Below are 56,644 nucleotides of genomic sequence, written 5' to 3' on the forward strand. Positions count from 1 at the left end.
AGCTGTCCCCGGTGACGTCGCCGAGCGTGCCGGAGCCTTCGAGGAGGACGTCGTCGGCGGCGCCCGACGCCCCGTAGTAGCCGAGCGAGTCCCCGATCAGGACGTCCTCGCCGTCGCCGCCGATGATGCGGTCCGGGGCCGCGCCGAAGGCGTGGTCGGCGGAGTTGTCGCCGTACAGGACGTCGTCGCCGGCCCCGCCCACGAGGACGTCGGGCGAGGCGCCGCTCGCCATGCCCTGCACCGCCGAGTTGTCGCCGAGCAGGAAGTCGTTCCCGGCCCCGCCGTCGATGGCGTCCCGCCCGGTGGGGGTGGTGACGTCACCGGTGTACGCGCGCTCGTCGCCGCCCATGCTGTCGTCGCCGGCGTCGCCGAAGATCCTGTCGTCGCCGGTGCCGCCGGTGATCAGGTCGTCGCCGTCCCCGCCGTGGATGTAGTCGTTGCCTCCGAGGGCGCAGATCTTGTCGTTGCCGCCCTTGCCGTCGATGACGTCGTCGCCGGGCGTGCCGATGATGACGTCGTCGCCCGGGGTGCCGATGGTGCCGGTGACCGTGGGGGCGGACTCGAAACAGGTGGGCGCCGCGGCGGCGGGACCGCCGGCGGTGACGGTGAGTGCCGCGGCGACGAGTGCCGGGGCGGAGAGGAGGCCGATGGTGCGGCGTCGGGCGGAGGGGCGGAGGGGCGCTCTCCGGAGCATGGGGTTCCTTCCCGTGGCAGGGGACATGGGGCATGGGACATGGGGCAAGGGGATCGCCGCGTAGGGATCACGTTGCGTCATGTCTGCCACGGGTGGACGGGTCCCTGGATATACGGAAAGTAATTTCACCCGATGGGTCGGCGGCCGCGCGCGTCGCGGCCCGAAGCCGCTCGGCGTCACGGGTTGGATGAGGGACGGCCCGGATTTCCGCCCCGCGACGTGCGCGGCGATGAGCTCTTCCGGCCGGGGCGGTCTCGTCTCCGTCGTCCGTCGTGCACTGTGGGAGGACCAGATGGTTCAGCTGTTGAGAGTCATGAACTTCACCGTTTCCAGCGACGGTGTCGGCGCCGGGGAGGAGCAGAGCCTGGAGCGGCCGTTCGGCAGCGCCGACCCGGGGAAGATGTTCGCGTGGGCGGGGGCCACGGCGAGCTGGCCGTTGCGCACCGATGGTGGGGGCAGTCGGGGTCTGGACGACTACTTCACGCGGGATTTCGCGCGCAACATCGGTGCGGAGATCATGGGCCGCAACAAGTTCGGTCCGCAGCGCGGGCCGTGGCAGGACCATGAGTGGCGCGGCTGGTGGGGCGAGGAGCCCCCGTTCCGGACGCCGGTGTTCGTGATGACCCATCACGCGCGGCCGTCGTTCACGCTGTCCGACACGACGTTCCACTTCGTCGACGGCGACCCGGCCACGGTCCTTCAGCAGGCTCGGGAGGCGGCGCAGGGCAAGGACGTGCGGCTCGGCGGCGGAGTCAGCACCATCCGGCAGTTCCTCGACGCCGACCTCGTCGACACGATGCACGTGGCGGTCCTGCCGGAGACGTTCGGGTCGGGGCTGCGGCTGTGGGACTCGCCCGACGAACTGCTCGACCGCTTCCACCTGGAGGTCGTACCCAGCCCCAGCGGCGTGGCGCACCACCTCTTCTGGCGCAGGTGACCGTTCTCGGGGCCGTGCCGCGGGAGGGCGGGCCTGGGGCCCGCCCTCCCACCGGGCCGGCGTCGGGTGCGGTTCCCGGGCCGGAGCCTCAGCCGCCGGGCAGGGTGCGGTTCAGGAGTGCGAGCAGACGGTCCCAGTGGCGCTCCAGGCCCGAGGCGCTGAAGGCGTCGGTGTCGGACATCGTGAAGCCGTGGACGGTGCCGGGGTAGATCTCGCAGGTGTCGCCGGCCCCCGCGGCGTCCAGGGCCTGGAACAGCTCACTGATGATCTCGGGCGTCATGTCGCCTTCGGCGAGACCGAGATGGACCTCGGCGGCGAGCCGGGGCACGAGTCGGTGCGGGCTGTCGGGCGCGTCCGTGACCACGAAGCCGGGGTGGAATCCGGCGACGGCGGCCACCTTGTCGGGGTGGGCGGCCGCGGTACGGAGCGCCAGGAGCGTGCCGATGCAGTAGCCGGTCACGGCGACGGGGCCGGCGACGACCTCGGGCTGGGCGGCGAGGAACGTGAGGTAGGCGTCGGCGTCGCGCAGGACGCGCTCGGTGGTGATCTGCTCCGTGAGCAAGGGCATCAGCCGGCCGAAGACCGCGTCCCGGTTGCCCGCGTCGATGCGCTCGGGAAGGTCGATGACCGGGGCGGGGCCGTGCCGGTAGTAGAAGTTGGGAACGAGCACGTAATAGCCGTGTCCGGCCAGTTCGCGGGCCATCTCCTCCAGCGCGGGCCGGATGCCGAAGGCGTCCGGGTACATCAGCACGCCCGGATGCCGTTCGCCGTGGTCGGGGACGGCGGCGAAGGCGTCGGCGTGGCCGTCCGGGGTGGGAATCCGCAGCGTCTTGGTGCGCATGAATGCTCCTGTCGTGGTTGATGGTCGAGCCTGTGATCAATCACGACGGAGGCGGAGCCCGGGCGACGGCACGGGAACCTCGATCGAAGGGCGTGGGGCCCGCAAGGGCCCGTACGAAGCTCAGAAGAGCACCGGGTCACCGATCCGTGTGTGGCGCGACGCCGTCCCGGTAGTCATGCTCACAACCTAATTCGGAGATCAAGGACGACGCCAGCCGCGCCCGGTCGATGGCGCGATCCGTGCGCATGATCCCGGCCAGTGCCTCGGACTCCGACGTCCCCCGTGAGGCCTGCCCGCTGCCGTGTGAGGCGTACCGAGGGTGAAGAAGAGGGCGAAGCGAGGGTGAACGGGAGGCGCAGCCGCTCGACCAGCGCTGGTGACCCAGGTCACACCTTCCCTCTGTCAGCAAACGACGCGCTGTCCCGTTCAAGGGGCACGCGAACGAGACAGGAGCAACGCCATGAAGCACCGCATCGTCGTACTCGGTGCCGGATACGCCGGCGCCTTCGCCGCCGGGAACCTGGCCCGCCGGCTTTCTCCCGCCGACACGGAGATCACCGTCGTCAACGCCGCGCCCGTCTTCGTCGAGCGGATGCGGCTCCACCAGCTCGCGATCGGCCAGGACCTCGCGTCCCGCACGCTGGCCGACGTGTTCGCCGGCACCGGGGTGCGGCTGCGGCTGGCACGCGTTACGGGCATCGACCCCGGGCGCCGCACCGTCACCGTGACCGGCGAGGACGGCGGCGGGCACGGCAGCGGGTACCGGGACGGCGAGGGGCGAGGCGACGGCGAGCTCGCTTACGACACGCTGCTGTACGCGCTCGGCAGCTCCGTGGCCGACCACGGCGTACCCGGCGTGGCCGAGTACGCCTACGACGTGACCGGCCGGTCCTCGGCGCTGCGCCTGCGCGAGCGCCTCGCGGGGCTCGGCCCGGGCGGCACCGTGCTGGTCGTCGGCGAGGGGCTGACCGGTATCGAGACGGCCGCCGAGTTCGCCGAGTCGCGGCCCGACCTCTCGGTCGCGCTCGCCGCCCGCGGCGAGCTGGGCGCCTGGCTCTCGCCGAAGGCCCGCCGTCACCTGCGGCGGACGTTCGACCGGCTCGGCGTCACCGTCCACGAGCACACCGGTGTCGAAGCCGTCGAGCCGGCCCGGGCGGTCGCCGCGGGCGGCAGGTCCCTCCCCGCCGACGTGACCGTGTGGTCGGCCGGGTTCGCCGTGCACCCGCTCGCGGCCGCCGCCGGCCTGGAGGTCGCCGACACCGGCCAGATCGTCGTCGACCGCACCATGCGCTCGGTATCGCACCCCGAGGTCTACGCCGCCGGTGACGCCGCCTACGCGATCGGCGAGAACGGCCGGCCGCTGCCGATGTCCTGCGCCTCGGCCGGCTTCACCAACATGCAGGCGACCGCGGCGATCATCGCGCGCCTGACCGGCGGCGAGGTCCCGATGACCGGCCTGAGGTACTACGGCAACCACATCAGCCTCGGACGGCGGGACGCGATCTTCCAGATGGTCGACGAGAACGTCGTGTCGAAGCCCTGGTACGTGGGTGGCCGGACCGCCGCGCTGCTCAAGTCGGGCGTGCTCAAGGGCTCCGGATGGAGCGTCGACCACCCGACGTTCGGCATGCCCACGCGCAGGCGCCGCCTCGCCGCCGCGCCCCGGCGGGCCGGCGTGAGGGCCGCCGCATAGGCTGCCCCGCATGGACAGCGCAGCCCTCGACCGCTTCGAGGCCAGCCGGGGCCGGCTGGCCTCGCTGGCGTACCGTCTGCTCGGCTCGGCGGCCGACGCCGAGGACGCCGTACAGGACACGTTCCTGCGCTGGCAGGCCGCCGACCGCGAGCACGTCGAGGTGCCGGAGGCGTGGCTGACCAAGGTCGTCACCAACCTCTGCCTCGACCGGCTCCGCTCGGCACAGGCCCGCCACGAACGCGCGGCCGGCGTCCTGCTGCCCGAACCCCTCCTCGAAGGCGACCCGATGCTCGGACCCGCCGCCACCTTCGAGCAGCGCGAGTCGGTGTCCCTGGCCGTACTGACCCTCATGGAACGCCTGTCGCCCGTCGAGCGGGCCGCCTACGTCCTGCGCGAGGCGTTCTCCTACCCCCACGCCGAGATCGCCGGGATCCTCGACATCAGCGAGTCCGCCAGCCAGCAGCACGTCCACCGGGCCCGCCGCCGCGTCGCCGCCGAGCGGCGCGGCGGCCACGAGGTGGACCCCGCGTCCGCGCGCCGCATCGTCGAGGAGTTCCTCGCCGCCGCCACGTCGGGGCGCACCGAACGACTGGTGGAGCTGCTCACCGACGACGTGACCGCGGTCTCCGACGGCGCCGGACTGACCAGGCGGCTGCTGCGGTACGACACGCCCGAGCGCGTCGCCTCCTTCGTACGGGCCGGCTTCAAGCCCTCCCCGGCGAAGCGCCGGATGGCCGGCGGTTCCCTCGCGATCCACATCGCGCAGGTCAACGGCGCTCCCGCCGCCCTCGTCGTCGTCGGCGAACGGGTCGTGGGCGTCGCGGCGTTCGAGATCAGCGACGGCAGGATCGCGTACCTGCGCGGCATCGCGGCCGCGGACCGGCTCGCGCGCGTCAACGAGGCGTGGCGGCGGCACGCGTACGGCGAGCCGGTCGTCGAAGCCTGGTGACGCGCTCCGCGGGCCCGGGAAGGGACGGCAGCACGGCGTCCGCCCGGGACCGGAAGGCCGCGTACGGCGTCCGCCCGGGACCTGGCGGCCGCGCACGCGTCCGCCCGGCACCGGACTGACGCGCACGGCGCCGCGGTGGATGTCCCGGGCCGTGGTCACCGAGCGCGGGACTCGTCAGCTCCTGCGGTACCGCTGCGCCACCGCCGCGAAGGCCTCCTTGGGCTCCCAGTCCATGTCCGGGTACGTCAGGCCCCGGCGCCCTTCGAGGAGTTTGACGATGCCCAGGCCGGCCCGGTCCAGGTCGTCCCTGGGGTCGCCGTCCGGGCGGTGCGGGTAGCCGGGAAGGGAGAACAGGAACACGAACGCGCTGTCCACGCCCTCGGTCTCGAAGATCTCCAGCAGCTCGCTCAGATACGCGGCCTGGCCGGCCTCGTCCCGCTCGTACACGCCGTCCAGTCGCACGGGGGCCTTGGTCTCCGGGTCGTACTCGACGACTTCGAGCACGCGCCCGCCGCGGTCGCCCGCGCCGCGGTAGGCCGCGGTACCGAAGCCGGTGATGGCGAGCGGCTTCGGGCCCTGGGCCAGGGTGCGCACCGCCTCCCGGAAGCGGTCGGCGACCTCGGCGGAGCGGATCAGCTCGAACGTCGCGATGTCGAAGGGCGTCCAGTCGACCTGTTCGAACTGGATGGACGAGTAGGTGAGCCTGCCCCCGAAGCACTCACGGACCGCGGCCGCGGCATCGCGCAGGAACGCGTTGAGGCGCACGCCGAGCTCGCGCATCGCGTCGGCCCGCCGCTCGGGCCGGCCCATGAGCTCCTCGACCCGCTCCTCGGGGCTCCCTCCGGGCAGGAACCCGCGGCTCATCACGCTCAGCTCGACGCCCGTGACGAACACGACCTCGGCTCCCTGCCGCCGGAGCCGTTCCGCACGCTCGGCGCAGTCCTTGAAGAGCGCGAGGATCTGCTCCGGATCGAGTTCCAGCGGATACGGCGAGAACCAGACCTCCAGGCCGAGCTCCGCGGCGGCACGGGCGGCCAGCTCCAGTCGGTCCGGGTCGCCGCCGATGATCTGGACCGCGTTGCAATGCAGGTCGTCGCGGATGACGGTGAGCTCGCGCCGGACCACCGCGGTGTCGAAGTGCTCGCGGGATGTCCGGCCGTGCATGACGAATCCGGTGTCGTAGGTCATTCCTCTGGCTCGCATGGCGATGTCCCCTCCGTCGGTCTCGGGTCTTGCTCTCGGTTTGCTCTCGACCGGGCTGAGACTGGCAGGAAAAGTGCGTGCACGCAAGTTTGCGTGTACGTAAGTTTGCGGGCGCGCACCCCTGCATGCCACGCTGTCCCCGTGACGACACCACCGACCGGACTGCGTGAGCGGAAGAAGCAGGCCACGCGCGTGGCACTGCGTGAGGCGGCCCTGCGTCTGGCCGTGGAGCGCGGGCCCGACCAGGTGCGCGTCGAGGACATCGCCGAGGCCGCCGGGGTCTCCCCGCGTACGTACAACAACTACTTCGCCAGCCGTGAGCAGGCGATCGTCAGCGCCGTCACCGAGGACCGGGAGGCGCGGATCGCGGCGGCGGTCGCGGCCGGGCCCGCGGGCGCGCGGCTGGCCGATGCCGTCACCGACGCGGTCGTCGAGCAGTACACGCACACCGGCGAGCGCGAACAGAGGGCGCTGCTGCTGATCACCACCCACGCCGCGCTGCGCGACGCGTTCCTCGACACCAGCGCCGACATCGAGGCCCCGCTCGCCCCGGTGATCGCCGAACGCCTGGGCGACGCCGGGCCGCACACGGCCCGCGTGCTCGCGGCAAGCGCGGCCGCGGCGGTCCGCATCGCGCTGGAAGGCTGGCTCAGGCCGGCCGGGACCTCGGACGAAGCCGGAAGCCCGGGCGCCGGAGGACTGGTCGTGCCCACCGGCTCACTGTCCGACCGGCTCCGCGCGGCACTGGCCCCGCTGGCCCCCGCCTTCGACGCCGCCGAGCGCCGCACCCGGCCGTAGGGCCTGTCCGGCCCTAGCCCGGACGCGGCCCCCGCGCCGCGGTGGACCGACAGGCGAAAACCCCCGAGTCCTCCTAGCGTGGACGCGTACCCGATCCGGCGACGAAGGGGATCGACGCCATGGGCCACAACGCCGCCATGGGCAAGGTCAGAGGCAAGATAAAGGAAGCCGTCGGCAAGCTCACCAGCAACGAACGACTCCAGGCCGAGGGCAGAACCGACCAGGCGAAGGCGAAGGTGCGCGAGGCCGCGGAGAACGTCCGCGATCGCGCCGCGGGCATCGTCGACTCCCTCAAGCGGCACGACCACCGGCGGTAGCCCGGCCCGCCGCGCCGCATCCGTCGCACCCCGAAGGGCCGGCGGTCCGCGCGGCGGGCCGTGGCCCGGTCACCGGGAGGCGACCGGGACCTTGACGTCGGCGATCGGCACCTTCGTGTCGGCCACCGGGACCGTGACATCGGCCGGCGGTTCGCCCCCGGCCTCCCTCGCCGCCGGGTGTGCCTTGGTGAGGGTGCAGACGCCGTCCACGCACTGGCGTTCCAGGCGGCCGCGGGAGATGGTCTGCGCCAGGCCGACCATCCAGCAGGTGGGGCAGCCGCGGAAGGCGATCAGGGACAGCGGGGCGGCCAGCAGGGTGGCCGGTCCGGCGACGGGAATCAGGGCGATCGAGCCGATGATCAGACCGAAGCCGATGGCGCCGCGCGCCAGGTGGCGCGGAACGGACCTGCTGGCGAAGTCCGCGCCGGGGCCCTTCGCGCCCCGGACCCTCGCGGTGTTCGCGGTGTTCGCGGTGTTCATCGTGGTCGTCGTGCTCGTCGTGTTCACGGTTTTCATGGTTTTCACGGTTGGACCTCTCCTCCGACGGGCTGGTCGATGGCTTCATCGGCCGTCGTCTCCAGCGCCTGACGCAGTGCCGCACGTGCCCGGTGCAGCCGCGACTTCATGGCGGGCGTGCTCAGACCGAGCGCATGGGCGACGGTCTTGCCTGGCAGGCCCTGGACGTCGCGCATGATCAGGACCTGCCGCTGCTCGCGCGGCAGCGCGCTGACCGCGGCCGCGATGCGCTCCGCCTCCAGCCGGTGCAGCACCGATTCCTCGGCGGACGGCTGTGTGGACACCTCTGGTGCCTCCGGCGCGTACGGTGCGTCCTCGCGCCGCGCGACCAACAGCCGTACGTGCCGCAGGCATTCGTTGCGCACGATCCGGAACATCCATGAGGCGAGCGCGCCGCTGGCCCGCAAGGTGCCGATCTTCCGGTAGAGGATGATCAGGGCTTCCTGGGCCGCGTCCTCCGCGTCCTGCGGTGAGGCGCACAGCGACAGGGCGAACTTGCGCACATGGGGCTGCGATCTCATGACGACGGTCGTGAGCGAGCTGACGTCGCCGTCCTGTGCTGCCTTGATCAGCCGTTCGTCCGGCCAGCGGATGCGTTCGTTCATGCGCTTCTCATCACTACTCGTCGCTCGTTCTCGGAAACGTGCCCGTGGCGCGGGCACCGGCGCCGGCCATGGTCAGCTCCGGCTCTTGTAGCGCCGCGTCAGATGCCAGCTGCACGCGCCCACGAGCAGCACTCCGATTACCACGAGGCCGGTGATCATCATGGGTGTTCCCTTCCGGTTCCGCCGGCCCGTTCGGCCGGTACGCACATAGGAGTCGGCCGGGCCCGGAAAGGATTCACCACGGAGGAGAGGGTCCCCACGCCGCGGCGTGGGGACCCTCTCCGTCCGAGCGGTGCCCGGGCCCTAGGACCGGGGCACGCAGGGGTCGCAGCAGGCCGGTGCCGGTTCGACGCAGACGGTCACCGAGTCGGTGTTGTCGGACGGGTCGGGGTCCTTCTCGACGGCGGTGACCGAGGCGGTGTTGGTGATCCGGCCGGTCCTGGTCGCCTTCGCCCGCAGGGTGAGGGTCGCGCGGGCGCCGACGGCCAGGTCGCCGACCGCCCACTGGCCGCTCGCGGGGTCGTACGTGCCGCGGGCGGATTCGGCGGAGAGGAACACGAGGCCGTCCGGGAGCCGGTCGGTGACGGTGACTCCGGTCGCCGGGCTGGGGCCGGCGTTGTGGACGGTCACGCGGTAGGTCACGGTCTGTCCGACGGTCACGGTGGTGGCGTCGGCCGCCTTCGCCACGTCGAGGTCGGCGGCCGGGCGGACCTCGGTGACGGCCTCGTCGGAGGTGGCCGTGAGCGGCTCGGGGGTGGGGCCGAGCCGGTTCTCGTACGCGGCGGTCGCCGTGTTGGTGACGCGCGTCCCGGCCGTCTGCAGACCCAGCACGACCCGGTACTCGACGGTCGTGCCGCCCGGCAGGGACGCGGTGTTGACCAGGCTTCCGCCCTGCGTGGCGGAGGCGTCGGTGCCCAGCCGGAAGACGACCGCGCGGGCGTCGGCGTCGTAGAAGCCCTGGTCATCGCCGGCCCGGTCGGTCTTCGGGCCGGCGTTCGGACCGTCGATCACGCGCAGCGAACCGGGTACGTACGTCGTGCCGGCGGGCAGCACGTCGGTGAGCGTGAGCCGTTCGGCGGCGCCACCGCCCTCGTTCCTGGCGTTGATCCGGTACGTGACGACGTCACCGACGTCCAGCGGGCCGACCGGGATCGCCGTCTTGGTGAGCACCACGTGCGGCGCGGTGCCGAAGAAGACCCCGTCGAGGAAGTTGCCGATCCCCTGGTTGCCGCCGGCGGCCGAGACGGAGCGGAAGGCGAAGCGGGTGGTGGTCTGCCCGGCCGGCACGGTGTAGGTGCCCGTGTAGTAGCCCCACGCCGTGTTGCCGTCCGTGAACTGGCGCTGCTCGGTCACGCCCCCCGGCGCGCCGATGTCCAGGGCCATGGTGTCCTGCCCCAGCCGGCCGCGGTGGTAGAGCCGCCAGTACAGCTTGGTCCCCGGGGTGGTCGGCAGGTCCTGGTAGAGCGTGGAGACCTGGTTGGCGTTGAGCTCGGCGAACTGCTCGCCGTCGGCCGAGGGCACGCCGTTGAACCCGGAGTGCCATAATTCGATCATGTGGTCCGTGGCGGTGGTCAGCCAGCCGGGGACGTGCTGCGGGGCCTGCGTCTGGGACGCGTCGGGCAGGAACGCCATGTCGGCGACGGCCGGTTGCTCGAAGCTTCCGTTGACGAGCGCGACCCGCAGCGGGGCGGAGGGAGGTGTGCTCATGCTGACGTCTCCAGTCTGTCGGCGGTGCACCAAGGCCCCGCCGGCCGCGACACCCGCCGAGCGGGCGCCACGTCACGGCGGAGCCGGGAACGCTCCGTAGCTCACCGCCTGCCAGGGGCTCGCGTACAGCCGCGCCGAAGGGCTCCCGGCCACCTCGGTCCGGTGGGTTTGCGCGGGCCGGCACCCCAGGTCACAGCCCCGCCGCGGGCTCCCGCGTCCTCCGGGGCGCCCCTTCCCTCACTCCGGGCACATCGCCCCCGCCGGCACCGCGCGTGCTGACCGGATGGCACCGCCGCCTGGCGAGCGCGCGCCACCGGACAGGTGAACCGCAGAACGTCAGGTTGACGTATGTGAGTTCGGCACGCGCCGCGTCACCGCGCGCCGAGTCACCGCCCGTCGCGCTCGCGCAGGTGCAGCAGATACGTCGCGGTCAGCGCGACGGCACGGTCCTCGTCCCGCGACAGCTCCGCCAGCGCGCGCGACGCGGTCGGCCCCGGGATGCCGGCGAGAGCCTGCGTGAGCCGTCCGCGTGCGGCCGCCGTCGTGCCGGGACGGGCGAGGCGGTCGACGAGCCCGGCCGCGATCCGGTCCGCGATCCGGTCCGCGGCCGGGGTGTCGCTCGCGGTGTCGCTCGCCAGCGTGCTCAACGCGTCGGCCGCGTCGGTGTCCGTGCTCCCCTCCACGATCACGTCGACGAGCGTCGGGATCGCGTCGGCGACTCCGCGAGCCCCCAGGGCCAGCGCCGCGTACCGGCGGACGACGCCGTCCGTATGGCCGAGAGCGTCCCGGAGCTGACGGCCGGCCCGCTCGCCCGGCAGTTCGGCGAGGGTCTGGACGGCGCGCTTGCGCACGCCGGCGTCGGGCGAACCGAGGCCCTGCGCGAGCAGCCCCGGTGCGCTGTCGTCGCCGGACCGCGCCAGCGCCCACCGCAGGGCCCCGGCGACGTTCGGATCGGGCTCGCCCAGCACGGCGTCCACCAGTGCCTCGACCGGCACCGGCGTCTCGTCGGCCGGAGCCGCCGGTGTCGCCGCGGTCAGGGCGGCGCGCTGGCGGGTGTCGGCGTTCGGGGACGCCAGTGCGTGCAGCAGCGCGACGACCTTCAGGACGTCCGTCCAGTCGGTGGGCTCCGCTGCGTCGATCCGGCTCAGCCGCGTGAGCAACTCGGTCTCCGCGGCGATGCGTTCGCGCGTCTGGCGGATGAGGTCGGCGACGAGCGCCGAGGGCGTGAAGCCGGGGTCGTCGAGCGCGAGCCCGATCTCGCGCAGCGACAGCCCCAGCGACCGCAGGCTCTCGATGTGGAAGATCCGCCGGACGTCCTCCCCGGAGTACTCCCGGTAGCCCGACCCCGTGCGGCCCGAAGGCCGCACCAAGCCGAGCTTCTCGTAATGCCTGAGCATGCGGGCACTGACCCCGGACCGCTGCGCCACCTCGCCGATCAACACGCCCTATTGTCCCGCCTCGCCGGCGGGGCCGAGAGCCACGACGCGCTTCGCCTGCTCGATCGCGAACTCGAACCCCGTGTCCGGGTCACGCAGCAGGAGTTCGGTGGCGAGCGCGTGTGCGCGAACGAGAGGGTCGGGGCCCGCCGCCGCGGCGCGTACGGACGGCACCATCGCCTCGCCCAGCGCGACCAGCGCACGGCTGAGACTCAGCTGCGTCTCCCGCGCCCCGCGCCCGAGCTGGGTCGAGAGGACCACGGCAAGGGCGGACTCCTCGCCTTCCGGTACGAGGAGGACAGCGGCCCGCCAGGCGCTGCGCGCCACGTCGTCGTCGGCGTCGGTCAGCAGCTCCCGGGTGACGGCCGGCCACGCCCGCCGGTCACCGATCTTGGACAGGGTGTGCAGGGCCTGGCTGCGGGCCTGTGCGCGCGGCGAGCGGACCGCGTCGAGCAGCCGGGGGAGGGTGAGGGACGCCGGGTGGCGGGTGAGGGCCCAGGTCAGCATGTCGCGGACGAAGAACTCGGGCTCGACCGCGCTGCGCTCGACGAGCGCGTCGACGAAGCGCGGGTCGGGCGTGGTGCCGACCGCCAGGGCGGCCCGCAGCCGCACGGATGAACTGCCGTCCGCCAGCGCCCGGAGTGCGCGCGCCGCGGTTTCCTCTGATGTCGTGATCGTCATGGGACCACCTCCTTGGCACGCAGTGAAGTGCTTGTCACGGTGTCAAGGTCAAGCGCGGCTGCCCGCCGGCGTCACCACGGAAGGCGGTGACGCCGACGGGCGGTATTCCGTCAGCCGGGCAGGATGCCCTCAGCGAGGCGTCGTCACTTGCCGAGCCACGCGTTGCGGATCGTCACCGTCGACGTGTTGCCCTGCAGGTCCGTGACCTTGGCGGCGAGCGAGATGCCGGCGTCCTTCGCGGGGTTCCGCACGGCGATCCGGCCGCTCAGGACCGGCACGGCCTGCCAGGTCGCGCCGTCGTCGTAGCTCACCGAGACGGTCAGCGACGCGAGGTTCTTGCCGGCCGCCGCGCCCTGCACGGTCACCGGGACGAGCACCGTCGCGCCCGCCGGGGCCCGGGAGGCGAGGTCGACGGGGGCGGCGAAGCGGACCGTCGACACCGGCAGCGCCGTCGCGGCCGTGACCGCTTGCGAGCGGAACGTGAAGCTCGCGTCGATCCGGGTGGAGACGGCGGCGAGGCTCGCCGGGCGCTCCACGGAGGTCGTCAGCCGGTACTGGGCGTCCCCGCCGCCGACCGTGAAGGGCTTCGAGCCGGTCAGCGGGTCGTCGTTCTCACCGACCTTGACGCCGTCGCGGTACAGCGTCGTCGTGGCCGAACCGTACGGGGTGAGGCCCGGGTGCCCCTTGCCGTCGGCGAACAGCGGCAGCGCTCCGACGATCCGCTGCTCGCCCGTCGCCGGGTCGGGAGCGGTGCGGAAGACGCCCGTGCCCGCGCCCAGCAGGGGCCCGAAGACACCCGTGTTGAACGTCTCCCGGTACGTCAGGCCGGCCTCGTAACGCTTCGGCTGAGCCGTCTCGTACGCTCCCTCGAAGGCCGGGTAGCCCCACTGGTCGGGCGGGCCGGCCTGCGTGAACCGGGTGGCCCAGGTGACGCCGTCGGCGGTGGAGACGTAGAAGGTGCGGGTGCCCGGTGCCGCCTGCGGTGCGGTGAACCCGTTGCCCTCGGGCGCGCCCGGCAGGTGCGCGAACGGCGAGACGAAAGCGGACTTTCCGGCGGCGGAGGCACCGAGTCCGACCTGGACCGTCGCCAGCTCGCTCGCCTTCACGTGCCGGGTGTAGCCGGTCGCGACCGTGCTCGCCGGACCGCCGAAGGCCACCGCGTACTGGCTGGTGGCGTCCTTGAGGAAGTGCGCGTCCCAGGTCTGGAGCATCGAGCCGTCGGTGACGGCCGGGCCCAGGTGGGCGGTGCGGAAGCCGGTGAAGCCCCGCAGGACCCAGCCGTTGCCGACGCGGCCGATGCCGGTCGCGAGCTCGTAGTACGTGCCGGCGTAGTCCGCGCGGTCGATGCCGGGAACGGTCAGGTCCACCGGCTTCGTGGTGCGCGCGTCGGCGGTGACGGAGGTGTCGGCGGTGACGTCCAGCCTGGGCTGGGCGATCCAGTCGGTGCCCTTGGTGTAGTCCGACGGGTCCTGGTAGACGGCCGTGTTGAAGGTGTACGTGCCCTTGGGCACGCGGATCGTGTGGCTGCCCGGCTCGTTGTCGACGCGGGCCTGGAAGCCCGCCGCGGGACCGGAGACGCCGACCAGGGTGCTGGAGAAGTTCACGGCGTCGGCGCCGTCGCGGCCGACGGCGCGGAGCGTGAGGTCGTAGGACTCGGCCTCCCGTACCGCCACCGCGGCCGTACGCACCGACTGGCCCGCTCCGGTGGCGGTCACGTAACCCGAGTACGTGCCGTCGGCGTCGCCGATCCTGGTGTCGGCGACGAGGTCGACCTCGGCCGTGCCGCCGGCGGGCACGGTGATCTTCGACGCGCCGAGCGAGAAGAAGCCGGCCGGGGCCGCCTTGCCCGCCGGGTCCACAGTGGACACCGACAGGTCGAGGGTGACGTCGTCGGTCCCGAGGTTGCGGTAGGCGATCTTCTTGGTGAGGGGCCGGTCGTCGGCGTGGGGCCACAGCGCCGTGCCGAAGTTCAGCGAGACGGGCTCGGCGATCACGCTCTGGGACAGCGCCCGGTCGACCTGGACGCGGCCCGAACCCTGCTGGAACGCGGTGAGGTTCCCGCCCGTGGTGGAGGCGACCAGCGCGCCCTTGAGCTCGGCGGACTTCCAGTCGGGGTGCCGCTGCTTCAGGATCGCGGCCGCGCCCGCGACGTGCGGCGTCGCCATCGAGGTGCCGTCGAGCTGCAGGTATCCGGGGGCGGGATGCGGTGTGCCGGGGCTGGTGTCGATCGCGCTGCCGGCGGCCGCGGCCGCGGTGATGGCGACGCCCGGTGCCGTCAGGTCCGGCTTGACGGCACCGTCACCCGCGCGCGGGCCGGTGCTGGAGAACGGAGCGAGCCGGTCGTCCTTGTCGACGGCGCCGACGGTCAGCGCCGCGTCGGCCGCGCCCGGCGAACCCACCGACGACGGTCCGGACTCGCCCTCGTTGCCCGCGGCGACGGCGAACAGGATCCCCTTCTCGGCGGACATCCGGTCGATCGCGGCCTCCAGCGGGTCGACGCCGGGGCTGTCGGGGCTGCCGAGGCTGAGGTTGACCACGTCCGCGCCTTCGGCGGCGGCCCACTCCATGCCGGCGAGGACGGCGGAGTCGTCCCCGTAGCCCTCGTCGTCGAGCACCTTGCCGCTGATCACCTTGGCGCCGGGCGCGACGCCCTTGAACCGGCCGCCGGACCGTGCGCCCGTGCCGGCGGCGATCGACGCGACGTGCGTGCCGTGCCCGACGCGGTCCACGGCGTCGGGCGACGAGGAGAAGTTCTTCTCGCCGACGACCTGGGTCTTCAGGTCGTCGTGGGTCTTGTCGACGCCGGTGTCGAGGACGGCGATCTTGACGCCCGTGCCGTCGTACCCGGACGCCCAGGCCCGGTCGGCGCCGATCTGCCGCACACTGCCGTCCAGGCGCGCTCCGCGCACGCCGTCCAGCCACACCTTGCCGATGCCGGCGGTGGTGGAGGCGGCGGAGGCGGTGGCGCGCGCGCCGGTCCGCGGTCCTGCGGTCAGCGCGTCCCACACCCGGGCCACATCGTCCGGGGACGTACGGATGGCGTCGGCGTCGAGGGTCGGGAACGTGCGCCGTACGTCGGTGCCGTCGGCCGCGCGCACCTCGGCGCGAGCGGCGGCCGCGGCACCGCCTTCGTACTGCACGATCAGCTTGAGCCCGTCGCGCTGGCTCTTGCGCAGCCGCGGATCGATCAGCACGCCGAGGTCGAAGAGCCGCTGGTCCAGCCGGCCCGCGGCGATCAGGCGCTGCGCGTCGGCGGGCACCACCAGCGTGTGGTTCCCGGTGCGCTGCACCTGTACGGGTATGTGCTCACGGCCCGGGGCGGACTCGAAGCCCACCATCCGGCCCTTGGCGTTCACCAGGACGCGGTCGCCCGTGATGAGCGGGATCCGTTCGTCCCCGCCGAGGCGCGGAACGCCCGGTGCGGCCGCCCGCTGTGCGGCGACCGCCGTCGCGGGGCCGGTCATGCCTGCCAGCAACGCCACGGATGTGGCCGCTGCGATGGTGAAGGCGCGTGCCCTCTTCACTGATTGTGCGCGCAAGTCTCCCCCAGGAGCTTGGGATGAGGTCGAGTGTCGAATCCAGCCGGGAGCGTCAGGGCGCTCGCCGTCGCTGGTCAGCGCAGTATGTGAGGTGCCAAGAGACGTGATCAACGCGGCCGCCGCGGAAAGGAGTTGAACCGGAGGGTTTCCGGCCACGCTGCGGGCCGCGAGTTTGATGGGGCGTCGATGAGGGTGTGACCAACGTGTGACGGCCGGACGATCCTTGTGCGACAGCGGCGCCCGGCCGCGCCCTCGGAGCGCGCTCCGGGGCAGGCCCCGCAAGCTGTGCGCGGAATGGCGCCCGCGCGTTCGGAAGGTGTCCTTCCTATTGGCCGTATCCGCACCCGGAGCGAACCGCTCCGATAGCCTCGGGACGGACGGAAAAGGTAGAAAAGAAGCGCAAATCAGCAAAACTATGTGAACAGGATGTCCACATGGCCCTGACGCGTCGCGCCTCGCTGGCCGCACTGTCCACCGCCGCGCTCGCCCCGCTCCTCGGCTGCGCCACCGAACAGGCCCGCCCCGCGCCACGGACGCCCGCCGCGCCTCGGTCGTCCGCGGCAGCCGACGACGTCTTCGCCCGGCTGGAGCGGGAGTTCGACGCCCGGCTCGGCGTGTACGCGCTCGACACCGGCGACGGGCGCGTCGTCGCGCACCGCGCGGACGAGCGATTCGCCTACGCCTCCACCTACAAGGCGCTCGCCGCGGCGGCGGTGGTGCGGAAGAACACGCCCGCAGGACTCGGTCGCGTCGTCCGCTACACCCGCGACGACCTCGTCGCCCACTCGCCCGTCACCGAGCGGTACGTCGACTCGGGCATGACGCTGCGCGCGCTGTGCGACGCGGCCGTGCGCCGGAGCGACAACACCGCCGGCAACCTGCTGTTCCGCGAACTCGGCGGCCCCCGGGGCTTCCAGGCCCGGCTGGCCGCTCTGGGCGACGACATCACCCGGGCCGAGCGCTACGAGACCGCGCTCAACGAAGCCGCACCCGGGGACCTCCGCGACACGAGCACGCCCCGCGCGCTCGCCACCGCCCTGCGGACCTACGCCCTCGGCGACGCCCTCGACGCCGAGGGCCGGGCGCTGCTCGTCGACTGGCTCCGGCGCAACACCACGGGCGACCGCCTCGTCCGCGCCGGCGTCCCCGCCGGCTGGCGGGTCGGGGACAAGACCGGCACCGCCGACTACGGCACCCGCAACGACATCGCCCTCGCCTGGCCGCCCCACCGCCCGCCGGTCGTCATCGCCGTCCTCTCCAGCCGGGCGGCCAGGGGCGCCGTGCCCGACGACCGCCTGATCGCCGAAGCCGCCCGGGCCGTGGTCGCCGCCCTGGCGTAGCGGCTCCGCCTCGGCGTAACGGCTGCGCCCGCGCGGCGCGGAGCCGCCCGGGCCGCCACCGTGCCCGTCCCGTCGTCCCCGCTCCCGCTACAGGCCGGGAACGGCGAATCCGTTGAGAGCCCACAGCGCGGCCGAGTACCACAGCACCCCGATGGCACAGAACAGGGCGCTTCCGGCGGCCGGGAGCAGCCAGCCGGGCAGATGGCGGCTGCGCACCACCAGCACCTTGGCGACGAAGGCTCCGTACAGCGCGCAGCCGGCGACCGAGTGCAGGAGGGTCCGGGCGCTGGAGGTCTCCACGCCGTAGGCGCGGACGCAGTGGAAGGCGATGGGCACCGACAGCAGGAAGGCCGCCCACCCGACCGCGCGGTGCGCGATGCGGACACCGCGGGTCGCGGCGGTGACGCCGGGCAGCCGTCCGTACATCCACAGGGCCAGCAGCAGCTGGACGATCGCGAGACCGAACAGGGCAGAGCCCAGACGGGCCTTGAGCATCACCGCGTCGGCGCCGTGAGCACCGAAGAGGCCCGCCGTGTACTGCGGGGTGTGGTGCCGGCCGGTCACCCAGATCGCCACCGCCACCGCCACGGGCAGCACGGCGCCGAGCGCGAGGGCGGCGGCCCGCGCGGGAGAGTTCGGGCGGCGGCCGCGGTGACCGGTCTTCGTCGTCACATCGATCGCCTGTTCGTTCGGTCGCCACCGGCCGGCTCGGGCCGGCCTCGTCACGGCCGGGCGGAAACACCCCGGCGCAGGTCCGCGCCGTGTGCGGACCTGCGTGCGGCCCGATGTCCGGGGGCCGATGGACGCATACTCCCCGATCGTGGTCGTGCGGCGGTCCCGCGGCGCCCGGGGCCGCCCGTGATTCACCGAGATGGCGGCGGCGACCCCCGACCGCACGGCCGCGCCGGAGGAGGTGTGCCTCAGTGCCCGGCCGGCGGCACCGGCGGTACGGCGGCGCCGGGGCGTACGGGGAGCGCCTCGACGCTGTTGCCGATGAAGCTGCGCTGGCGGGGCAGTTCGGACTCGGGGACGGCGAGGTCGAGGTGGGGGAAGCGGGTGAAGAGCCGCTCCAGGGCGATCGTCGCCTCCAGCCGGGCGAGCGGGGCGCCCACGCAGTAGTGCGCGCCCTGGCCGAAGGAGAGGTGCCGGGCCGCGCCGGGCCGCGTCACGTCGAAGCGGTCGGCGTCCGGGCCGTGGAACGTCTCGTCGCGCCCGGCGGCGGTGTAGCCGGCGAGGACAGGGGTGCCCCGCGGGATCACGGTGCCGCCGAGGGCGAGGTCGCGGGTGGGGTAGCGGAACGGGAACCAGCTGACCGGGCTGTCCCAGCGCAGTGTCTCGTCCACCACGTCCGACCACGTGGCCTTGCCCTCCAGGACCAGCGCCAGCTGGTCCCGGTGGGTGCACAGGGCCCGTACGGCGTTGCTGATCAGGTTGAGGGTGGTCTCGTGGCCGGCGACCAGCATCAGGCGCATCGTGCCGATGAGTTCGGCCTCGCTGAGCCGGTCGCCGCCGTCCTCGCGGGCGGCGATCAGCGCGCTGGTCAGGTCGTCGCCCGGGGCGGCCCGGCGGGTGGCCGCGATCGTGCCGAGCAGCTCGACGAGCTCGCGTACGGCCGCCATCACCTGCGCCGGGGTGGTGTCGGTGGCGATGATCACCGTGTTGGACAGCTCGTGCAGCCGGCCGCGGTGCTCGGGGTCCACGCCGAGCAGTTCGCAGATGACGCTCATCGGGAGCGGGAGCGCGACATGGGTGCGCAGGTCCGCGACGCCGTCCGGGTCCTCGGCGGCGGCCCGGCCGAGATCGTCGAGGAGTCCGGCGGTCAGCTCCTCGATGCGCGGCCGCAGCCGCTCCACCTGGCGGGCGGTGAAGGCGTTGCCGACGAGGGAGCGCAGCCGGCGGTGGTCGGCGCCGTCGGCGGTGTGCATGCCCTGGGCGTTGGCGAAGACCCGCAGCGGCCAGTCGGCGGGGATCGTGCCGTCCTGCAGGGCCGGGCAGTGACGGGCGTCCTTGGCCACGTCGGGGTGGGCGAGGAACTCCTTGAGTTCGTCGTGCCCGAGGACGACCGCCGCGGGCACACCGCCGGGCAGGACGACGTCTGCCACCGGGCCGCGGGCCCGCAGGGCGGCGTTCAGGGCGTGCGGGCAGCCGCCGGCGGGATCGACGACATGGGCGGGCGCGGGGCTGGGGGAGGACACGTCGGACTCCTGACCGTATGAACGAATACCGGCCAACAGTGCGGTGCGGAAGGCCGGTTGCACAAGTCCGTGCCGCCGGTGTCCCGGACCGGAAACGGAGCGCGATACCGGCCGAAAGTGGCCCGGGTCGGGGTGAACAGGGAGCTACGTGCTGGTAACTTACGCGAGTTGATCAAGGTCGGGGCCCGGTTCGCGGAGCACCCGGCCCGAGCCACCCCCCCCCAAGCAAGGAACCACATTGGCACGCACCATCCGCACGATGGCCCTTCCACTCGCCCTCTCCGTCTCCGCCCTCGTGCTGCCCGCCGCCCCGGCGTTCGCCGACGCCCCCACCCCTCACCTCGACGCGGTCGAGCAGACCCTGCGTCAGGTCTCTCCGGGCCTCGAGGGCTCCGTCTGGGAGCGCACGGCGGGCAACCGGCTCGGCGCCTCCGCACCCGGCGCCGCCGACTGGCTGCTCCAGAGCCCCGGTTGCTGGGGTGACGCCGCCTGCGCCGACCGCCCCGGCTCCCGGCGCCTGCTGGAGAAGGTGCGCGAGGACATCGCCGGCGCCCGCGCCAGCGTGGACATATCCACGCTGGCCCCGTTCCCCAACGGCGGCTTCCAGGACGCGATCGTGGCCGGCCTGAAGGAGGCGGCGGAGAAGGGCAACCACCTTCAGGTCCGTGTCCTCGTCGGCGCCGCGCCGGTCTACCACGCCAACGTGAAGCCGTCCTCGTACCGCGACGAGCTGGTGAACAGGCTCGGTCCGGCGGCCGCCGACATCACCCTCAACGTGGCCTCGATGACGACGTCGAGGACCGGCTTCTCCTGGAACCACTCCAAGCTGCTGGTGGTGGACGGGAATTCGGTGATCACGGGCGGCATCAACAGCTGGAAGGACGACTACCTCGACACCACCCACCCGGTGAACGACGTCGACCTCGCGCTGTCCGGCCCGGCGGCGGGCTCCGCCGGCCGCTACCTCGACACCCTGTGGGACTTCACCTGCCGCAACAAGAGCAACTGGGCCACCGTCTGGTTCGCCTCCTCCAACGGCGCCGGATGCCTGCCCACCCTCCCGCGGCCCGCCGCCCCCGCCGGCGGAGGTGACGTCCCCGCCCTCGCGGTGGGCGGCCTCGGCGTCGGGATCCGGCAGAGCGACCCGTCCTCCTCCTTCCGGCCCGTTCTGCCGACCGCCTCCGACACCACCTGCGGATTCGGCGTGCACGACTACACCAACGCCGACCGCGACTACGACACGGTCAACCCGGAGGAGAGCGCGCTGCGCGCCCTGGTCGCCAGTGCGACCGAGCACGTCGAGATCTCCCAGCAGGACCTGCACGCGACCTGCCCGCCGCTGCCCCGCTACGACGTCCGGCTCTACGACATCCTCGCCGCGAAGCTCGCCGCCGGCGTCAAGGTGCGCATCGTCGTCAGCGACCCGGCCAACCGGGGCACCATCGGCAGCGGCGGCTACTCGCAGATCAAGTCGCTCTCCGAGGTGAGCGACGCCCTGCGCGGCCGCCTCAAGGCCCTGACCGGCGACGAGCCGAAGGCGAAGGCCGCGATGTGCCGGAACCTGCAGCTGGCCACCTTCCGCGCCTCCGACAAGCCGACCTGGGCCGACGGCAAGCCCTACGCCCAGCACCACAAGCTGGTCGCGGTCGACGACGCGGCCTTCTACATCGGCTCGAAGAACCTGTACCCCTCCTGGCTCCAGGACTTCGGCTACGTGATCGAGAGCCCCGCCGCCGCACGCCAGCTGGCGGACGGGCTGCTCGCCCCGCAGTGGACGTACTCGCAGGCGACCGCGACGTACGACTACACGCGCGGCATCTGCCAGGGCTGACGCCCGAACGATGTCCCGGGCCGGCGCGGTTGCCGGCCCGGGACATCGGCGTACCTGCGGCATGGGCGTATGTGCGTCATCGGCGTACGTGCGGCATGGGCGTACGTGCGATGTGGACGTATGTGTGTCATCGGCGGCGTGTGCCATGGGCGCGCCTGGGGCACCGGAGCGCCCGGGCCCCCGCGGCGGCAGGGTTCCTACCAGGCCCTCACCGAACGCAGCAGTTCGTGCAGATCGTGCGCGGCCTCGGCCGAGGCCAGTGTCGCGACGGCGAGGACGGTGACGGTGGCCGCGGTCAGGACGGGGTGGCGGCCCAGCGGCGGGGCGAGGAGAGCGGCGACGCGGCGCGGGACGGGGCCCGGGGTGTGACGGGTGCGCCGGCCGAGGAAGCCGAGGGCGCCGCCGGGGGTGCGGCCCGCGTGGTGCTTCGCGGCGAGCGCGGCCTTGCCGACCGCGCGGGCCACCTTGTGCCGGTCGCCCGTGACGCCGGCGGCGTTCTCGTCGGCCCAGCGTTCGATCGTGTACGCGACGGCCCGGGCGAGCGGGCGGAGCAGCGGGTTGGCGGCCGCGCCGAGCTGGGCGGTGGCGACGAAGGCGTAGTGGTGGGCGCTCAGATGGGCCCGCTCGTGGGCCAGCAGGATGCGGTGCTCGTCGGCGTCGAGGGTGTGCAGCATCCCGGTCGACACGATGACCCGGCCGGGCAGTCCGGGCAGGGCGAAGGCGTCGGGGGTCTCGTCCTCGATGACGACCAGGCCGTCGCGGGCCGGCATGCAGGCCGCGTCCAGCGCGGCGGCGGCGAGCGAGCGGACGCGCCGGACCACGAACCGCACCGCCGTCAGGGTCGCCCCGCCGAGCAGCAGGCCCGCCGCCAGGGCGACGGACAGGGCGGTGGGGTCGTCGCGCGCGGTGAGCGGGGCCCAGTGGCCCAGGGCCGCGAGCCAGGGGAGGCGGACGAGGCCGGTGACGGCGAGCAGCCCCAGGCTGAGGGTGCTCGCGGCACCGAGGACGAGCGCGGACGCGGTGAGCAGCCAGGTGCCGAGCCGCGGATCGCAGCGCTCGGAGATCAGACGGGCGCCGAGCGGGGCGAGCAGGGGGAGCAGCAGCGGCAGGTAGACGGCGACGTGCATGGCGAAGGGTCCTACCGCTGCCCGCCGCCGGTGTCGCCGAGCATCTGGCGCAGCAGGTCGGCGTCCGCGTCGGAGAGTTCGTCGGCGAAACGCGACAGGACGGCCGCGCGGTCGGGCCGGTCCTCGAGGACCGAGCGCATCCGGCGCGCGGCGAACCCGGCGTCGTCGGTGACGGGCGCGTAGGCGTAGGCCCGGCCGCGCGGAGTGCGGTGGAGCATCTCCTTGCCGTGCATGCGCGTCAGGATCGTGACGACGGTGCTGTACGTGAGCTCGCCGCCGAGCCGCTCGACCACCTCGCCGGGCGTCAGCGCCTCCCCGGCCTGTTGGAGCAGGGCGAGGATCTGCGTCTCGCGGGCGCCGTTGGGCTGTCTGGATGCCTGGTGGCGCGTGTTGCCGTCCATGGGGTTTGTCGTTCTCCCGACGATCTTCTACAGTCGCGTAAAAGTAGTTCTACGCACGCGTAAATGCCGCTCCATGAGTCTGCCATGCCCGCACGCCCCGGCGACAGCCGCCGGGCCCGGGCGCGCCACGAACCCCTCCCATCGCCAGACAGGACCCCGATGAGCGCCATCAGCCTCGGTCAGGCCACCATCCTCGGAATCGTCGAGGGCATCACCGAATTCCTGCCCATCTCCTCCACCGGGCACCTGAAGATCACCGAAGGGCTGATGGGCATCCCCGTCGACGACCCCTCCGTGGTCGGCTTCTCCGCCGTGATCCAGGTCGGTGCCATCGCCGCCGTCCTCGTCTACTTCTTCAAGGACATCGTCCGCATCGTCACCGCCTGGGTGCGCGGCCTGCGGAACAAGGAGGAGCGCTACCACCACGACTACAAGTTCGCCTGGTGGATCATCTTCGCCACCATCCCGATCGTGGTGGTCGGCCTGGCCGCCAAGCCGCTGATCGACGGCCCGCTCGCCTCCCTGTGGGTGGTGGCCGCCTCGCTCATCGTCGGCAGCGGCGTGATGTGGGCCGCCGACCAGATGGGCCGGCACAAGCGCGGCGAGGACGACACCGACCTCAGGGACGCGATGCTGGTCGGCAGCTCGCAGATCCTCGCCCTGCTCTTCCCCGGCTTCTCCCGCTCCGGCGCCACCATGTCCACGGCCCTGATGCTCGACCTCGACCGGGTCGCCGCCACCCGCCTGTCCTTCTTCCTCGGCATCCCCGCCCTCACCGGCGCCGGCATCTACGAGCTCAAGGACGCCGTCGGCTCCGGAGCGGGCGCCGGCCCGCTGGTCGTCGGCACGGCCGTCTCCTTCGTCGTCGCCTACGCGTCGATCGCCTGGCTGCTGAAGTACGTCGCCCGCCACTCCTTCAACGCCTTCGTCATCTACCGCCTGGTCGTCGGCGTGCTCCTCCTCGGCCTCCTCGGCACCGGCATCCTCGCCGCCTGATCGGCGCGCCTGTCCAGCCGGCGGCGACGGCCTGCCACCACGAACGGATCAGCGAATCACCGCACTCCGGACGTGACGCAGCGCCAGATGGCGCAGGGACCGCGCCGCCGGGGAGCGGTGGTGGGCGAGCGGCCCGATGCTGGGTGCACCGGACGCCCCGCCGCCCCCGCGGGCGTCCCTCGCCGCGCCCGAGGAGGCAACACGTGCCCGCATCCGCCCCCGCAGCCCGTACCGGACGGCGTGCCGTCCGGCGGGCCGTCGTCGCGGCCCTCGCCGCCGGAGCCGTGCTGACCGGCACGGCCGCGGCACCCGTCGCCGCCGGTGGCCCCCCGCCCGCCGGCCACGGTCCGCACGACGAGGGCCTCCGACGCGCCCTGGCCGGCCTGGTCGAGGCGCCGGGCGGACCGCCCGGCGCGATCGCCGTGCTCACCCGGGACGGTCACCGGCAGGTCTACCGGGCCGGCACGGCCGAGGTGGGCACCGGCCGGCCGCCCAGGGCCGGCGGCCACATGCGCGTCGCGAGCGCCGCCAAGGCGTTCAGCGGCGCGGTGGCCCTCAGCCTGGTGGACCGGCGCGCCCTCGCCCTCGACGACACGATCGGCGACCGCCTGCCGCACCTCCCCGCCGCCTGGCACGCCGTGACGCTGCGCCAGCTCCTCCAGCACACCAGCGGCCTGCCCGACTTCAGCCGGAGCAAGGCGTTCCAGGACATCGTCCGCGCCGACCCACGGCACCACTTCGACTCCCGCCGGCTGCTGGACTTCGTGGCCGACCAGGGCCTCGCCTTCCCGCCCGGCAGCCGCTACGCCTACTCCAACTCGGACAACATCGCCGTCGCGCTGATGGCCGAACAGGCCACCGGACGTCCGTACGAGGCGCTGCTGAACGACCTGGTGTACCGCCCGCTCGGCCTGCGCGAGACCAGCCTGCCGCAGGGCTACCGGCTGCCCCGCCCGCTCCTGCACGGCTACGACACGGCCCCCGGCGAGCCGCCCGTGGACGTCAGCGAGGCGATCAGCGCCTCCGGCGCCTGGGCCTCGGGCGGCATCGTCTCCACCCCGGCCGACCTCTCCGCCTTCATCGGCGGCTACACCGGCCCCCGGCTGCTGACCCCCGCCACCCGCCACGCCCAGCGGGACTTCCTGCCGGGCGGCGCATCCGAACCCGCCGGCCCCGGTGCCAACGCCGCCGGACTCGCCCTGTTCCGCTACACCACCCGGTGCGGCACCGTCCTCGGCCACACCGGCAACACCCCCGGCTACACCCAGTTCGCCGCCGCCACTCCCGACGGCCGACGCACCGTCACGGTCTCCGTCACCAGCCAGGTCACCCTCGACCCGGCCCTGCTCGCCCGGCTGCGGGCCGTCGAGGAGAAGTTCGTCTGCGCGCTGCTGGAGCGGGGACGGCCCTGAGTCCCGCTCAGCCGAGAACCGCGCCGGTGTAGCCGAAAGCGGGCGGGCAGGCGCCGGGCGGACCCGGGTCCCTGGCCGGCCCGGCCGGCCGATCCGGGCCGCTGGCGGACCCTGGCCTCCGGCCGGGCCGGGCCGGGGTTCGGGCCGGCCCGGCCGGGACCGGTGGGTTCGGCGACGGCTCAGGACCAGGACGCGGCCACCAACGACCGTTCCGCGGCCGCCAGGTGGACGGCCGAGGCGAGCCAGGCCCGTGCGTAGCCGTCGGCGGAGGCGTCGGACAGGCGGCCGAAGGCGTCGCGCGGGCGGCGGCCCGCCTCCGCCGTCAGCGCCTGCGCGAGCCGCGCCGCTCCGCCGAGTCCCGCCCGGGTCAGCCGGGCGACGAGCGAGGCCGCGTCCGACCCGCGGCCCGCCTCCGCCACGGCACGGCGACCGCCCGCGACACCCGTCTCCAGCAGGCGCCGCACGCGCCACAGGGGCGCGTCCGCCAGCGGGTCGGGGACCGCGGTCACCGTCCCGCGCACAGCGGCCGGCTCCGTCTCACGGGGGAAGTGCTCGCCCTGCAGCCGGTCGTAGCCCAGGTCGGCACGGCCCTTCCAGCCGTCCGGCAGCCGCAGCGTGGCCGACGCGCCCGGCACCGGCCCGACCGCCAGCGGCCGGAGCGTCGCCGCCCGGTCCAGGTCGGGACGGCCCAGCACGCGCAGCGCGAGCCCCGGGTGCTCGGCGATCCGGCGCAGGTTGACGGCGTGCGGCAGCTCCGGATGGGAGTGTGCCGGGCGCAGCCGCAGCAGCGGTCCGTCCCCTGCGACGCGGACGACGACACAGTCGCCGGCCGCCCCGAGCACCTCGACGTCGCAGCCCAGCAGACGCGGCGCCGTCCCCTCGGGCGCACCCGCATCAGCGGCACCGTCGCCGAGCACATCGGCCATCGCCTCCCGCACGGGCCGGGCGAAGAGCGCTGCGGCGGGCTCCTCGGACCAGTCCACTCCGCGCAGCGGCGTCGCGCCGACCCCGCGTCCGGCCCCCAGGCGACCGTCCGCGGAGACGGTCGCGCCCACGATCCGCAGCCCGCCGCGTGCCAGCCCGGCATGGTCGAGGACCGCGCCGCCGAGCGCCACCGACGCCGACCCCGCACCCTTCACGCGCGCGAGGCCGCCGGGACGCACGTCCGACACCGTGTACCCGGCGCCGTCCGCGCCGACGAGATGCGTGGTCACACCCCCGTACCCGGTCGCCGACAGCACCGGCTCCCGGCACAGCCCGTACACCCGCAGGCTGCCGCCCTGTTCGTAGACCCGCCGTGCCGAGCCCGCCGCACCCGCGTCGGCCGACCCGGACGCGAGCCGGGCGGCGCCGGCCAGCAACACGCGGAAGGCGTCCGCCAGGTCGCCGAGCCGTTGGCCCTCGCTCCGCTGTCGCGCGGCCCGCAGGCCCCGTACGACGCGCAGCGCGGCCGCCTCGGCCCGCGGCAGCCCCGCCAGCCGCGCGGTGTGGGCGGCGCGGAGCAGCTCGGCCTGCACCACAGCGCCACCCGCCGTCACACCTGCGGACAGCGCCTCGGCAGCGGCGTCCCACAGCGCCGCGGCGGCGCGGACCTGAGCGGCGGTGAGGGTGGTGGGAGCGGTGGGGGCGGCCGGCGTGGCCGCTTCGGCGCTCGCGCGTACGGGGCTCTCGCCGGCCGAAGGCGCCTCGGCGGTGGGCCGGGAGGCGGAGCTCGCCGCACCGCCGCCGGCGATGGGCGAGCCCTCCAAGGCCCCCGCGCCCGTGTGGGCTCCGGAGGCCTCACTCGTGCCCGAGCCCGTGCCGGAAGCTCCGCCCGCGCCGGCGGCTCCGCTCGTGCCCGTGCCACCCGATTCGCCCGAGTCGGCGGCCTCGCCCGTCCCCGTGCCGCCCGTTCCGCTCGTGCCCGCGTCGGGGTCCTCGCCCGCGTCGCCCTCCCCGTCGGAGAGCGGCGCCGCGCCGAGGACCGCGGCGCGGTGCAGGCAGCGCGGGGCGAGAAGACAGGTGCACACGGCCTGTTCCGCGCGGGTGACCGCGCCGGACGGGCCCGGGCGCAGTGTGACCGTCGCGTCCTCGCCGAAGCGGACCTCGACCGACCCGTCGGCCGCTGCGGCGGCCCGGTCGGCGCAGCCCGCGATCGCCGCGTCGAGTTTCTTGCGCAGCCGCGGGCTGAGCCGCTCGACGGCGTCGGCGAGGACGTCGGGGGCGACGGGAGGCAGGAGTTCGGTGCTCAACGGGGTTCTCCACGGAGGCGGTCGCCCACCCAGCGGGCGAGGGCGAGCGGGCTGAGGGCGGCCACCGGCATGCCGGCCGCGACGAGCTGGCGCGCCACCGAGACCGAATAGCGCGGTGTGCCGGTGTCGTCGAGTGCCGCGCAGCCCAGCAGATGGGCGCCGGAGGAGGCCAGGGCACGCACCTCGCCCAGCAGCCCGCCGAGCGGCGCGCCCTCCTCGAAGTCGCTGACCACGACGACGAGCGTGCGGCTCGGCACGGTGATCAGCGATCGTGCGTGCGCGAGTCCGGCCGCGATGTGCGTACCGCCGCCGACCCGGACCTCCAGCAGCAGCGACAGCGGATCGTCGACCCGGTCGGTCAGGTCGATCACCTGCGTGGAGAAGGCCAGGAAGTGCGTGGACAGGGTCGGCACCCCGCCCAGGACCGCGGCCGTCAGCGCCGACCAGATCACCGATGCCTCCATCGAGCCGGAGACGTCGACGACGAGGACCAGACGCCAGTCCGCCTCCTTGCTCGTCCGCGTGCTGAACACGGGCCGCTCCGGTACGACGACGAGCCGGCCGTCCTGCGTGCGGCGGGTGTGCGCGAGGTTGGCCCGCAGCGTACGGGCGAGGTCGAGGCGTCCGCCGGGCCGCCGGGTGGGGCGCGGGGTGGCCAGACCGGAGAGCGCCGGGCGCAGCCGGGTGGCCAGCTCCCGGGCGAGCTCGTCGACGAGCCGCTTCACCAGCGGCCGCAGCCGGGCGAGCTGGGCCTCGGGCATGCCGCCGACCAGGGACAGCACCGAGCCGAGCAGCTCCACCGAAGGCCGTACCGCCGCCGGATCGAGCTGCGCGAGCACGTCGGTGCGTCCCGCGTCGGCGGCCTCCGCGAGGACCTCCTCGCGTACGTCCGTGCCGAAGAGCGCCTCCAGTTCCTGCGCCCATTCCCGTGCGGTCGGGAAGGACGGGTCCTGGCCGCCGCCCTGCCCGGGTGCGCCGCCGTCCAGGTCCTGCGCGCCCTCGCCGCGCCCGCGGCCGTAGAGCTCGTCCAGGGCGTGGGCGTAGCGGCGTGCGTCGCCGGTGAGCCGCTCCTTGTGACGGCCCAGCAGCAGCCGCCAGCGGTCGGCACGGCCGAGCCGCCGGTCCGCGTCGCCCGAGTCGCCCGCGTCGGGCATGGGCGGGTGGACGGCCGCCGTGTCCGCGGACCCGGCGGAGCCGCCGTCAACCAAAGCCTCGACCGAAGCCTCGACCGAAGCCTCGGGCGAGGTCTCGGGCGAGGGAAGGAATGTGAGGCCGTCGGCCGCGTCCGTGCCCGGCAGGGCCAGGGCCTTCAGCGCGACCGATCCGGCCGCGTCGGCCGCCGCCCACAGGGCGAGCAGCTCGGGCGGGGCGTCGAGCGACAGGTCGAGCCGGTCGCCGAGCCGCTCCGTCACGGTGGTGAGGAGCCGCTCGCGCGCGGCCGGGGCGAGCGTGTCGAAGCCGCCGCGCAGGGCCGGGAGCCGGTCGAGGAACTCCTGGTCCGCCAGCGCGTCCACCCGGTCCATGAGCGGAACGAGCGCGTCCGGCGAGGCCTGGAGCAGCGGCCCGGCCGCCGTGAGCAGCCCGGCGAGACGCTTCGTCAGCGCCCGTCGCGTGTCAGGGGCGGTGGCCCCGTCGATCCAGCCGGCCGAGCGCTCGCCCAGACCGGCCGCGTCGTCCAGGTCGAGCAGCACGCGTACGGCCAGGGCGGCGCCCTGCATGAGCGGGGAGCCCTCGGCGGCCAGCTCGGCGAGGGCCCGGTCGAGCCGGAGACCCAGATGGCGTACGGCCGCACGGTCGGCCAGGGCCACCAGCGCCCCGGCGTCGGCGGGGCTGTCACTCCCGGCGAGGCCGGGCAGGGACCGTACGGCCGCCTCCAACAGCTCTTCCGTGAGCGCGCCGGCCGCCGTGCGGGCGGCCGGTGTCGTGCCGGGATAGTGACCGCGCCGCAGTCCCTCCAACAGGTCCAGGGCCTGCAGGAGTTCGGGCAGGCCGGCACTGTCGGGCAGTACGGCGGACGCCTCGCGCAGCCGCCCGTCGACCAGCTCGGGCAGGTCGCAGCGCGCGGCGGCGGACAGCCCGGCCAGAATCTGCTCCGGCGTGGGGCCACCCTCGGCGGCCTCGCGGCGCGCGGTGGCGGCGAGCGCGCCGGCGGCCGCCTGGGCCGCGGTCACCCCGCGCACTCCCGCGAGATCGAGGCGCGCCGGCACGGACGGCGTCCACGTCACTCGCCACTTCGTGCCGAGCGCCGTGCCGTCGCCCGTACCCGCCACGGCGAGCGGTTCGCCGTACGAGGCACCGATGACGAGGAGACGCTGGAGCAGCACCTCACGGCGGCCGTCCAGGGGCGAACGGAGCGGGTCGAGGCGCAGGTCGCGGCGTTCGGGGTCGTCCGGTCGGGGCAGCCGCAGCTCCGCGAGCTCGGCCTCGACGGAGGGGCCGAGACCGGACCGGGGTGCGTGCGGACTGATCCGGCCGCGCGCCGTACCGACGAACACGGCATCGAGCGCGCGGGCCAGGGCCCGGCCCCGGCCGAGCGGCTCGCCCTGGCCGAGGACGGTGCCGACGGCCTCAAGGAGCTCGCCGCGCCCGGGCGCTGGCAGCCCGCGCAGGGCGGCCAGGTCGCAGGCCAGACGCAGTGTCTCGGCGGCCTCGCCGGTCCCCGCGGTATGACCGGCGCGGCGCAACTCCCGGCACAGGCCGGTGATCGCGTCGGCAGCGGCCACCCGGATCCGCTCGGCGTCGCCGCCCGCGGTGAGCACGGCTTGCTGCCACAGCGGGTCACGGATCCCGGCGGGGTACCCGGACCGGGAGTCGAGCAGATCGAACGAGTACGGCACGAGCGACGTCACCGCCACGTCCGCATCCTCGGCCGGACCTCCGGCCCGGCCCGGCGCGGGCCGGGCCGGGACGCCCCGTCGCCCCGTCGCTCCGGAAGCGGGTCCCGCCCCGAAAGCCGGGCTCGCGGCCGCCGCCCCGGCCTCTGCCGCCCCGGCATCGGCTTCCACGGGGGAGCCCGACGGGCGCGACCCGGTCCGGGAGGGAAGAGCCTCGCGAGCCGCGTCGCCGTAGCCGGGTGCCGCACCGGCGGCTTGACCAGCCTCCGCGGCCTCCGCCGCAGTTGCTTCGTCACACACCCCGGAAGCCCCCGCCGCCGCCTCCGCCGACGAGAGCAGCGCGGGCGCGTGGAAGGCGCCGATCACGGCCGCCACCCGGCGGCCGTCCGACGCGGCGGAGGCGATCACCCGCCGCATCCGCTCCTCCCGCGCCAGGTCGGTGGCGGGGACGGCGGCGTCGCCGCGCAGGGCCCAGCCCACGCCCAGCGCGGCGCGGCGCACCGCGTCGGGGGAGCAGCCCGGAGCCAGTACCTCCACGGCACGGTCCCACAGGTCGTCGCCGTCACGGCCGGTCCCGGCGGCGGCGAGCGCCTCGGCGTACGAGCGCCGCCCCGGCCGAGTCCCGTCGCCGCGAACGGCATCGAGACCGGCGCCGGGAGAATCCCCGGCATCCGCCGAGCCACCGGCCTCCGGACGTTCCGCCTCACTGGCATCTGCCGAGCCCCCGGCGTCCGGACGTACCGCCTCACCGGCGCCCGCCTCGCCGCCGTCCGGCGCGCGCACCAGACCGGTGCCCTCCGCCGACCAGCCCGGATCGTCCAGAGGAAGGTCGCAGCACACGACCTCCACCCCGCGGTCCCTGGCCCAGCGGACCGCGGCGAGCTCCGGGGAGAAGTCGGCGAACGGATAGAACGACAGCCGTCCGCCCTCACCGGCCCCCGCCAGGGCGACGGGGGCGACGGTCTCGGGATCGGCGAGGTGCTCCAGCCAGGGCTGGAAGTCGGCCGGGAGCTCGACACAGACCACCTCGGCCCGCGCCTCCTCCAGCAGGGCGGGCACGACCGCGGCGAGAGCCGGACTGTGGTGGCGTACCCCCAGCAGGTACGGCGCGCGCGACGCGGCCAGCGTGTCCACGGCCGTTCGTGGATCGACGGTCGTCAACGCAGGCTCCCGCGCAGGTCCCAGAGCCGCCGCCACATCGCCGAGCCGGTCTCGGCGCGGCGGCGCACCGGGCCGTCCCAGTAGCCGAGGAGTCGCGCGTGGTCGGCGGGGTCGTCCTTGCGGACCACGCCCAGCAGGTGGCCCGGCAGCAGGTCGAGCACGTCACTGCCGGGCAGGTAGGCGGCCGCGACGCCCAGCGACGCCGCCACCTGCACGGCCTCGGCCGTGGACATGACCGTGCCGGGCCGCTCCACGTCCCAGCCCTCGGTGGAACGGCCGGAGCGCAGGTCGCGGAAGACGGTGACGAGGGCGTCCAGGACGGCGTCGTCGACTGCGAAGGCCGCACCCGCGCGCTGCACGGCGGCGACGGCCTGGCGGCGGATCAGGACCGCCTCGGCGTCGGCGTCGGCGATCGGGTCGACGGTCTCGAAGTTGAAGCGGCGCTTGAGCGCGGCCGACATCTCCGAGACGCCCCGGTCGCGCAGGTTGGCGGTGGCGATGACGGTGAAGCCGGGAGCGGCCCGGACCACCGCGTCCTCGGTGGCGGTCAGCTCGGGCACGCTGATGCGCCGGTCCGACAGAATGGAGACGAGGGCGTCCTGGACCTCGGGCAGACAGCGGGTGATCTCCTCGACCCGCACCACCCGGCCGGCCCGCATGGCGGCCAGGACGGGGGAGTCCACCAGCGCCTGCGGGGTGGGTCCCTGGGCGAGCAGCAGGGCGTAGTTCCAGCCGTAGCGGAACGCGTCCTCGGTGGTGCCCGCCGTGCCCTGCACGGTCAGCGCGCTCGTCCCGCTGACGGCGGCCGCGAGCAGCTCGGACAGCATCGACTTGGCGGTGCCGGGCTCACCGGTGAGCAGCAGCCCGCGCTCGCCGGCGAGGGTGACCACACAGCGTTCGACCAGCGCGCGCTCGCCCACGAACTTCGGCGCGATCACCAGCTTCGACGGCAGACCGGCGCGGCGTCGCGGCAGGGCGAGCTCCGCACCGTCGCTGCCGCAGACGAACGTGACGACCGCGCGTGGGGTGAGCGCCCAGCCGGGCGGCCGCGGGCCGGGGTCCTGGGCGGCGAGGAAGGCGAGTTCGACGGCGTGGCGTTCCTCGGCGGGCTCGCCCTGCCGGACGGGGGCGGTCTCTTCGGTGACGGTCATTCGGGTTCCTTCGGCATGGTGCGGCATACGCGTGCACGGGGGAGCGGGACAGGGGACGGGTTCGGGTACGGGAACGTGGACGGGACGGGGGGCCGGCGCGGCGCACCCGGGGTGGGCGCGCCGCGCCGGGCTGACGACGGGCAGCCGGTCAGCGGCGCCTCGGGTGCGCCGCGCGCCGGCGCCTCAGCGGCGCCGCCTCGTGCGCCGGACCTTCAGCTCCTCGAAGCGAGGGACGTCGCCGTCGAGGATCCGCTGCCACGCCCGGGCGAACAGCTCCGCGGCCGGTTCGGTCGGCACGAGAGCGCCCAGGACCGGCCGGGCGCCGGTGGCCGCCCCGTACATCGGCAGCTTCCACTGCTCGACGGGCAGGACGGGCGCCGACTGCTCGGCCCAGGCGCCGGGCAGGAACAGCGAGCGTCCGGCCCGGGCCCGTACGGCCGACACCACCAGGTCGGTGCCCGCCAGTTCGGCCCGCGCGGCCTTGAGCCGGGCCGGCTTCCATCCCGTCCACCGCGCGGTGGCGCGGTCCGTCGGGTCGGGCATGGCGAGCAGCATCAGATACAGCGTCGCCGCGTCGGCGCCCAGGCCGCGGGCCCCGGCGACCTCGGCCACGAGGCCGGGCACCGAACGCGACGGATCCTGCGGCCACCACAGCCCCTCGGCGTCCGCCTCGCCGGCCAGCGGCGCGCCCGGGTCGGCGAGGAGCCGGGCGAACGCCGGATCGTGCGCGCGCCGCAGGGCCGTCTCGACCGCGGTCGGCTGCTGATCGTCGCCGCGCAGCGCCACCAGGTACGGATCGGACCCGGTGGAGTCCAGCAGGGCGGGCCGTACGGCGGGCTGCGGCTGGCCGTCCTGCGTGGCCATCAGCACCGCGCCGTACCGCTCGTGGTCCGGAGCCGTCTCCGTCGGGGCGCCGGCCACCTTCCGGAAGTCCGCGAGGCTCGTGTAGTGCCCCGCGGAGAGCAGCAGTTCCGGCGCCGCGAGCCGCTGCCGTACGGCGGTCAGCGCGCCGGGCAGCGCCGCCCGTACCGGATCGCCCGCGGGCAGCCGGTGGGCCAGCCACGCCGTCAGGCTCATCGAACCGGTCAGCACCGCCGAGGTGAACGGCGCCTCGGCCGGCGCCACCGTCGCAGGATGGTCGCCCTCGATGCGCCACGCCACGTCGGCGCCGAGCTCCGGCGACGACGCCGGGTCGAGGAGCGCGGGGAGCGCCCGATGGACGGGCCAGCCGCTGCGCGCGCCGCGCGCGGCCTCCGCCGCCAGCCAGTCCGGCACCTGCCGGCGCCGGCCCACCTTCTCGTTCCACACGGCCGCCGCCGACACCACGTCCGGGCCCTCGCTCCACAGCCGCGCCGGGTCCTCGGGCAGGAGCGCCGCGAGCACCGCCCGCCGCACCTCGACGGAGAGGGCGCGCAGCTCGTCGCGGGCGTGTGCCGCCTCGGCCACCTTCAGTCCGAGTGTCCTGCGCAGCTCGGTCGGCAGGAAGTTGCTCTCCCAGCTGTCCACGTCGGGCATGCCCACGAGAACGATCCGGGCCAGCGCCCCGGACACACCGGTGAGCCGGCTGAACTCGTCGGCCGCCTCCGCCACGAAGGGCGCCTGCGCACGGGACCGCGCCTCCCGCAGGAAGGCGGACAGCCACCCGGCGCCGCGCGCCCGGTCGCCCACCGGCGCCTGGCCACGCACCGTGTAGGGGCCGGGCACCTCGAAACGGCCGCTCGGGTCGTGCAGCAGCGCACCCCACTCCCGCCCGTCGTCGACGCTCTCGGTGTGCTCGGTGAGGCCGAGCGCCGCGCCACCGCCCAGGGGCAGCACACTGCGGTGCGCGGCGTTGCGCGGCTGCCCGTCCGGGGTGTGCAGGTGAGGGGTCGCCAGGTGGACGCGGACCTGGCGCCAGTGACCGGCCGACTCGGCCGTCGAGGCCAGCCCGAGCGCGTCGACCCGGCCGAGGACATCGAGCAGCGCCTCCCGGTGCGCCGGGTCGCCGCCGGGCGCGACGGCCCGGTAGGCGATCGCCGCCGGCTCGTCCAGGAGCGAGACGAACGGCAGCCCGGTGTACGGCAGCGACGGCAGGTCGAAGTGCAGCCGGCCCGGCAGCGCCGCGGCGGCGGTGTCCGCCCGTACGGACGCCAGCGCCTCCAGGTAGCGGTGGGTCACGTCGCTGTCCACGCCGTAGCGGTAGTAGCCGGTGCCGACGACGCCGTGCAGCGCCTTGCCGATCAGCTGGTCGCTCGGTCCCGGGACCCGGACCTCCGCGGGCGCCGCGGCCGGGTCGAGCCGCGCGGCCACGTCGTCAAGCGCCTGCTGCTGCCGCACCGCGAAGCGCAGCACCTTCACCACACCGGCGATCAGCTCGGGCGCCGAGACCCGCGGCAGCGCAGCGCTCACGAGCCCCGGCAGGTCCGCCGCCCGCTCCGCGAGCGCCGCCGCCTTCAGCAGGGCGCCGGCCGACTCCGCGTCGGCGCCCCGCAGCGCCGCCGACCCCTGCGGATCACGCGCGCGCAGCAGGTACAGGTACGCCAGCGGCGGCAGGGCCGGACCCGCGGTCCCGTACAGCTCGTTGCGGTGGTCGCACTGCGCGGTGGCCGTCACCACACCCTCCGGGTCGCCGAGCGACAGCTCACGCCACTGCCGGGTCAGCGCCCGCGGCCGGTCGTCGCCGGGGAACGTCAGCGCGGCGACCGGCCTGCCCGCTCCCCCGGGGAGCGTGACGGACCGTCCGGTGGTGTCCTCGCCGTGGTGGCCGCCGCCGGGCAGCCGCACGACACGCCAGCCGAGGAGCCCGTCCTCGGACACCCCCTGCACCGCACCCGGCACCGCCGGGGCGGGCCGCAGCCAGGACGCCTCGGCGCACAGCTCGGCGCCGGGGGCGTGCCGCAGCAGCGCGTCGGCGAGGAAGCCGGGCTGCGAACGCCGGCCGTGGGCGCCCGACACGGGGTCGTACTCGAGCCAGCCGCCCGGGTCCTGACCGTCGCCGCCGCGCCCGTCACCGTTCTGCCACACCCAGTACGACGTGCCGTCGGACACCAGCGCGCGCTCCGCGGGCAGCTTCGTGTCGCCGCTGTGCAGGACCCCGCCGCCGGTGGTGCGGCCGCCGCCGGGCAGCTGCAGGCTGGGGTTCTCCGAACGCAGGGTCCAGTAGTCGGTGCCGGCGAGGTCGAACACCGTGTCGGGCGCGGTGTGCCAGTAGCCCCGCGGCTCGCCGCGGCCGTACGTGCTCCAGAACACCAGCAGCGCACCGTCCACGTAGTGGAAGCCCAACTGCCGCACGGACGTGGAGGGCACCCGGAGGTCGTGCGTGAGGACGGTCGAGTCGGCGTCGATGACGCGCACCCGCGTCGCGTTGGCCACGATGAGATACGGCCATGCCTCGACGACGGTCAGGCCGTCGGTGGAGTACCGCCCGGGCGCCAGCTCCGTCAGCGCCTCCTCCCACGCGGGCCAGCGCAGCTCCTCCCACAGGCCGCCCCGCAGGGTGCGCGCCACGGCCTCGCCGAGATCGGCACCGGCCGCGGCCGCGACCTCCTCGGGCGCGAGCGCGAGAGCCTCGGCCGGCAGCCACGAAAGCCGGTGGATCGCCTGCGGCAGTCCGGGCAGCCCGGCCGCCACCGACGAGACGGCCACCTCGCGCACCCACTCGGCGAGCATCGCGCGGCCCCCCGGCGAAGCGGCGAGTCGCCGCATCACGTCCGTACCGGAGGATCCGTCGTTGTAGCTGTTCGCCCCGCGCCCGAAGGCGGGCCGGAAGCGCGGGTCCGCCGCCAGCGCGACCAGGTCCCGCGGCTGCTCGCCGCGCGCCCAGTCCGACAGGTTCATGACGTTGGCACGCCGATGGCGGTCGGACTGCTCCTCGGGGTCGGCGACCGCGACCTCCAGCGAGAGCAGGAGGTCGAGCAGGTTCACGTCCTCGACACCGATCCGCAGGAACCGCTCGCCCTCGGGCCGTGCCGCCACATCACCGCGCAACCGGCCGGCCGCCCGCGCCACCAGCTCCAGCAGGGCCGGCGGCGTGTGCCGCGGCCCCCAACCGCGGTGCCGGGCGGCGTGGAAGCGCTCCAGCCAGCCCGCCGCGCCGTCGGAGCAGCGCTCTTCCTCCGGCAGCTCCGCCTCCGTGAGACCGGCGTCGGCCCCGGAGTCCGTCAGGATCCCCAGCCACAGCTCGCTCATCTCCCCGTCGTCCGCGGGCGGGGTCATCGACAGCAGCGTGCCCCGTACGGACGGCACGCGCCGGGCCAGTGCGACCAGCGCGCCGCGGTGCGACTTCCACCAGCCGGCGGCGGCCCGCAACGTGGCCGGCAGCGGCAGGAGTTCGGCGAGATAGTCCTGCTCCGCCTCCGTCCCGGACAGGCCGGCGGCACGGGCCAGCCGCCTCAGCTCCGTCGCGGCCTGCGCGGACGGCGCGAGACCGCCGGCGGTCCGGCGCACGCACAGCCGCCGGAACCGCTCGTAGGCCTCCAGTGGCGCGAGCCGCGCCGACAGCTCCTTGCCGTATCCGGTCAGGACCTTCACCGGCAGCGCGCCGGCCAGGGCGAACTCCAGGAACACGGCGTCGAGCCGGTCCTCGTCGACCGTCAGCCCGTGCTGCGCCTCGCTCGTACGGGCGCGGCCGAACAACTGGCCCGCGTACGTGGCGTTCTCGACGCCCAGGAAGATCCGCGCGGCCTGCTCGTAGAAGACCGGGAGGAAGTGCGGGACGGCCGAGGCGAGCCGCCCGGCCAGCTCCTGGCAGGCGTCCAGCGCCGCCTTGGGCTTGGTCCTGGCCTGCCGGGCCAGCCGGTCCAGCTCCGGCACGACCGCCAGGGCGTGGTGACCGTCCTCCGGGTGGTGGACCAGCACCCACTCCGGGAAGCCGAGTTCCTGACGCCGCCCGAGACCGACCACGGCCGGCTCGCCCTGCGGCTCCAGCCCCAGGAAACCGGCGGCGAGGTCCTCGGCGGGCCCGAGTTCGGCCGCCGCCAGCCGGACGACGACCCGGTCCTCGCCGAGCACCGCGTGACGGTAGGCCCGCGCGGTCAGCTCGACCGCCGAGGGGCCCGCTCCCCGCGCGTCGGCCGGCAGCACCGCCCCCGCCGCGAGCAGCTCCTTCTTGTCGTTCTCGCCGATGCCGGTCACGCGTCCCCACCCTCTTCGATCGTGCGGCCGGCGTACAGCGCCGCGGCCATGCGCATCCCCTCGGACCAGGCCACCGGCCCGACCTCGCCCAGCCGCACCGCGCGGCCGTCCTCGTCGTGCCAGCTGAGCCCGCCGGTCTCCGACTCCCCGTCCCAGTACGGCTCGCCGATCCACACCGACGCCACCGTGCCGCGGCCCCCGTCGCGCACCTTGCACGTGGCGTAGCCGCCGGACACCCGGTAGCCGAGGGTCGTGGCGCGCGCCGCGAGACCGAACCGCGAGGCGAACTTCCCGCCCGCGTAGTCCCGCACCTCCGTCGCCGACTCCGTCCGCCCGGCCCCCGGCGCATCCGCCCTGTCCGCCGCCGGCCTGACCCAGGTGGCCCGGTGGATCTGCTCCACCCGCTGCGTGATGCCGAGGTCGGCCGCGAAGTCCCGTACGTCGTCCAGGTCCGGAAGGAGCACGGGATGAGGAAGCGTCACCGTCCGCGGCGACAACCGCACGGTCTCCCCGTCGAGGTCGACCACCTTGAGCTCCCCGTCCGCCGTGACGTCCCGCAGGAAGCCGACCTCGTCCGGATCGTCGCCCACGACGGCCATGTCCCGCAGCGCCGCCCGCCACGCCTCGTCCTGCCACACCCGGGCGATCAGCTCGGTCGGAACCGGCAGCGACGACACCATCCACGCGTCGACCTGCGCCACGCACGACGCCGCATGCCGGTCCAGCCACTCGGCCAGCCGTCGCAGCCGGTCGACCTCGGCACTGTCGCGCAACGCCTTCGGCAGCGTCTTCAACTGCCGTCCCCCGACGCGCCGTGCGACCACACGCCCGTCCTCGAGGGTGATCTCGTACCCCTCACCCGCTGCCAGCCACGCCATCAGCCGTGCCCCTCCGCCTGTCCGTTCACATGTCAGCGCAGCCGGAACCAGAGGCACGAAAGCCCCTGAGCTGCGATATGTGGGGAGACTAACGAGGCCCACTGACAACGCGGGTGGGACGGTCGCGGCTCGCTGACGAGGGAACGGACGAGGGAGGGGAGGCGGACGAGGGAGGGGAGACGGACGGGGGAGGGAACGAGGGAACGGCGGGAAGGCAGCGGTGGCGAAGGCGACGACCGGCGCGTGCGAGGACGTGCGGGTGTCCCGGGCCGTGGCGGAGGCCGTGATGGCCGACGACCTGCGCGTGCGTAGGACGTGCGCCGGAACCTCAACGGGGCGTGAGCGTCCGGCGTCGGCACCGGACACTCACGCCCCGAGACGGCAGGGCCGCGGTCCCTACCCGCCGCGCCGCACGCGGGCGGCCTTGCGGGCCTCGGCCGTGCGCCGTGCCTCGGCGGACTTGCGGGAGTCGTTCTTGGCGCGGCCGGGCTTGCCCGGGACGGTGCCCATGCCCCGGAACGTGGCGCCGCGCCGGTCGCCGCCCGCGCGGCCGGACGTGCCGCCGTCGGGGGTCTGCGCGGGGGTCCTGGCTCCGGTGATGCGGCGCAGCTCGGCGTCGCCGGGGCCGGCCTTGGTGATCAGGGGCCGGACGCCCGCGTCCGCGAGGAGCCGCGCCATGTCACGGCGCTGGTCGGGCATGACCAGGGTGACGACGCTTCCGGACGCCCCGGCCCGAGCCGTACGGCCGCCGCGGTGCAGGTAGTCCTTGGCGTCGGAGGGCGGGTCGACGTTGACGACGAGGTCGAGGTCGTCGACGTGGATGCCGCGCGCCGCGACGTTCGTCGCCACCAGGACGGTGACCGCACCGGTCCGGAAGCGCTCCAGGGTGTCCGTGCGCTGCGGCTGGGACTTTCCGCCGTGCAGCGCGGCGGCCCGCACCCCGCTGTCGACCAGGTGCCGGGTGAAGCGGTCGACGGAGTGCTTCGTGTCCAGGAACATGATCACGCGCCCGTCGCGCGCCGCGATCTCCGTGGCGGTGGCGAACTTCTCGGCACCGTGGACGTGGAGCACGTGGTGCTCGACCGTGGATCCGGTCTCGTCGGTGACGTCGACGGCGTGGACCACCGGGTCCTGCAGGTAGCGGCGGACGAGCTGCTCGACGTCCCGGTCCAGCGTGGCCGAGAACAGCATCCGCTGCCCGTCGGGCCGCACCTGGTCGAGCAGCTCGGTCACCTGCGGCAGGAACCCCATGTCGGCCATCTGGTCGGCCTCGTCCAGGACCGTGATCGCCACCTGGTCGAGCCGGCAGTCCCGGCGCTCGACGAGGTCCCTGAGCCGGCCCGGAGTGGCGACCAGGACCTCGGCCCCGGCCCGCAGCTCGGTCGCCTGCCGGCCCGACTGCAGTCCGCCGACGACAGTGGCGAGGCGCAGCCTCAGGGCCCGGGCGTACGGCGTGAGCGCCTCGGTCACCTGCTGGGCCAGCTCGCGCGTCGGTACGAGGACCAGAGCGAGCGGCTTCTTGGCGTCCGCGCGCCGCCCGGCCGTGCGCGCGAGGAGCGCCAGCCCGAAGGCGAGCGTCTTGCCCGACCCGGTGCGCCCCCGGCCGAGGACGTCACGGCCCGCGAGCGCGCTCGGCAGCGTGGCGGACTGGATCGGGAACGGGGCGGTGACGCCCTGGGCGGCCAGCGTCGTCAGGACCGCCTCCGGCAGGTCCATGGCGTCGAAGCGGTCCGCGGCCGGGAGCGGCGGGGTGCCGGTGGAGCCGGTGAGATCGGCGAGGCCGGAGAGATCTCCCGTACGGTCCGAGCGGTTCATGGGTGCCATGCCTTCTTCGATGGGGTGCCCGTCAAGGAAAACACGACGGGGACGGGCGGGCCGAATCCCCCGGATGATCAGGCCGTCAAGAGCCGGATGATCGGGCGAGCCGGTCGGACGAAACGGTCCGGCGAGTCGGTCGGACGGTCGGTCGGACGAAACGTCGGACGAAACGTCGGACGAAGCGGTCGGACGAAGCGGTCGGATGGTCGGTGGAACGAGCCGGTCGGATGGTCGGTCGAGCCGGGCGGACGTGAGGAACCACGCGCGACGACCCGGTCCGTGGCGCAGCGGACCGCCAAGGACCGCGCCCGCTAGTCGGCCTCCAGCACCGGGGATCCCTCCGGCCGGCGCGATGCGGAAGCCTCCGCACCCGCCGTCCCGGGCCGGGTCCGCTCGGCCCATGCGGCCACCGGAGGTCCTGCCGCGCCCAGGCCCGCGAAGAGCAGCCCGAGCAGCAGCCATCCGGTGTGTCCGAGTCCGAGGACCGCTCCGGTCAGGATCAGCGGGGCGAGGGCCTGGCCGGCGTCGAAGCCGATGCCGAAGAGGCCCTGGTACTGCCCTTGGGCGTGGTCGGGCGCGAGGCCGAAGCCGAGGGCGAAGCCGCCGGACGACTCCCACACCTCTCCGAGGCTGTGCACGCACACGGCGAGGACGGCGAGCACCGGTGCCACCCATGCGGGAACGTCGGCGGTCAGTGCCATGAGCGGACAGCCGACGAGGAACATGAGCCCGGCGAGACGGAAGGCACGGCCGCCCTGCCGCGGCGTCTCCACCTTGGAGCCGAGCCGGCTCTGGAGCAGCACGCAGACGCCGCTGTTGGTCGCGTAGACCGCGGCCACGGTCCAGCGCGGTGCGTCGGTGTGGGCGGTGAGCCAGATCGGCAGGAGGAGGGAGATGGTCTGGTACTGCAGGCTCATGGCGCTGTAGAGCGCGACGAAGGACACGTAGGGCCGGTCGGTGAGGACGGACCACTGACGGTGTTCCTTGGGTCGGGGCAGCGGCTGGTACTTCGGGATGCCCAGGAAGGCGATCAGCCCGGCGAAGGCGAAGCTGGCGGCGTTCGCGAGGATCAGCGCGGTGTAGGCGGGGCGCGTGTCGACCTGGATGGCGACGGCCGCGCCGAGGGTGCCGACGACGAAGCCGAGATTGACGAAGGTCCGGAGCCTGGCACGGAAGGCGGCAGGACGTTCACCGCCGACCCTCGCGACGAGCGCACCGCTCGCGGCGCTGCCCGCCGTGGCGGCCAGCCGGTCCAGGGTGGCGACGAGCGTGAACGCGAGCCAGCTGTCGATGAGGACGAAGGCCGCCATGGTGACGGCCTGCAGGACGAGGCTGGTCAGCCAGACGGTGCGGGGCCCGTACCGGTCGGCCAGATTCCCCGCCGGTAAGCCGACCGCCAGGCCGCAGAGGCCGGCGATCGTCAGGCCCGCTCCCACCTGTGTGGCGGGCAGGTGCACCACGAGCGTGAAGTAGAGGATGGACGCGGTGTTGAAGAGACCGTTGCCCACTCTGCTGACGAAAGTGGCGGTGATCAGAGCCCGCTGCGGACCCGGGTCCGAACCGCCGGATGCCTGTTTGGAAACCCTCTGCCTTTCCCCCCTGGTCATCATGCCGGTCAGGCTAACAGGGGCATTTCACAGCGCTGTTCAGGCTCATCGGGGGAGCGAGGCGCCGCACAGCGTGGTCCGGGGCTGGGGCTGGGGCTGGGGCTGGGGCTGGGGTTGGGGCTCGGGTCGGCTCCGTAGCCGAGGCCGGGTCCGACGGGCAATCCATTCCTTCCCGGCGTGCGTACTCATGGACAGGAACCCCTCGCATGCCCAAGTGCTCCGCGGAAGGAGAAGTGATCATGAATGCCCTGAAGCGCGTGGCCCTCGCGGTGGCCTCTGCCGCTCTCATGGCGGGCACCGCGGGTATCGCCGCGGGCCCCGCTTTCGCCGGCCAGCCCGGCCAGTCCTGTGAGGACCAGCCCACCCGACCGGGCCAGGCCATGTCCGCCCCCGGTTCCGCCTTCAACCCCGACGGAGTCGCGGGCACCAAGTACGCGGGCACTCAGCCCCAGAACTCCGTCAACCCCAAGTCCGTCTCGCAGTACGACGTGGCCTGCTTCCAGGTCTCGACCCACTGACAACCCTGCCCCGAAGGGCCCCCGGACCGACCGAGGAGGAGGTCGGCCGGGCCTCGCGTCACCCGCACACGCGGTGTGACGGGACCGCCCGAGCCCCGCTACCGGGTGTGCGGAAGCTCGTTGATCAGTGCTGTGGCCGTCAATCGGCGACGGCACCGAGACGAGGAGAAGCGCATGACGGACACGGACACGGTGGAGGGCTCGGCGGTACGGGAGGGGAGCCCGGACTCCGCGGTCGACCGGGTCGCGGACTTCTACGGGGCCTACATCGACGCCATCGACGACGGCACCGACGACCTGGGCTCGGAGCTCCGCTCCCACTACCTCACCGAGGACCTCCGGCAGCGGCTGGCCGCCTGGGAGGAGGCCAACCACGCGGACGGCGTCCTGCGGGCGCAGGACGTGCCCACGCGGTGGGAGGTGCGCTACCACGACTCCGGTGCCGGGCACCTGTTCACCACCGTCACCCTCACCTGGGGCACCGGCCCCGACGCCGGGCACACCCGACTGGCGGTGCAGAGCGATCTGAGCACCAAGCTCATCTCCGACATCGAGGACGCCTGACGTAGCCGGAAACCCGAAGACGGCGGGTCGGGCCGCCGCGCGGCGTGGTCCCCGCCGGGATCCCGTCCGATCGCAGGATCGGGCGGGATCTTCGTCGTTCCAGGGTCTTCTCGTTCGGCGTCGGCGATTGACCTGGCGCCGGCGCCGGCGTCGGCATCGCTGCTCGCGCGTGAGACGCGCGCCTTGCGCGCCTTGGATCGCGTGCCTCAGATCGCGCGTCGTAGCGCGGTCTCGACGGCATCGATCAGCGGATCGCCATCGGACCGTGGGTGCCGCGCGAGGCCGAGCTCGACGTCGGGCAGCGCGGGCAGCGCGTCCGCGTCGTGGCACGCCATGGCCGGTTCGATGTTGCCGGGCATGAGCGCCGCGACGCCGAGCCCGGCGCGTACGGCGGCGAGCACGCCGACCAGGCTGTTGCTCTCGAACGTCACCCGCCAGGGCCGGTCGCCGCGTTCCAGGGTCTCCAGCACCGCCGTACGCCACGAGCACGTGTTGGCGAACAGCACCACCGGCAGCGGATCGTCGGCCACCTCCACTCCCTGGCCGATCGCCCAGACCAGCGGCCGGCGCACCGTCCAGCGCGGCGGTCCGGGCAGGGCCGCGACCTCGTTGAGCACGAGTTGGACGCGGCCCGTTTCGTACGCCTCCCGCATCGCGGCGTCGGCCATACCGAGCACCTCCAGGGTCGCGCCGGGGTGCAGCCGGGCGAGGTCGGCGAGGACCTGCGGAAGCCGGGACGCGGTGAGGTCTTCAAGGAGCCCGATGCCACAGCGGCCGCTCAGCGTGCGCCCGGTCTCGGTGAGTGCCTGTGCGGAGAGCGCGAGGATGCGTTCGGCGTACGGCAGCAGCTCCTCGCCCGCGCGGGTCGGCGTCACGCCGGACGGCGACCGGTGGAGGAGCGGGCGGCCGATGGTCCTTTCGAGCTTGCGCATCTGCTGGCTGAGTGCGGGCTGAGTCTGTCCGAGCGTGGTCGCGGCGCGACTGATGCTGCCCGCCCGCACGACGGCGACGAAGGACCGCAGCAGCGCGGTTTCAAGATCCCTGGCCATAACGATTGATTATGTCGGCGACAGCGAATCAACCACTACCTATGTCCTGGCCGAAGGACCTAGCGTCAAGCGAGTGACCGGATACCGACGGATCCTCGCCCTGCCGGGCATGGCATCGCTGCTGGGCGTTTCCTTCCTCGCCCGTACCGCCGTCACGGCCGCCGTGATGGCGCTGACGATGCAGGTCGTACGGGGTCTGAACATGAGCTACGGGTCAGCCGGCGCCGTCGCCGCGGCCCTGACCACCGGCCTGGCGCTGGGCGGGCCCCTGCTCGGCCGCGTGATCGACCGGCGCGGCCCGCGCGCGGTGCTGCTGGTGACCGCCCTCGTGCAGGCCCTTTTCTGGCTGAGCGTGCCGGTCCTGCCGTACCCGGCCCTCCTGGGTGCTGCCCTCGGGGCGGGTCTGCTGATGGTGCCGGCCCAGTCGGTGACCAGGCAGGCGATCGCCGCGGCGACGACGCCGGTACAGCGCCGGGCCGCGTTCGCGCTGGAGTCGGTGCAGGGAGAACTGTCGTACATGGTGGGCCCGGCGGCCGTGATCCTGTGTGCCGCGCACGTGTCCCCCGGGGCCGTGGCGTGGGGGCTCGGCGCCGCGATCGCCGTCGGCGGAACCGGGATCGCCCTGCTCGACCCGCCGCTGCGAGCCGAGGCCGGGACGGTGCACGAGGGGAGGGCCGAGGCGGAGGTGGTGGCGGAAGCCGGCGCGGCCGGGCCGCGGCGCGCACGGCGCGCGTGGCCGGGCGCCGGCATGATCGCCGTACTGACGATGGCGTTCGGTGCGACGACGCTGCTCGGCGGCGTCGACCTCGCCGTCGTCGCCACGCTCCAAGAAGCGGGTCAGGTGTCCTGGGCGGCCGCTGTCGTCGCCGTGCTCGGCACGAGCTCGGTCGTCGGCGGACTGGTCTATGGCGCGCTGTCCCGCTCGCTGCCGACGTGGCTGCTGCTCGGCCTGCTCGGGCTCGTGACGATTCCCGTCGGGCTCGCCCACGACTGGCCCTGGCTGTGCGTGGCCGCTGCCGGCACCGGGTTTCTCACCGCGCCGACGCTTTCCGCGGTGGCCGACGCGGTGAGCCGACTGGCGCCCGCGGGCGGACGGGGCGAGGCGATGGGCCTGCAGTCCTCGGCGCAGAGCGCGGGGTTCGCGCTCGGATCCCCGGTCGTCGGTGTGGCGATCGACGCCTCGGCGCCGGCGGGCGGCTTCGCGGTGGCGGGTCTGGCCGGCCTCGCGGCCGCGCTGACGGGCTGGCTGCTGTCCCGGCGGAGGGTCGCGGGATCGTCCCGGCGGAGGGTCGCGGGATCGTCCCGGCGGAGGGTCGCGGGATCGTGCCTCAGTCCCGATCGGACCGCGCCCTCAACCCGTCCATCACCAGGTGGAAGAGGTGTTCCCGGCGCTCGGCGAGCGACGGGGCCTGGTCGGTGATCCAGCTGAGGGCATTGGCCAGCGCGAACAGATCGATCGCGGTCACCTCCGGCCGGATCCGCCCCGATTCCTGAGCCGCCGCCAGCAGCCGGCCACCCGCCTGGCGCATCGCCAGACAGTCGGCGTGCAGCGGCGATTGCGGGTCGCTCAGCGTGGCCATCAGGGTGGCCGGCAGACCCTGGTAGGCACCCGCGCCGAGCGTGAACTCATCAAGCCACTCGGTCAGCGCACGCTCGGCCGGGGCGGTGGTGGCAAGCACGTCCGCCCGTTCGGCGAGGTGCGTGAAACGCCGGTGCAGCAGGGCCTCCAACAGCGCGTCCCGGTTCGGGAAGTGCCGGTAGAGCGTGCCGAGGCCGACGCCGGCGCGGCGCGCGATGTCCCGCAAGGAGGCCAGGGTTCCCTGCTCGGCGACGGCCTCCGCCGCCACTTCCAGGATGCGGTCACGGTTGCGCTGCGCGTCGGTGCGCGGCGCGCGCCGTTCGCCGGGGCGTGACTCGATGGACATGAGGGAACCTCACCTTTGACAAGCGGAGCACTGCTCCGGTTACCTGTTCCGGAACAGTGCTCCGGATTCTATCGGGGGCGCTCCACTATGGGATTCGGGGAGGAACCCATGAGCACGGCAACGATGCGAGCCGTCCGGCTGCACGCCTTCGGCGAGCCCGATCAGCTGGTCTACGAGGAGGTCGCCCGGCCCGAACCCGGCCCGGGCGAGGTGCTGGTGCGCGTCCACGCGGCCGGCGTCAACCCGCCCGACTGGTACGCACAGCGCGGCTTCGAGAACTTCCCGGCCGAATTCCGACCCGCCTGGACGCCCCCGCTCATCCTGGGCAGCGACATCTCCGGCGTCGTCACGGCTCTCGGCCCGGGCGTCACCGAGTGGCAGGCCGGCGACGAGGTCTTCGGCCTGATCAACTTCCCCGGCCGCGGCTCCGGGTACGCCGAGTACGTCGTCGCACCCGCCGCCCACCTGGCCCCCAAGCCCGCCACCCTCGGGCACGTGGAGGCCGCCGCCGTACCGATGGCCGGACTCACTGCCTACCAGTACGTCTTCACCCACCTCCGCGGCGACGTCGGCTCCACCGTCCTGATCAACGGCGCGGCGGGCGGCGTCGGCCACTTCGCCGTCCAACTCGTCAAGGCGGCCGGCGCGAAGAGCGTCATCGCCGTCGCCTCCGGCCGGCACGAGCGGTTCCTGCTCGACCTCGGCGCGGAACGTTTCGTCGACTACACCCGGACGCCCCCGGAGGAGCTCGCCCACGACGTGGACCTGCTCATCGACACGGTCGGCGGCCCCGACGCGCACCGCCTCCTGCCCACCGTACGGCGCGGCGGCCGGATCGCACCCGTCTTCCTGGGTGACTACCACCGCGACCGCGCGGCCGAACTCGGAGTCCTCGTCAACGAGGCCCTGTGGCAGGTGCGCTCGAACGGCGCGGACCTGACCGAGCTGGCCACCCTCATCGACACCGGCCAGGTGCGCGTCGCCCTCGACACCGTCTTCCCCTTGCACGACGCGGCCGCCGCCCACACGCGCGCCGAGCAGGGCCACCTCCAGGGCAAGATCGTCCTGAGCGTGGAGGGGGAGGGCCTGCGGTGAATGCGATGGCCGCAGCCACTCGCTGAAGGCTGTGACGAGGACGGTGGCCTCGCACTGAGTACGGAGCTTGATCACGTGATGTCGGCCGGTCGTCCATGACCAGACTGGTCGCGGTCATCCCGCCTGGGATCGAGACGGGGCGGCCCGTGGGCGGGCGACCTGGGCGCGGTTGCGGGCCCGGACGGCCCGGCGCTCCCCGGCCTCGGCGAGCACCGTGGCTCTCGCCTCCTCTCCGGCGTCGAATGGCGCCGGAGAGAAGCGGTCGCTGGCTCTGACGTGCCGTTCCCAGTCGTCCTGCCAGAAGTCCACCGTCCAGCCCGGCCACACCTCCGATACCCGGTACGCCTGTGGCGAGGAAAAGAGTGACCACCAGCCCACACGGCGGCGTTCCAGGTCGAGGTGGATGCCGGCGTTGACGTGCAGGCGGCAGACTCCGTGCCCAGGAGCGTCCGCCAGGCGGTGGAGCAGGGCGGCTCCCTCGCTGACGGGGTGGTCGAAGGCATCAGAGGCGACGTGGCAGCGGCCGGTGCTGACCGTGATCACCACACCGCCTGGGTCGGGCCCGGACAAGTCCTCCTCGCCGGGGGCGAGGAGCGGGGCCGCGGAAACGTCCGCATCGCGGCAGCGGACGTACTCCGGGTCCAGCCCGACGTACTCACGCAGTTCGGCCGGGCCGTCGTACAGCCAGCGGACCTCCCAGCCCGGCCATGCCGCTCGGATCAGCTCGAACATGGCCGCGCGGTGGCGGAGCTCAGTGCTGGGCCCCTCCCAGGCGAAGAACAGGAGCACCTTCCGGCCGAGGTCGATCAGTATCCCGCCCTGGGCCATGGTGTCGTCCAACCACCAGCCGTCTTGCCGGAGTCCGGGAAGCGCGGCGAGAAGCGGCGCGGGTCCTTCCAGCAGGTCGAGGTCGATCCCGACCGCCCAGCCGGTCCGGTACAACTCATGCGTGCCGTTCTCGCGGACCACGATGATGTTGGCTCTGTCTCCCATCGGGTCAGGATGACCGGGCGGAGAGCTGTCGGCCATCCGTTTTGCGGCGGCCTGGAGTCTCCGGTGTCCAGAAGCGGCGAGGTTCAGGGCCGAGCAACAGGGCTTTGTGTCGTTAACACCTCGTCCGACACCCGCGGCACCCTACGGGAGATCCACTGCAGCCAATTTTGTGCGCACAGAGAACACTTCGACGGCACCGCCAGGCAAGCATCGTTTACGCGAATCCGTAACTTCTGCACGTACGGGGCCTATCTGCAACTGACGGCCGACAAGCTGCATCAAGGGAGTAAGTCATGAGTTCCCAGGTGAAGGCATTCGGGTTCGGCATGCCGTGGGAATCGTTGTACGGGTACAGTCAGGCCACCCAGGTCGGTGACACGGTTTATGTGTCGGGGCAGCTGTCTCATGACGGTCGTGGCAACTTCGTGGGTGCCGGCGACTTCGAACTGCAGGTCCGCACCTCGCTGGAGAATCTGGACCTGATCCTGAGGCAGTTCGGGGCCGAGCGTGGCCAGATAGCAGAGACCACGGTTCTGGTGAGAAACCTGCGCGAGAACTTCGACACGACGGCACGCCTCCACGCCGAGTACTTCGGGGAGCACCGGCCCGCCAGCACGGTCATGGGCGTTTCCGACTTGGCGCTGCCGGACCAACTCGTCGAGATCGGCGCGCTCGTGCGTCTCGATGTGAAGCCATAGGTGAGGAGTCCGGCTTGGTTCCTTCAATGAGCGTCCTTCATCCTGAATAGCCGCAGGTCGGGAGGGTATGGATGGCTTGGATGACGGTGCCGATGCGGCGGGTGGAGCATCTGGCCCGCCGGAGTGGTGGCCAGGTCTTCAGCTGTGCGAACGCACCTCTCCGGGAGCCCGCAGCCGAGCGTGATCGCGGTTGAACTGCTGCTAGTGCTTGAGTTGTTCGCGATGGTGGTAATAGGAGCGCGAACGGTGGCGCCGGCTCTTTGATAGGCCTGGTCCGCGAGAACGAGGATCTGCCGGGTCAGGCCCCCGCCTGGACGATGCCATGAGCCCGTGCTGCGGTCAGGTCGTTGGCGCGCCCCGGTGCCGCTCGGGAGAACCAGAGTGGGGTTCCGTCCGGACGCGCGATGACCCGGTCGTTCATGCTGCGCTTCTTGTTTTGGGAGTAGTACGGCTTGTCGGCGGCGATGCGGTCGGTGGGGACGAGGGTGTCTGGGTGATGAGGAAAGGAGCGGCGTAGGCGATGCCGGCCTCGACCGGGATCCGTATCTCGCCGTTCCCTTCCGGGGTCTCTTCCACAGGACACAGCTCGCACGTCAGCACGTCAGCACGTCAGCACGTCACACATCAGCGATCAGGGCATAGCGCTCATCGTCCACCGGGCCACCCCAAAGGTCCGGTTCATCGCTGAGCGGTTCCATGCGCAGGGCGGAAACAAAGGGGCTCACGGCCGCCGCCAGTTCCTTGGCGCTGATTCCGCCGTTCCAGGGCAGCGATTCGGCGCCGGCAACGTACGGCACACCCTCCTGGCCCGCCTCCCGCCACCTTCCTTCGATCAGCACAAGCCGCCCTCCCGGACTCAACCGGGAGACCCACTCACGCAACGCAGCCTCGGGATCGGGCAGCGTCCATACGAGATGCCGCGACAGCACGACCCCGAAACGCTGTTCCCCCGTCGGCGGCATCATGGCGTCGCCCACCAGGAAACGGCCTTCGAGACCGGCGGCGCCGAACTTCTCGCGCGCCTGGTGGATCATGTTCGGTGCCAGGTCGACTCCGGTCACCCGGTGCCCGGCTTCGGTCAACAGCGAGGACATCGATCCCGTGCCGCAGCCGATGTCGAGAACATCCACGGGACCGGACGGCATCCAGGAGTGCAGGAGCCGAGCCCAGGCAGCGCGGGTGTGGTCGGCCCGCAGTCCGTGGTCGGGCTCGTCGTCGAACGACGCCGCAGCGGCGTCCCAGTACGCAGTGATCAAAGCAGTGCGGTCGGTCATGCGCAGATGTTCTCAGGAGCCACTGACCGTGTTCACGGCATCCGGCAGCGATCGTTCGGCTCGTTTGGAGCCAGTCTTCCGGCCCGGCGCACGCGTGACGGAAGTAGTTTTGGGAACGGCCGCCGTCGGGTGCGATTCGTCGACGATCCACTGAGGGAGGGGTAGGGGCCGGCGCACGCCGTCCCCTACCCCCGGAGCCGAGGGGGCAGTCACGGCTCGTGTACGGGTCGTCATTGCGAGTCGGACGACCTGTCCGCCGTCGTCGTCGGTCAGTTGCCAGGTTCCCGTACCGGAAAGACGCCAGCCGTCCTCGAAGTCGAAGTCCTGCCCATCAAGTTTTTCAAGAAGGGCCGTTCCATCTTTACGAAGCACCACACGGGTCCCCTCGACGTTCTCCCACCCCCCAGCGACTTCGGCCGCCGTGGCGTCGTGGAGTCCTGTCCCCTCGTAGTACTGATAGGGGCCGGCGCACGCCGTCAGAGCGGTCAAAACCACCATCAAGACACCGAGGGCGGCTCCTCGCACACGCCGTCTACTTCCGCCCACCACCAGGATCTCCCACCCTCAGCCTCCGCATCAGCTCACCGATCGAGGCGACGGTGGAGAGATATCTTGCCAGACGGGTTGAACGTGTTCAACGGACCGCGCGTACTCGTCCCGCGCGATCCGCAGCCACCACCACCGACGCGGCATCCGCGCTGTCATTCCCCAGCCCTCCGACCAGATCGGCCACCGCCTGCGGCGAGGCAGTGCCGGCGGCCGACCGCCGTCCTTCGACGCGGAGGCAAACAAGCACGCAACACGGTCGAGCGATGCATCAACCGGCTCAAGCAGTGGCGCGGCCCGGCCGTGCGGTGCGACAAGCTCGCCGTCGCCTACCCGGCCGCACTCCACCTTGCCGCCATCCTCATCTGGGCCCGGCGATAACGGCCGTCAGCGATCGACAACCCAACGCCCGTCCGCAGGCGAAGAGCCAGTACCGACGTGCTTCACGACGCTGAACGCCATGCGCATGGGGAACGGTGTCCTCACCCGGACGTCACGCGGCTAAACCCTCTCGACGGGCAGGAACGCCCAGGCGTTCTGGAGGTCGGAGTCGGAAGGCGCCAGCTCAAGCTGAGGCGGGAAGATCGCCAGCGGCGACACCACCACCTGCAGCTCCTTGTCGGGAACACGGATGAAGAAGGGCACCGGCAGCGGCTGCTGCGGAGCCAGCTCGATCTTCCACTCACGGGTGGGGAAGTCGCTCACCGGCCCCAGGATCACCCTCTCACCCTTCTCCGCCTCCTCGTAACTCAGGGAACGGGAGGGGAAGATGCGGGCGGGAATCTGGATGGCGGCGGTGCCATCATCCTTGACCTCCACCGAAAACTCTTGCTCTCGTTCCGGCGCGGCCCCCAAAGCCGAAACGGTCACACCATTCTCCCCGGCTGTGAGGACTCGCGCCTCGGGGCCTTCAGTGCCGGGCCAGCTGACGATGCGATAGACGCCAGATTTCAAGAATTCCATGGGTGACTCCTTCGCCTGGTGATCGCCGCGGCTGACTCCGGTCGACAGCCTCCTGCGGCGACAAATGGGCCGGCCCGCAGATCGGCCGGACAACCGGGCAACGCTGCAGAAGCCCTGAGGATGCGCCACGAGACGGCAAACCACCTGAATGCGGGAATTACCCCAAGGAGGCAGCCCTAGTTGTTGTTGGCCGGCCGCTCGCCGGGAACCGTAGCGAGTGCAAGGGAGGAGAGGGGCCCGGCGGCAAGGCCGCCTTCGGCAAGACCCTCACGATCTCTGGTGGCGTCTGCGCCAGGTGGACCAGTGCAGCAGTCGGCCGCTGACGGGGCCGGTGGGCCGAAGGTGATCGCGAGTAGCCGACGGATCTCCGGGACGGTCAGCGGGAGCGGTTCGAGGCTGCGGGTCAGGTGTTGGGGTTCTTCAGGCCGGTTGACGGCCTGACCCGCGGCGATGGCTGCAAGGAAGGCCAGGGCGAGCATGGCGAGGGTGATGTGCCGGTGCCACGAGGTCCAGTTGCAGGCCTGGTAGTGGTCGAGTCCGACCTGACCCTTGGCGGCCTGGAAGCACTCCTCGGCGCTTCAGTGGACACCGGCGACACGGACCAGCTCGGCCAGGGGTACCTCGGTGGGCGACGAGCACAGGTGGAAGGCGAGTTCACCGCTGGTGCGGTTGCGGCGGATCAGCAGGTGACTGCGGCTACCTGGGCCGATGCGGACCCAGGCCCAGTCGTAGTAGCGCAGACCCTTCGCGCCGTTGCCCGCGCTCTGTCGCTGCCAGGCGGTGGCGGGCAGGCGGCTGGCGGCGGTGCCCGCGCGGATGGCGGTGCGGCCCTGGTTGATCCGTGCCCGTGTTGAGCAGGCGACGGCCATCACGTAGCCGGTCCCGCGCTCCTCCAAGGCGGCTCGAAGCTGCGGGTCCTGCCCGTACCCGTCGCCGGCCGGGTCCGCAACAAGCTTGCGATTCCAGACTGCCAAGCCACGTTTTTACGGGGTCATGTCCTTGGTGAGGCGGGCGGTTCCGCCGTCGCCGGTGAGTGACGCCGACTGGTATCCCTCGCTCTGGTAGAGGGCGATGTTCTGCCGGCTGTGGACGCCGGTGTGCAGCACGATGCGGCGGCAGCTCGGCTCGGCCGCGGCTTCGGCGGTGCGCAACAGCCAGCGGCCCAGTCCCTGGCCCCGCAGGTCGGGTACGACGCCGAGCCGGCCCAGGTGCCAGTCGGTGTCGACACGTCGGGCCCGCACCATGCCCAGCAGCCGGCCATCCCGCCACAATCCCATGGCGTGCCAGGTCGCCAGCCACTCGCCTGTCTGCTCCGGTGACTCGTGCAAGGCCGGGATGGCCAGGGTGTCGTTGGCGAGGGCCTCGTCCACCCAGCAGCACCGCTGCAGCACCGTGACCTCGGGAGCGTCATCAGGGGTCAGCCGCCTCAGGTACGAACCCGGCAGCGGACCGGGCGGCAGGCCGGGGCGTGCCCCTTCGCGCATCGGACGCAGGGCGTGGGCAACCCGGACCAGTTCGTCCAGGACACCGACGGCCGCCGCGGCAAGAGTGGCGCTCGGGCGGATCCGTCCGTCTTCGACCGCGTCACTGATGCGCATCGCGACCGTGCGTCCCAACGGCACCAGGCGCAGTGTGGTCACCACCTGCTTGGCGTGCTGGACCGAGCGCGTGCCCGCGGAGGTGTTCCCGTAGCTGATGAAGCCGATCGGTTTCCATGCCCACTCGGGACCGAGGTAGTCGAGCGCGTTCTTCAGGGTCGCCGGCATTCCGTAGTTGTACTCCGGCGTCACCACTATGAAGCCGTCCGCGGTGTTCACGAGCGCGCTCCATCGTCTGGTGTGTTCGTGGGCGTAGAGACCCGACGACGGATGCTCCTCTTCGTCCAGGAAGGGCAGGTCGAGGTCGCCGATGGCCATGGGCACGAGTTCGACGTCGAGTTCCCCGGCGCGAGGCGTGATCGTCTCGATCAACCACGTGCCGACCGCCGGGCCGAGGGCGCCCGGCCGGGTGCTGCACACCAGGACGAGGACGCGCGCCGTTTTCGTTGACATGGAAATGAAAATAACCGGTAGATTGGTTACATGTCAAAGAAGTCCTCGGCTGAGAATGTGCGCTGGCTGAACCCTGACGAAGAGCGGGCGTGGCGGGCCTACCGGCGCATGGTGGTCGCCGTGCAGGCCGCCACGGCGCGTGACCTGGCCACGGTCGGGCTCTCCGAGCCCGACTACGAGGTGCTCAGCACGCTGTCGGAGCGGCCCGACCACACCAGCACGCTGCGGGAGCAGGCCGCCAAGATGCGATGGTCCCGCAGTCGGCTCTCCCGGCACGCCACCAGGATGGAAGCGCGTGGCCTCCTGCGACGTGCGCCCGACCCGGCGGATGGCAGAGGATGTTTCCTCGTTCTCACCGACCACGGCCTGGACACGCTCAAGAACGCCGCCCCGACACATGTCGCCTCGGTGCGACGCCACTTCATCGACCGGCTCCCGCCCGAGGACCTCAGCGCCCTCGAACGCATCACCCGGAAGCTGGAGGACGTCGAGGGCTGACGGTGAGCGCCGGCCGGCCGCGCACCTACGACGGCGACCGGCGAGACCCGGCACCCGTGGTGACTGGCGACGAAGCCCGCGGCCGGGACCTGCAGCTCCGGACAGCGCTGAAGGCCCGGAAGGTGGGCCCTCGCCGTAGCCACTACAGACGACGCTCCGCCGACCAGATCACGAAGCCGCACTGGAGTCTTAGAGGTCGCGCGGATAGGCAGTCGACGGAGTGAGTGGCGGATGAGGCAGGCACAAGTTCCGAGACCATGGAGTTGCGACGCGCGTGATCCTCAAGGAGACCTGTGCCTGCTCTGCCACCATGGCTGACCGAACCGCTGTGGGACCAGTTCGCCGGGCTGCTCCCCGAGAGGCAGGAGTTCGATTCGGCCCATCCGCTGGGCTGTCATCGCCGACGTGTCGCCGACCGGATCGTGTTCGACAAGCTGCTGCAGGTCCTGCGCTTCGGCTGCTCCTACGAGGCCATCGCGGATACGACCTGCTCGGCCACCACGATCCGAAGCCGCCGTGACGAGTGGATGCGACAGGGCCTGTTCGCCAGGCTCAAGCAGATCGCGCTGGACGCCTACGACCGCATCGTCGGCTTGGTCCTCGACCGGATCGCGGTGGACGGCGCGATCACCAAGGCCCCGGGCGGCGGCGAGGCGGCCGGGCATTCACCCGTCGACCGGGGCAAACAGGGCATGAAACGCTTCGGGATGACCGACGGCTACGGCATCCCGCTCGGCCGCGTCCTGGCCGGCGCCAACCGCCACGACTCCCCGCTCCTGGCCCCCACCCTCGACCTGCTGCGCGGACTTGGACCACTGCCGGACGACATCACCGTGCACTTAGACGTCGTCTCGTTTGGCGTGGAACTCACAGGTCTCGGGCCGGGCCGTACGCCTCGCGGGTCCGCTCGTTAGGTCCCGTGGGGAGGTACTCCAGCAGGACGGGACCGGGGTGCAAGCCCGCGCTGGCCCAGCCGGCCATCTCTTCGCCGGTCAGGTAGCGGTACAGCCACTCGGCGAAGTCCATGGCGTGGCCAGCCCAGTCGCCCTCCGAGCCCTGGACCACGATTCCGTCGGGGTAGCCGTGGACCTCTGGAGCCAGGAAGACAGCGGCTCCCTGGTCCGTGCTGGCAAGAGGGATGAGGCCGTCGGAGGAACCGAAGGTGATCTGCGGACGGTTGCAGATCACTCGGGGATCAGCATCGGGTTCCAGGTCGTCGGACTCCCATGACCGCCACTCGGACCAGCCTTCCGCCTCCGACCGGATCTCCTCGCCCAGGTTCCGCCATGCACAGGCCGGGTGGGACGAGAGGTAGAGGTTCCCGTTGAGCTGGACGGGGGCGTACGCATCGACGATCGCCTTGTAGTCGGCGGGAAGCCTTCTGTCGATCTCATGCTCCAGGTGCAGCCAGGCAGCAGGATCGTTGTAACGGTTCTCCGCTGGGCCGAGCATGGCAAAGACGGCCTGCAGATAGTCGGTCATGGCGGTCATGCCCCTCGAAGATGCTTGCCGGGATTGTCTCGTGCCAGCATCGAGCACCCCTCCTGCCGACGGTTGGCCGGGGTCCTCGTTGTCTTGGCATGGAGATGGTGCGGCAGCTGGTGCCAGACAGCTTGTGGGAGTTCTTCCTTCGTGTGATGCCCGAAGCGCCGGTGCGTCCACAAGGCGGCGGACGTCGCAGGGCTGACGACCGCGGGGTCCTGGCCGCGATCCTTTTCGTTGCCACGACCGGCTGCACATGGCGGCAGCTCCCACCCTTGTTCGGCGCATCCTGGCAGACCGCCCACCGCCGATTCACGCACTGGACCGAAGCCCGGGTTTGGGCCAAGCTCCACCGCATCATCCTCGATGAACTGGGCGCCACCGGGGAACTGGACTGGTCGAGGTGTGCGATCGACTCAGTGAGCCTGCGGGCAGTAAAAGGGGGCCGCTGACGGGACCGAATCCGACCGACCGCGGCAAACTGGGATCGAAGATCCACCTGATCACCGACCGGAATGGACTGCCTCTCTCGCTGGGCGTCTCGGGCGCCAACATGCACGACAGCCTCGGCCTGGAGCCGCTCGTGCGCGGGATTCCGCCGATCCGTTCTCGCCGTGGACCCCGCCGACGACGGCCTGCGAAACTGCACGCGGACAAGGGATACGACTATGTCCACTTGCGCCGATGGCTCCGCAAACGCGGCATCCGCCACCGCATCGCCCGCAAGGGCATCGATTCCTCGCAACGGCTCGGCCGCCACCGGTGGGTAGTCGAGCGGACTGTGTTCTGGCTTGCTGGGTGCCGCCGGCTCCACCGCCGCTACGAACGCAAGGCCGAACACTTCCTTGGCTTCGTCGGCATAGCCGCGACCCTCATCTGTCACCGCCGCCTCACCAACTGAGACGACGTCTTAGATGCCGGCTACGACTCCGCCGAAACCCGCACGGAGCTGGACCGGCGAGGACTGCACGGGCAGAT

45 protein-coding genes and 5 pseudogenes (2 of these 50 only partly in view) are annotated in these 56,644 nt (G+C 73.2%); 20 read left to right on the forward strand and 30 right to left on the reverse strand.

Annotated elements, in window-relative coordinates:
* On the reverse strand, window positions 1–694 hold the 5' portion of the coding sequence (locus tag ACFYU9_RS24845) for a calcium-binding protein (RefSeq protein WP_389211875.1). 548 nt of this gene lie to the left of the window's left edge; the window shows 694 of its 1,242 coding nt (coding positions 1–694); it begins with the start codon at window positions 692–694; its stop codon lies beyond the left edge, outside the window.
* A 292-nt stretch (window positions 695–986) separates the two neighbouring features.
* Here ACFYU9_RS24845 and ACFYU9_RS24850 point away from each other — a divergent pair, with 292 nt between their 5' ends.
* Entirely contained in the window at window positions 987–1,631 is a 645-nt protein-coding gene (locus ACFYU9_RS24850) for a dihydrofolate reductase family protein (protein ID WP_389346029.1), read from the forward strand.
* An 88-nt stretch (window positions 1,632–1,719) separates the two neighbouring features.
* On the opposite strand, the gene ACFYU9_RS24855 is transcribed toward ACFYU9_RS24850, so the two are convergent.
* Window positions 1,720–2,472, reverse strand: a complete 753-nt coding sequence (locus ACFYU9_RS24855) for a dienelactone hydrolase family protein (protein WP_389346030.1) — start codon at window positions 2,470–2,472, stop codon at window positions 1,720–1,722.
* A 460-nt stretch (window positions 2,473–2,932) separates the two neighbouring features.
* Between ACFYU9_RS24855 and ACFYU9_RS24860 the strand changes: the two genes are divergently transcribed.
* Together ACFYU9_RS24860 and ACFYU9_RS24865 are read left to right on the forward strand one after the other, a co-directional pair.
* On the forward strand, window positions 2,933–4,165 hold the full coding sequence (locus ACFYU9_RS24860) for an NAD(P)/FAD-dependent oxidoreductase (RefSeq protein WP_389346031.1): 1,233 nt from the start codon (window positions 2,933–2,935) through the stop codon (window positions 4,163–4,165).
* Window positions 4,166–4,175: 10 nt separating this feature from the next.
* Window positions 4,176–5,114, forward strand: a complete 939-nt coding sequence (locus ACFYU9_RS24865; protein ID WP_389346032.1) for a sigma-70 family RNA polymerase sigma factor — start codon at window positions 4,176–4,178, stop codon at window positions 5,112–5,114.
* Between the two features lie 174 nt (window positions 5,115–5,288).
* Here ACFYU9_RS24865 and ACFYU9_RS24870 read toward each other — a convergent pair whose 3' ends face one another.
* Entirely contained in the window at window positions 5,289–6,317 is a 1,029-nt protein-coding gene (locus tag ACFYU9_RS24870) for a hypothetical protein (RefSeq protein WP_389346033.1), read from the reverse strand.
* Window positions 6,318–6,458: 141 nt separating this feature from the next.
* Here ACFYU9_RS24870 and ACFYU9_RS24875 point away from each other — a divergent pair, with 141 nt between their 5' ends.
* A complete protein-coding gene (locus tag ACFYU9_RS24875) occupies window positions 6,459–7,115 on the forward strand; it encodes a TetR/AcrR family transcriptional regulator (protein WP_389346034.1) in 657 nt (218 codons plus the stop codon).
* A 119-nt stretch (window positions 7,116–7,234) separates the two neighbouring features.
* Window positions 7,235–7,432, forward strand: a complete 198-nt coding sequence (locus tag ACFYU9_RS24880) for a CsbD family protein (protein ID WP_389211887.1) — start codon at window positions 7,235–7,237, stop codon at window positions 7,430–7,432.
* Window positions 7,433–7,501: 69 nt separating this feature from the next.
* On the opposite strand, the gene ACFYU9_RS24885 is transcribed toward ACFYU9_RS24880, so the two are convergent.
* From ACFYU9_RS24885 to ACFYU9_RS24910, 6 genes are all read right to left on the reverse strand, one after another.
* Entirely contained in the window at window positions 7,502–7,912 is a 411-nt protein-coding gene (locus ACFYU9_RS24885) for a hypothetical protein (RefSeq protein WP_389346233.1), read from the reverse strand.
* Window positions 7,913–7,953: 41 nt separating this feature from the next.
* A complete protein-coding gene (locus tag ACFYU9_RS24890) occupies window positions 7,954–8,553 on the reverse strand; it encodes an RNA polymerase sigma factor (RefSeq protein WP_389346036.1) in 600 nt (199 codons plus the stop codon).
* Window positions 8,554–8,856: 303 nt separating this feature from the next.
* Complete coding sequence (locus ACFYU9_RS24895; RefSeq protein ID WP_389346037.1) at window positions 8,857–10,260, reverse strand: hypothetical protein; 1,404 nt, start codon at window positions 10,258–10,260, stop codon at window positions 8,857–8,859.
* A gap of 386 nt (window positions 10,261–10,646) precedes the next feature.
* Window positions 10,647–11,702 (reverse strand): HEAT repeat domain-containing protein, encoded by a 1,056-nt coding sequence (locus tag ACFYU9_RS24900; protein ID WP_389346038.1) that lies wholly within the window; start codon window positions 11,700–11,702, stop codon window positions 10,647–10,649.
* 3 nt (window positions 11,703–11,705) lie between these two features.
* Window positions 11,706–12,377 carry a HEAT repeat domain-containing protein gene (locus tag ACFYU9_RS24905; protein WP_389346039.1) on the reverse strand — a complete coding sequence of 224 codons (672 nt, stop codon included), beginning with the start codon at window positions 12,375–12,377 and terminating at the stop codon, window positions 11,706–11,708.
* Between the two features lie 143 nt (window positions 12,378–12,520).
* The gene (locus tag ACFYU9_RS24910) at window positions 12,521–15,841 is read right to left on the reverse strand and encodes a S8 family serine peptidase (protein ID WP_389346040.1); all 3,321 of its coding nucleotides are present in this window, start codon (window positions 15,839–15,841) and stop codon (window positions 12,521–12,523) included.
* Window positions 15,842–16,350: 509 nt separating this feature from the next.
* Between ACFYU9_RS24910 and bla the strand changes: the two genes are divergently transcribed.
* The gene (bla, locus tag ACFYU9_RS24915; protein ID WP_389346041.1) at window positions 16,351–17,256 is read left to right on the forward strand and encodes a class A beta-lactamase; all 906 of its coding nucleotides are present in this window, start codon (window positions 16,351–16,353) and stop codon (window positions 17,254–17,256) included.
* 87 nt (window positions 17,257–17,343) lie between these two features.
* Here bla and ACFYU9_RS24920 read toward each other — a convergent pair whose 3' ends face one another.
* A complete protein-coding gene (locus tag ACFYU9_RS24920; protein WP_389211904.1) occupies window positions 17,344–17,928 on the reverse strand; it encodes a DUF6529 family protein in 585 nt (194 codons plus the stop codon).
* A gap of 248 nt (window positions 17,929–18,176) precedes the next feature.
* Entirely contained in the window at window positions 18,177–19,451 is a 1,275-nt protein-coding gene (locus ACFYU9_RS24925) for a cytochrome P450 (protein ID WP_389346042.1), read from the reverse strand.
* 259 nt (window positions 19,452–19,710) lie between these two features.
* Between ACFYU9_RS24925 and ACFYU9_RS24930 the strand changes: the two genes are divergently transcribed.
* Window positions 19,711–21,282 (forward strand): phospholipase, encoded by a 1,572-nt coding sequence (locus ACFYU9_RS24930; protein WP_389346044.1) that lies wholly within the window; start codon window positions 19,711–19,713, stop codon window positions 21,280–21,282.
* A 197-nt stretch (window positions 21,283–21,479) separates the two neighbouring features.
* On the opposite strand, the gene ACFYU9_RS24935 is transcribed toward ACFYU9_RS24930, so the two are convergent.
* Together ACFYU9_RS24935 and ACFYU9_RS24940 are read right to left on the reverse strand one after the other, a co-directional pair.
* The gene (locus ACFYU9_RS24935) at window positions 21,480–22,409 is read right to left on the reverse strand and encodes a M56 family metallopeptidase (RefSeq protein WP_389211910.1); all 930 of its coding nucleotides are present in this window, start codon (window positions 22,407–22,409) and stop codon (window positions 21,480–21,482) included.
* Between the two features lie 11 nt (window positions 22,410–22,420).
* A complete protein-coding gene (locus tag ACFYU9_RS24940) occupies window positions 22,421–22,810 on the reverse strand; it encodes a BlaI/MecI/CopY family transcriptional regulator (RefSeq protein WP_389211911.1) in 390 nt (129 codons plus the stop codon).
* A 159-nt stretch (window positions 22,811–22,969) separates the two neighbouring features.
* On the opposite strand from ACFYU9_RS24940, the gene ACFYU9_RS24945 reads away from it, so the two are divergent.
* Both ACFYU9_RS24945 and ACFYU9_RS24950 read left to right on the forward strand, forming a co-directional pair.
* Window positions 22,970–23,806, forward strand: coding sequence for an undecaprenyl-diphosphate phosphatase (locus tag ACFYU9_RS24945; RefSeq protein WP_389211913.1), 837 nt, complete (start codon window positions 22,970–22,972; stop codon window positions 23,804–23,806).
* Between the two features lie 203 nt (window positions 23,807–24,009).
* A complete protein-coding gene (locus ACFYU9_RS24950; protein WP_389346045.1) occupies window positions 24,010–25,218 on the forward strand; it encodes a serine hydrolase domain-containing protein in 1,209 nt (402 codons plus the stop codon).
* Between the two features lie 179 nt (window positions 25,219–25,397).
* On the opposite strand, the gene ACFYU9_RS24955 is transcribed toward ACFYU9_RS24950, so the two are convergent.
* The 7 genes from ACFYU9_RS24955 to ACFYU9_RS24985 all read right to left on the reverse strand — a co-directional run bounded on the left by ACFYU9_RS24955 (window position 25,398) and on the right by ACFYU9_RS24985 (window position 42,013).
* Entirely contained in the window at window positions 25,398–27,449 is a 2,052-nt protein-coding gene (locus tag ACFYU9_RS24955; protein WP_389346046.1) for a hypothetical protein, read from the reverse strand.
* Window positions 27,446–31,444: a DUF5682 family protein gene (locus ACFYU9_RS24960; RefSeq protein WP_389346047.1), complete on the reverse strand. Its 3,999-nt coding sequence runs from the start codon at window positions 31,442–31,444 to the stop codon at window positions 27,446–27,448. Before ACFYU9_RS24960 ends, ACFYU9_RS24955 begins: the two co-directional genes overlap by 4 nt.
* Window positions 31,441–32,595: an AAA family ATPase gene (locus tag ACFYU9_RS24965; RefSeq protein WP_389346048.1), complete on the reverse strand. Its 1,155-nt coding sequence runs from the start codon at window positions 32,593–32,595 to the stop codon at window positions 31,441–31,443. The genes ACFYU9_RS24960 and ACFYU9_RS24965 overlap by 4 nt, the downstream gene beginning before the upstream one ends.
* 183 nt (window positions 32,596–32,778) lie before the next feature.
* The gene (locus ACFYU9_RS24970) at window positions 32,779–37,707 is read right to left on the reverse strand and encodes a DNA-binding protein (protein ID WP_389346049.1); all 4,929 of its coding nucleotides are present in this window, start codon (window positions 37,705–37,707) and stop codon (window positions 32,779–32,781) included.
* Window positions 37,704–38,585 (reverse strand): DUF4132 domain-containing protein, encoded by an 882-nt coding sequence (locus ACFYU9_RS24975; protein ID WP_389211924.1) that lies wholly within the window; start codon window positions 38,583–38,585, stop codon window positions 37,704–37,706. Before ACFYU9_RS24975 ends, ACFYU9_RS24970 begins: the two co-directional genes overlap by 4 nt.
* 396 nt (window positions 38,586–38,981) lie before the next feature.
* Window positions 38,982–40,400, reverse strand: a complete 1,419-nt coding sequence (locus ACFYU9_RS24980) for a DEAD/DEAH box helicase (protein ID WP_389346234.1) — start codon at window positions 40,398–40,400, stop codon at window positions 38,982–38,984.
* 314 nt (window positions 40,401–40,714) lie between these two features.
* Entirely contained in the window at window positions 40,715–42,013 is a 1,299-nt protein-coding gene (locus tag ACFYU9_RS24985; protein ID WP_389346050.1) for an MFS transporter, read from the reverse strand.
* A 236-nt stretch (window positions 42,014–42,249) separates the two neighbouring features.
* On the opposite strand from ACFYU9_RS24985, the gene ACFYU9_RS24990 reads away from it, so the two are divergent.
* Both ACFYU9_RS24990 and ACFYU9_RS24995 read left to right on the forward strand, forming a co-directional pair.
* Entirely contained in the window at window positions 42,250–42,528 is a 279-nt protein-coding gene (locus tag ACFYU9_RS24990) for a hypothetical protein (RefSeq protein ID WP_389211930.1), read from the forward strand.
* A 174-nt stretch (window positions 42,529–42,702) separates the two neighbouring features.
* Window positions 42,703–43,092 (forward strand): hypothetical protein, encoded by a 390-nt coding sequence (locus ACFYU9_RS24995; protein ID WP_389346051.1) that lies wholly within the window; start codon window positions 42,703–42,705, stop codon window positions 43,090–43,092.
* A 206-nt stretch (window positions 43,093–43,298) separates the two neighbouring features.
* Here the strand turns inward: ACFYU9_RS24995 and ACFYU9_RS25000 are convergent, their stop codons facing one another.
* Window positions 43,299–44,141 carry a LysR family transcriptional regulator gene (locus tag ACFYU9_RS25000; protein ID WP_389346052.1) on the reverse strand — a complete coding sequence of 281 codons (843 nt, stop codon included), beginning with the start codon at window positions 44,139–44,141 and terminating at the stop codon, window positions 43,299–43,301.
* Here ACFYU9_RS25000 and ACFYU9_RS25005 point away from each other — a divergent pair.
* A complete protein-coding gene (locus ACFYU9_RS25005; protein WP_389346053.1) occupies window positions 44,059–45,561 on the forward strand; it encodes an MFS transporter in 1,503 nt (500 codons plus the stop codon). The genes ACFYU9_RS25000 and ACFYU9_RS25005 overlap by 83 nt on opposite strands.
* On the opposite strand, the gene ACFYU9_RS25010 is transcribed toward ACFYU9_RS25005, so the two are convergent.
* The gene (locus ACFYU9_RS25010) at window positions 45,470–46,066 is read right to left on the reverse strand and encodes a TetR/AcrR family transcriptional regulator (protein ID WP_389211938.1); all 597 of its coding nucleotides are present in this window, start codon (window positions 46,064–46,066) and stop codon (window positions 45,470–45,472) included. The genes ACFYU9_RS25005 and ACFYU9_RS25010 overlap by 92 nt on opposite strands.
* Before the next feature lie 108 nt (window positions 46,067–46,174).
* Here ACFYU9_RS25010 and ACFYU9_RS25015 point away from each other — a divergent pair, with 108 nt between their 5' ends.
* Window positions 46,175–47,161 (forward strand): NADP-dependent oxidoreductase, encoded by a 987-nt coding sequence (locus tag ACFYU9_RS25015; RefSeq protein ID WP_389346054.1) that lies wholly within the window; start codon window positions 46,175–46,177, stop codon window positions 47,159–47,161.
* A 114-nt stretch (window positions 47,162–47,275) separates the two neighbouring features.
* Here the strand turns inward: ACFYU9_RS25015 and ACFYU9_RS25020 are convergent, their stop codons facing one another.
* Window positions 47,276–48,154, reverse strand: a complete 879-nt coding sequence (locus tag ACFYU9_RS25020) for a hypothetical protein (RefSeq protein WP_389346055.1) — start codon at window positions 48,152–48,154, stop codon at window positions 47,276–47,278.
* A gap of 293 nt (window positions 48,155–48,447) precedes the next feature.
* Here ACFYU9_RS25020 and ACFYU9_RS25025 point away from each other — a divergent pair, with 293 nt between their 5' ends.
* Window positions 48,448–48,852 (forward strand): RidA family protein, encoded by a 405-nt coding sequence (locus tag ACFYU9_RS25025; RefSeq protein WP_389211944.1) that lies wholly within the window; start codon window positions 48,448–48,450, stop codon window positions 48,850–48,852.
* A 37-nt stretch (window positions 48,853–48,889) separates the two neighbouring features.
* Here ACFYU9_RS25025 and ACFYU9_RS25030 read toward each other — a convergent pair.
* From ACFYU9_RS25030 to ACFYU9_RS25040, 3 genes and pseudogenes are all read right to left on the reverse strand, one after another.
* Window positions 48,890–49,339: pseudogene (locus tag ACFYU9_RS25030) on the reverse strand (transposase family protein); the annotation flags it as partial.
* Window positions 49,340–49,469: 130 nt separating this feature from the next.
* Window positions 49,470–50,126, reverse strand: a complete 657-nt coding sequence (locus tag ACFYU9_RS25035; RefSeq protein ID WP_389346056.1) for a class I SAM-dependent methyltransferase — start codon at window positions 50,124–50,126, stop codon at window positions 49,470–49,472.
* A gap of 12 nt (window positions 50,127–50,138) precedes the next feature.
* The gene (locus ACFYU9_RS25040; protein ID WP_389346057.1) at window positions 50,139–50,624 is read right to left on the reverse strand and encodes a hypothetical protein; all 486 of its coding nucleotides are present in this window, start codon (window positions 50,622–50,624) and stop codon (window positions 50,139–50,141) included.
* A 142-nt stretch (window positions 50,625–50,766) separates the two neighbouring features.
* Between ACFYU9_RS25040 and ACFYU9_RS25045 the strand changes: the two are divergent.
* Window positions 50,767–51,053: pseudogene (locus tag ACFYU9_RS25045) on the forward strand (IS5/IS1182 family transposase); the annotation flags it as partial.
* Between the two features lie 120 nt (window positions 51,054–51,173).
* Here ACFYU9_RS25045 and ACFYU9_RS25050 read toward each other — a convergent pair.
* Window positions 51,174–51,635, reverse strand: coding sequence for a hypothetical protein (locus ACFYU9_RS25050; RefSeq protein ID WP_389346058.1), 462 nt, complete (start codon window positions 51,633–51,635; stop codon window positions 51,174–51,176).
* Between the two features lie 176 nt (window positions 51,636–51,811).
* Here ACFYU9_RS25050 and ACFYU9_RS25055 point away from each other — a divergent pair.
* Window positions 51,812–51,919, forward strand: a pseudogene (locus ACFYU9_RS25055) (IS5/IS1182 family transposase); the annotation flags it as partial.
* Between the two features lie 294 nt (window positions 51,920–52,213).
* Here ACFYU9_RS25055 and ACFYU9_RS25060 read toward each other — a convergent pair.
* Together ACFYU9_RS25060 and ACFYU9_RS25065 are read right to left on the reverse strand one after the other, a co-directional pair.
* Window positions 52,214–52,609, reverse strand: coding sequence for a hypothetical protein (locus ACFYU9_RS25060; RefSeq protein WP_389346059.1), 396 nt, complete (start codon window positions 52,607–52,609; stop codon window positions 52,214–52,216).
* A gap of 9 nt (window positions 52,610–52,618) precedes the next feature.
* A complete protein-coding gene (locus ACFYU9_RS25065) occupies window positions 52,619–53,686 on the reverse strand; it encodes a GNAT family N-acetyltransferase (RefSeq protein WP_389346060.1) in 1,068 nt (355 codons plus the stop codon).
* Between the two features lie 30 nt (window positions 53,687–53,716).
* Between ACFYU9_RS25065 and ACFYU9_RS25070 the strand changes: the two genes are divergently transcribed.
* Both ACFYU9_RS25070 and ACFYU9_RS25075 read left to right on the forward strand, forming a co-directional pair.
* Window positions 53,717–54,184, forward strand: a complete 468-nt coding sequence (locus tag ACFYU9_RS25070) for a MarR family winged helix-turn-helix transcriptional regulator (RefSeq protein ID WP_389346061.1) — start codon at window positions 53,717–53,719, stop codon at window positions 54,182–54,184.
* 293 nt (window positions 54,185–54,477) lie between these two features.
* Window positions 54,478–55,029 (forward strand): annotated as a pseudogene (locus ACFYU9_RS25075) (transposase); the annotation flags it as partial.
* 22 nt (window positions 55,030–55,051) lie between these two features.
* On the opposite strand, the gene ACFYU9_RS25080 reads toward ACFYU9_RS25075, so the two are convergent.
* Window positions 55,052–55,675 carry a hypothetical protein gene (locus ACFYU9_RS25080; RefSeq protein ID WP_389346062.1) on the reverse strand — a complete coding sequence of 208 codons (624 nt, stop codon included), beginning with the start codon at window positions 55,673–55,675 and terminating at the stop codon, window positions 55,052–55,054.
* A 95-nt stretch (window positions 55,676–55,770) separates the two neighbouring features.
* Between ACFYU9_RS25080 and ACFYU9_RS25085 the strand changes: the two genes are divergently transcribed.
* Window positions 55,771–56,567, forward strand: a protein-coding gene (locus ACFYU9_RS25085; protein WP_389346235.1) for an IS5 family transposase whose coding sequence is annotated in 2 segments (ribosomal slippage) — window positions 55,771–56,101 and window positions 56,101–56,567 — 798 coding nt in all. Because the reading frame shifts where the segments join, the coding sequence is not laid out codon by codon here.
* Window positions 56,568–56,644, forward strand: a pseudogene (locus tag ACFYU9_RS25090) (transposase); its annotated part runs 229 nt beyond the window's last position; the annotation flags it as partial.

Origin of the sequence: Streptomyces sp. NPDC004327 (assembly GCF_042873935.1) — a bacterium.
GTDB lineage: Bacteria > Actinomycetota > Actinomycetes > Streptomycetales > Streptomycetaceae > Streptomyces.

Bases quoted from the DNA above. Each gene is read 5' to 3' on its own strand.
- ACFYU9_RS24895 (WP_389346037.1), bottom strand. From the start codon at position 10,260: ATGAGCACACCTCCCTCCGCCCCGCTGCGGGTCGCGCTCGTCAACGGA.
- ACFYU9_RS25035 (WP_389346056.1), bottom strand. From the start codon at position 50,126: ATGACCGACCGCACTGCTTTGATCACTGCGTACTGGGACGCCGCTGCG.
- ACFYU9_RS24980 (WP_389346234.1), bottom strand. From the start codon at position 40,400: ATGAACCGCTCGGACCGTACGGGAGATCTCTCCGGCCTCGCCGATCTC.
- ACFYU9_RS25070 (WP_389346061.1), top strand. From the start codon at position 53,717: ATGTCAAAGAAGTCCTCGGCTGAGAATGTGCGCTGGCTGAACCCTGAC.
- ACFYU9_RS24930 (WP_389346044.1), top strand. From the start codon at position 19,711: ATGGCCCTTCCACTCGCCCTCTCCGTCTCCGCCCTCGTGCTGCCCGCC.
- ACFYU9_RS25020 (WP_389346055.1), bottom strand. From the start codon at position 48,154: ATGGGAGACAGAGCCAACATCATCGTGGTCCGCGAGAACGGCACGCAT.
- ACFYU9_RS24995 (WP_389346051.1), top strand. From the start codon at position 42,703: ATGACGGACACGGACACGGTGGAGGGCTCGGCGGTACGGGAGGGGAGC.
- ACFYU9_RS24890 (WP_389346036.1), bottom strand. From the start codon at position 8,553: ATGAACGAACGCATCCGCTGGCCGGACGAACGGCTGATCAAGGCAGCA.
- ACFYU9_RS24910 (WP_389346040.1), bottom strand. From the start codon at position 15,841: ATGACCGGCCCCGCGACGGCGGTCGCCGCACAGCGGGCGGCCGCACCG.
- ACFYU9_RS24990 (WP_389211930.1), top strand. From the start codon at position 42,250: ATGAATGCCCTGAAGCGCGTGGCCCTCGCGGTGGCCTCTGCCGCTCTC.
- ACFYU9_RS25025 (WP_389211944.1), top strand. From the start codon at position 48,448: ATGAGTTCCCAGGTGAAGGCATTCGGGTTCGGCATGCCGTGGGAATCG.
- ACFYU9_RS25040 (WP_389346057.1), bottom strand. From the start codon at position 50,624: ATGGTGGTTTTGACCGCTCTGACGGCGTGCGCCGGCCCCTATCAGTAC.
- ACFYU9_RS24945 (WP_389211913.1), top strand. From the start codon at position 22,970: ATGAGCGCCATCAGCCTCGGTCAGGCCACCATCCTCGGAATCGTCGAG.
- ACFYU9_RS25015 (WP_389346054.1), top strand. From the start codon at position 46,175: ATGAGCACGGCAACGATGCGAGCCGTCCGGCTGCACGCCTTCGGCGAG.
- ACFYU9_RS24870 (WP_389346033.1), bottom strand. From the start codon at position 6,317: ATGCGAGCCAGAGGAATGACCTACGACACCGGATTCGTCATGCACGGC.
- ACFYU9_RS24850 (WP_389346029.1), top strand. From the start codon at position 987: ATGGTTCAGCTGTTGAGAGTCATGAACTTCACCGTTTCCAGCGACGGT.
- bla (WP_389346041.1), top strand. From the start codon at position 16,351: ATGGCCCTGACGCGTCGCGCCTCGCTGGCCGCACTGTCCACCGCCGCG.
- ACFYU9_RS24985 (WP_389346050.1), bottom strand. From the start codon at position 42,013: ATGATGACCAGGGGGGAAAGGCAGAGGGTTTCCAAACAGGCATCCGGC.
- ACFYU9_RS24885 (WP_389346233.1), bottom strand. From the start codon at position 7,912: ATGAACACCGCGAACACCGCGAACACCGCGAGGGTCCGGGGCGCGAAG.
- ACFYU9_RS24880 (WP_389211887.1), top strand. From the start codon at position 7,235: ATGGGCCACAACGCCGCCATGGGCAAGGTCAGAGGCAAGATAAAGGAA.
- ACFYU9_RS25010 (WP_389211938.1), bottom strand. From the start codon at position 46,066: ATGTCCATCGAGTCACGCCCCGGCGAACGGCGCGCGCCGCGCACCGAC.
- ACFYU9_RS24865 (WP_389346032.1), top strand. From the start codon at position 4,176: ATGGACAGCGCAGCCCTCGACCGCTTCGAGGCCAGCCGGGGCCGGCTG.
- ACFYU9_RS24975 (WP_389211924.1), bottom strand. From the start codon at position 38,585: ATGGCGTGGCTGGCAGCGGGTGAGGGGTACGAGATCACCCTCGAGGAC.
- ACFYU9_RS24965 (WP_389346048.1), bottom strand. From the start codon at position 32,595: ATGACCGTCACCGAAGAGACCGCCCCCGTCCGGCAGGGCGAGCCCGCC.
- ACFYU9_RS25080 (WP_389346062.1), bottom strand. From the start codon at position 55,675: ATGACCGCCATGACCGACTATCTGCAGGCCGTCTTTGCCATGCTCGGC.
- ACFYU9_RS24940 (WP_389211911.1), bottom strand. From the start codon at position 22,810: ATGGACGGCAACACGCGCCACCAGGCATCCAGACAGCCCAACGGCGCC.
- ACFYU9_RS25065 (WP_389346060.1), bottom strand. From the start codon at position 53,686: ATGTCAACGAAAACGGCGCGCGTCCTCGTCCTGGTGTGCAGCACCCGG.
- ACFYU9_RS24905 (WP_389346039.1), bottom strand. From the start codon at position 12,377: ATGACGATCACGACATCAGAGGAAACCGCGGCGCGCGCACTCCGGGCG.
- ACFYU9_RS24855 (WP_389346030.1), bottom strand. From the start codon at position 2,472: ATGCGCACCAAGACGCTGCGGATTCCCACCCCGGACGGCCACGCCGAC.
- ACFYU9_RS25050 (WP_389346058.1), bottom strand. From the start codon at position 51,635: ATGGAATTCTTGAAATCTGGCGTCTATCGCATCGTCAGCTGGCCCGGC.
- ACFYU9_RS24860 (WP_389346031.1), top strand. From the start codon at position 2,933: ATGAAGCACCGCATCGTCGTACTCGGTGCCGGATACGCCGGCGCCTTC.
- ACFYU9_RS25000 (WP_389346052.1), bottom strand. From the start codon at position 44,141: ATGGCCAGGGATCTTGAAACCGCGCTGCTGCGGTCCTTCGTCGCCGTC.
- ACFYU9_RS24935 (WP_389211910.1), bottom strand. From the start codon at position 22,409: ATGCACGTCGCCGTCTACCTGCCGCTGCTGCTCCCCCTGCTCGCCCCG.